The sequence below is a fragment of the Pseudomonas donghuensis genome (assembly GCF_000259195.1).
Lineage (GTDB): Bacteria > Pseudomonadota > Gammaproteobacteria > Pseudomonadales > Pseudomonadaceae > Aquipseudomonas > Aquipseudomonas donghuensis.
Map to the genome: position 1 here is coordinate 1 of NZ_AJJP01000184.1, position 48932 is coordinate 48932.

Annotated in this window: 53 protein-coding genes, 4 tRNA genes and 1 pseudogene; 56 read left to right on the forward strand and 2 right to left on the reverse strand. The window is 57.7% G+C overall.

Annotation, left to right across the window (positions count from 1 at the left end):
* The first annotated feature begins 134 nt into the window (after positions 1-134).
* The 50 genes from birA (at position 135) to bfr (ending at position 36676) form a co-directional block, all read left to right on the forward strand.
* Positions 135-1094 (forward strand): bifunctional biotin--[acetyl-CoA-carboxylase] ligase/biotin operon repressor BirA, encoded by a 960-nt coding sequence (gene birA / locus UW3_RS0101015; RefSeq protein ID WP_010220288.1) that lies wholly within the window; start codon positions 135-137, stop codon positions 1092-1094.
* Positions 1084-1830, forward strand: coding sequence for a pantothenate kinase (locus UW3_RS0101020; protein WP_010220289.1), 747 nt, complete (start codon positions 1084-1086; stop codon positions 1828-1830). Before birA ends, UW3_RS0101020 begins: the two co-directional genes overlap by 11 nt.
* 7 nt (positions 1831-1837) lie before the next feature.
* Entirely contained in the window at positions 1838-2266 is a 429-nt protein-coding gene (locus tag UW3_RS0101025) for a hypothetical protein (protein WP_010220290.1), read from the forward strand.
* Between the two features lie 152 nt (positions 2267-2418).
* Positions 2419-2502 (forward strand) — tRNA-Tyr (locus UW3_RS0101030).
* 24 nt (positions 2503-2526) lie between these two features.
* A tRNA-Gly gene (locus UW3_RS0101035) sits at positions 2527-2600 on the forward strand.
* Positions 2601-2626: 26 nt separating this feature from the next.
* A tRNA-Thr gene (locus UW3_RS0101040) sits at positions 2627-2702 on the forward strand.
* Positions 2703-2787: 85 nt separating this feature from the next.
* Positions 2788-3981, forward strand: a complete 1194-nt coding sequence (gene tuf / locus UW3_RS0101045; protein WP_010220292.1) for an elongation factor Tu — start codon at positions 2788-2790, stop codon at positions 3979-3981.
* A 53-nt stretch (positions 3982-4034) separates the two neighbouring features.
* Positions 4035-4110, forward strand: a tRNA-Trp gene (locus tag UW3_RS0101050).
* Positions 4111-4155: 45 nt separating this feature from the next.
* On the forward strand, positions 4156-4524 hold the full coding sequence (secE, locus tag UW3_RS0101055; RefSeq protein ID WP_010220293.1) for a preprotein translocase subunit SecE: 369 nt from the start codon (positions 4156-4158) through the stop codon (positions 4522-4524).
* Positions 4525-4533: 9 nt separating this feature from the next.
* Positions 4534-5067 (forward strand): transcription termination/antitermination protein NusG, encoded by a 534-nt coding sequence (nusG, locus tag UW3_RS0101060; protein ID WP_010220294.1) that lies wholly within the window; start codon positions 4534-4536, stop codon positions 5065-5067.
* Positions 5068-5186: 119 nt separating this feature from the next.
* Positions 5187-5618, forward strand: a complete 432-nt coding sequence (rplK, locus tag UW3_RS0101065) for a 50S ribosomal protein L11 (RefSeq protein ID WP_010220295.1) — start codon at positions 5187-5189, stop codon at positions 5616-5618.
* Positions 5618-6313: a 50S ribosomal protein L1 gene (gene rplA, locus UW3_RS0101070; protein WP_010220296.1), complete on the forward strand. Its 696-nt coding sequence runs from the start codon at positions 5618-5620 to the stop codon at positions 6311-6313. Before rplK ends, rplA begins: the two co-directional genes overlap by 1 nt.
* A gap of 200 nt (positions 6314-6513) precedes the next feature.
* A complete protein-coding gene (gene rplJ, locus UW3_RS0101075) occupies positions 6514-7014 on the forward strand; it encodes a 50S ribosomal protein L10 (RefSeq protein WP_010220297.1) in 501 nt (166 codons plus the stop codon).
* Between the two features lie 78 nt (positions 7015-7092).
* Positions 7093-7458, forward strand: coding sequence for a 50S ribosomal protein L7/L12 (gene rplL / locus UW3_RS0101080; protein WP_007957596.1), 366 nt, complete (start codon positions 7093-7095; stop codon positions 7456-7458).
* Between the two features lie 219 nt (positions 7459-7677).
* The gene (gene rpoB, locus UW3_RS0101085) at positions 7678-11751 is read left to right on the forward strand and encodes a DNA-directed RNA polymerase subunit beta (protein WP_010220300.1); all 4074 of its coding nucleotides are present in this window, start codon (positions 7678-7680) and stop codon (positions 11749-11751) included.
* Between the two features lie 64 nt (positions 11752-11815).
* Complete coding sequence (gene rpoC, locus UW3_RS0101090; RefSeq protein WP_010220301.1) at positions 11816-16015, forward strand: DNA-directed RNA polymerase subunit beta'; 4200 nt, start codon at positions 11816-11818, stop codon at positions 16013-16015.
* A 210-nt stretch (positions 16016-16225) separates the two neighbouring features.
* Positions 16226-16597: a 30S ribosomal protein S12 gene (rpsL, locus tag UW3_RS0101095; protein WP_003186084.1), complete on the forward strand. Its 372-nt coding sequence runs from the start codon at positions 16226-16228 to the stop codon at positions 16595-16597.
* A 120-nt stretch (positions 16598-16717) separates the two neighbouring features.
* Positions 16718-17188, forward strand: a complete 471-nt coding sequence (gene rpsG, locus UW3_RS0101100) for a 30S ribosomal protein S7 (RefSeq protein ID WP_008089143.1) — start codon at positions 16718-16720, stop codon at positions 17186-17188.
* 30 nt (positions 17189-17218) lie between these two features.
* Positions 17219-19366 carry an elongation factor G gene (gene fusA / locus UW3_RS0101105; RefSeq protein ID WP_010220302.1) on the forward strand — a complete coding sequence of 716 codons (2148 nt, stop codon included), beginning with the start codon at positions 17219-17221 and terminating at the stop codon, positions 19364-19366.
* A gap of 30 nt (positions 19367-19396) precedes the next feature.
* Positions 19397-20590: an elongation factor Tu gene (gene tuf / locus UW3_RS0101110; RefSeq protein ID WP_010220303.1), complete on the forward strand. Its 1194-nt coding sequence runs from the start codon at positions 19397-19399 to the stop codon at positions 20588-20590.
* Positions 20591-20732: 142 nt separating this feature from the next.
* Positions 20733-21044, forward strand: a complete 312-nt coding sequence (gene rpsJ, locus UW3_RS0101115) for a 30S ribosomal protein S10 (RefSeq protein WP_003186070.1) — start codon at positions 20733-20735, stop codon at positions 21042-21044.
* An 80-nt stretch (positions 21045-21124) separates the two neighbouring features.
* Positions 21125-21760: a 50S ribosomal protein L3 gene (gene rplC, locus UW3_RS0101120; protein WP_010220304.1), complete on the forward strand. Its 636-nt coding sequence runs from the start codon at positions 21125-21127 to the stop codon at positions 21758-21760.
* Positions 21761-21772: 12 nt separating this feature from the next.
* The gene (gene rplD / locus UW3_RS0101125) at positions 21773-22375 is read left to right on the forward strand and encodes a 50S ribosomal protein L4 (protein ID WP_010220305.1); all 603 of its coding nucleotides are present in this window, start codon (positions 21773-21775) and stop codon (positions 22373-22375) included.
* Positions 22372-22671 carry a 50S ribosomal protein L23 gene (rplW, locus tag UW3_RS0101130; RefSeq protein ID WP_010220306.1) on the forward strand — a complete coding sequence of 100 codons (300 nt, stop codon included), beginning with the start codon at positions 22372-22374 and terminating at the stop codon, positions 22669-22671. The genes rplD and rplW overlap by 4 nt, the downstream gene beginning before the upstream one ends.
* Before the next feature lie 14 nt (positions 22672-22685).
* Entirely contained in the window at positions 22686-23510 is an 825-nt protein-coding gene (gene rplB / locus UW3_RS0101135; RefSeq protein WP_010220307.1) for a 50S ribosomal protein L2, read from the forward strand.
* A gap of 16 nt (positions 23511-23526) precedes the next feature.
* Entirely contained in the window at positions 23527-23802 is a 276-nt protein-coding gene (gene rpsS / locus UW3_RS0101140) for a 30S ribosomal protein S19 (RefSeq protein WP_002555486.1), read from the forward strand.
* A gap of 11 nt (positions 23803-23813) precedes the next feature.
* Positions 23814-24146, forward strand: a complete 333-nt coding sequence (gene rplV / locus UW3_RS0101145) for a 50S ribosomal protein L22 (protein WP_003103908.1) — start codon at positions 23814-23816, stop codon at positions 24144-24146.
* A 13-nt stretch (positions 24147-24159) separates the two neighbouring features.
* Positions 24160-24846, forward strand: coding sequence for a 30S ribosomal protein S3 (gene rpsC / locus UW3_RS0101150; protein ID WP_010220308.1), 687 nt, complete (start codon positions 24160-24162; stop codon positions 24844-24846).
* A 12-nt stretch (positions 24847-24858) separates the two neighbouring features.
* Positions 24859-25272 (forward strand): 50S ribosomal protein L16, encoded by a 414-nt coding sequence (gene rplP, locus UW3_RS0101155; RefSeq protein ID WP_003255479.1) that lies wholly within the window; start codon positions 24859-24861, stop codon positions 25270-25272.
* Positions 25272-25463, forward strand: a complete 192-nt coding sequence (gene rpmC, locus UW3_RS0101160) for a 50S ribosomal protein L29 (protein ID WP_002555481.1) — start codon at positions 25272-25274, stop codon at positions 25461-25463. The genes rplP and rpmC overlap by 1 nt, the downstream gene beginning before the upstream one ends.
* Before the next feature lie 2 nt (positions 25464-25465).
* Positions 25466-25732: a 30S ribosomal protein S17 gene (rpsQ, locus tag UW3_RS0101165; RefSeq protein ID WP_008374160.1), complete on the forward strand. Its 267-nt coding sequence runs from the start codon at positions 25466-25468 to the stop codon at positions 25730-25732.
* A gap of 23 nt (positions 25733-25755) precedes the next feature.
* A complete protein-coding gene (rplN, locus tag UW3_RS0101170) occupies positions 25756-26124 on the forward strand; it encodes a 50S ribosomal protein L14 (protein ID WP_002555479.1) in 369 nt (122 codons plus the stop codon).
* A gap of 11 nt (positions 26125-26135) precedes the next feature.
* Positions 26136-26450, forward strand: a complete 315-nt coding sequence (rplX, locus tag UW3_RS0101175; protein ID WP_009397501.1) for a 50S ribosomal protein L24 — start codon at positions 26136-26138, stop codon at positions 26448-26450.
* Positions 26451-26470: 20 nt separating this feature from the next.
* Positions 26471-27010 carry a 50S ribosomal protein L5 gene (gene rplE, locus UW3_RS0101180; protein ID WP_010220311.1) on the forward strand — a complete coding sequence of 180 codons (540 nt, stop codon included), beginning with the start codon at positions 26471-26473 and terminating at the stop codon, positions 27008-27010.
* A gap of 13 nt (positions 27011-27023) precedes the next feature.
* Positions 27024-27329, forward strand: a complete 306-nt coding sequence (gene rpsN / locus UW3_RS0101185; protein WP_010220312.1) for a 30S ribosomal protein S14 — start codon at positions 27024-27026, stop codon at positions 27327-27329.
* Positions 27330-27538: 209 nt separating this feature from the next.
* Entirely contained in the window at positions 27539-27931 is a 393-nt protein-coding gene (gene rpsH / locus UW3_RS0101190; protein ID WP_010220313.1) for a 30S ribosomal protein S8, read from the forward strand.
* A 12-nt stretch (positions 27932-27943) separates the two neighbouring features.
* Positions 27944-28477 (forward strand): 50S ribosomal protein L6, encoded by a 534-nt coding sequence (gene rplF / locus UW3_RS0101195; protein ID WP_010220314.1) that lies wholly within the window; start codon positions 27944-27946, stop codon positions 28475-28477.
* 10 nt (positions 28478-28487) lie between these two features.
* A complete protein-coding gene (gene rplR / locus UW3_RS0101200) occupies positions 28488-28838 on the forward strand; it encodes a 50S ribosomal protein L18 (RefSeq protein ID WP_009397496.1) in 351 nt (116 codons plus the stop codon).
* A 3-nt stretch (positions 28839-28841) separates the two neighbouring features.
* Positions 28842-29342: a 30S ribosomal protein S5 gene (rpsE, locus tag UW3_RS0101205; RefSeq protein WP_010220316.1), complete on the forward strand. Its 501-nt coding sequence runs from the start codon at positions 28842-28844 to the stop codon at positions 29340-29342.
* Between the two features lie 2 nt (positions 29343-29344).
* A complete protein-coding gene (gene rpmD / locus UW3_RS0101210; RefSeq protein WP_010220317.1) occupies positions 29345-29521 on the forward strand; it encodes a 50S ribosomal protein L30 in 177 nt (58 codons plus the stop codon).
* Positions 29522-29524: 3 nt separating this feature from the next.
* Positions 29525-29959 carry a 50S ribosomal protein L15 gene (rplO, locus tag UW3_RS0101215; protein WP_010220318.1) on the forward strand — a complete coding sequence of 145 codons (435 nt, stop codon included), beginning with the start codon at positions 29525-29527 and terminating at the stop codon, positions 29957-29959.
* A complete protein-coding gene (gene secY, locus UW3_RS0101220; protein ID WP_010220319.1) occupies positions 29960-31291 on the forward strand; it encodes a preprotein translocase subunit SecY in 1332 nt (443 codons plus the stop codon).
* A 28-nt stretch (positions 31292-31319) separates the two neighbouring features.
* Positions 31320-31436 carry a 50S ribosomal protein L36 gene (gene rpmJ / locus UW3_RS28005; protein ID WP_002555468.1) on the forward strand — a complete coding sequence of 39 codons (117 nt, stop codon included), beginning with the start codon at positions 31320-31322 and terminating at the stop codon, positions 31434-31436.
* Positions 31437-31567: 131 nt separating this feature from the next.
* Positions 31568-31924, forward strand: a complete 357-nt coding sequence (rpsM, locus tag UW3_RS0101225) for a 30S ribosomal protein S13 (protein ID WP_010220320.1) — start codon at positions 31568-31570, stop codon at positions 31922-31924.
* A 30-nt stretch (positions 31925-31954) separates the two neighbouring features.
* Entirely contained in the window at positions 31955-32344 is a 390-nt protein-coding gene (rpsK, locus tag UW3_RS0101230) for a 30S ribosomal protein S11 (protein WP_002555466.1), read from the forward strand.
* A gap of 15 nt (positions 32345-32359) precedes the next feature.
* Entirely contained in the window at positions 32360-32980 is a 621-nt protein-coding gene (rpsD, locus tag UW3_RS0101235; RefSeq protein WP_010220321.1) for a 30S ribosomal protein S4, read from the forward strand.
* 22 nt (positions 32981-33002) lie between these two features.
* The gene (locus UW3_RS0101240; protein ID WP_003186012.1) at positions 33003-34004 is read left to right on the forward strand and encodes a DNA-directed RNA polymerase subunit alpha; all 1002 of its coding nucleotides are present in this window, start codon (positions 33003-33005) and stop codon (positions 34002-34004) included.
* 43 nt (positions 34005-34047) lie between these two features.
* Positions 34048-34434: a 50S ribosomal protein L17 gene (gene rplQ, locus UW3_RS0101245; RefSeq protein WP_002555463.1), complete on the forward strand. Its 387-nt coding sequence runs from the start codon at positions 34048-34050 to the stop codon at positions 34432-34434.
* A gap of 173 nt (positions 34435-34607) precedes the next feature.
* Positions 34608-36056 carry a catalase gene (locus UW3_RS0101250; RefSeq protein ID WP_010220322.1) on the forward strand — a complete coding sequence of 483 codons (1449 nt, stop codon included), beginning with the start codon at positions 34608-34610 and terminating at the stop codon, positions 36054-36056.
* Positions 36057-36211: 155 nt separating this feature from the next.
* A complete protein-coding gene (gene bfr, locus UW3_RS0101255) occupies positions 36212-36676 on the forward strand; it encodes a bacterioferritin (RefSeq protein WP_010220323.1) in 465 nt (154 codons plus the stop codon).
* A 61-nt stretch (positions 36677-36737) separates the two neighbouring features.
* On the opposite strand, the gene uvrA is transcribed toward bfr, so the two are convergent.
* Positions 36738-39572 carry an excinuclease ABC subunit UvrA gene (gene uvrA, locus UW3_RS0101260; protein WP_010220324.1) on the reverse strand — a complete coding sequence of 945 codons (2835 nt, stop codon included), beginning with the start codon at positions 39570-39572 and terminating at the stop codon, positions 36738-36740.
* A gap of 129 nt (positions 39573-39701) precedes the next feature.
* Here uvrA and UW3_RS0101265 point away from each other — a divergent pair, with 129 nt between their 5' ends.
* The 6 genes from UW3_RS0101265 to UW3_RS0101295 all read left to right on the forward strand — a co-directional run bounded on the left by UW3_RS0101265 (position 39702) and on the right by UW3_RS0101295 (position 47703).
* Positions 39702-41096, forward strand: a complete 1395-nt coding sequence (locus UW3_RS0101265) for an MFS transporter (RefSeq protein WP_010220325.1) — start codon at positions 39702-39704, stop codon at positions 41094-41096.
* Between the two features lie 9 nt (positions 41097-41105).
* Positions 41106-41618 (forward strand): single-stranded DNA-binding protein, encoded by a 513-nt coding sequence (locus tag UW3_RS0101270; protein WP_010220326.1) that lies wholly within the window; start codon positions 41106-41108, stop codon positions 41616-41618.
* Positions 41619-41887: 269 nt separating this feature from the next.
* Positions 41888-43678, forward strand: coding sequence for a type I secretion system permease/ATPase (locus UW3_RS0101280; RefSeq protein WP_026001144.1), 1791 nt, complete (start codon positions 41888-41890; stop codon positions 43676-43678).
* Positions 43659-44972, forward strand: coding sequence for an HlyD family type I secretion periplasmic adaptor subunit (locus tag UW3_RS0101285; protein WP_010220328.1), 1314 nt, complete (start codon positions 43659-43661; stop codon positions 44970-44972). The genes UW3_RS0101280 and UW3_RS0101285 overlap by 20 nt, the downstream gene beginning before the upstream one ends.
* The gene (locus UW3_RS0101290) at positions 44969-46363 is read left to right on the forward strand and encodes a TolC family outer membrane protein (protein ID WP_249684281.1); all 1395 of its coding nucleotides are present in this window, start codon (positions 44969-44971) and stop codon (positions 46361-46363) included. Before UW3_RS0101285 ends, UW3_RS0101290 begins: the two co-directional genes overlap by 4 nt.
* 623 nt (positions 46364-46986) lie before the next feature.
* Positions 46987-47703 carry a response regulator transcription factor gene (locus UW3_RS0101295; protein WP_026001146.1) on the forward strand — a complete coding sequence of 239 codons (717 nt, stop codon included), beginning with the start codon at positions 46987-46989 and terminating at the stop codon, positions 47701-47703.
* 162 nt (positions 47704-47865) lie between these two features.
* On the opposite strand, the pseudogene UW3_RS0101300 reads toward UW3_RS0101295, so the two are convergent.
* Positions 47866-48932 (reverse strand): annotated as a pseudogene (locus UW3_RS0101300) (DUF5801 repeats-in-toxin domain-containing protein); the annotation flags it as partial.

Sequence of the window (48932 nt, forward strand, 5' to 3'; positions counted from 1 at the left end):
CGTACGCAGGTAGGGGTTTTGTCTTTCTGACATTTTCCTCTGTGCGCTCCTACTGCCGCTCCCGCAACTCAGTTTTCTATGCAATCCCCACCTGCATGGCTATCATGCCCTCCTCATTGTGAGTCGAGATTGGCATGCTGAAGTTGTTGAAGCTCCTCAAGGATGGCCGGTTCCATTCCGGGCAAGACCTGGGCGCAGCCTTGGGCGTCAGTCGCGCCGCTGTCTGGAAGCAATTGCAGCTTCTTGAGGCTGAGTTGAACCTGCCCATTCATAAAGTCCGTGGCCGCGGCTATCAGTTGGCCACGCCGTTGTCGTTGCTGGAAGAGTCGGCAATAGCCGAGCTTTTCCAAGGCGAACAGTGGCCAGTGTTGATATTCGAATCCATCGACTCGACCAACGCCCAGGCCCTGCGCTCGATCAGCGAAGGCCAGGCTGCGCCGTTCCTGGTGCTGGCTGAGCGTCAGGCGGCCGGGCGTGGCCGGCGTGGCCGGCAGTGGGTCAGCCCATTCGCGGAAAACCTCTATTACAGCCTGGTGCTACGTATTGAAGGCGGCATGCGCCAGCTGGAAGGTTTGAGCCTTGTGGTTGGCCTGGCGGTAATGCGTACGCTGCAGGCCTTTGGTGTTGCCGGTGCGGGACTGAAATGGCCGAATGATGTTCTGGTAAACAATCAGAAAATCGCTGGCATCCTCCTGGAACTGGTCGGAGATCCCGCGGATGTCTGTCACGTAGTGCTGGGGATTGGTATCAACGTCAACATGCAGGTCAACGAGCAGATCGATCAGCTATGGACGTCTGTGCGTCGTGAGACAGGGGTGGCAGTCGATCGTAATAAACTGGTGGCTGCGCTCAGTCAGAACCTGCAGCAGGATCTGCAGCGCCATCGGCAATCCGGTTTCGCCGCGTTCCAGGCCGAATGGGAACAATCCCATCTGTGGCAGGGGGCTGCGGTGTCCTTGATTGCCGGCGTCAACCGGATTGACGGAATTGTTCTAGGCATTGACCGGCAAGGGGCGCTGCGCCTCGAGGTTGATGGTGTTGAGAAGAGCTTTAGCGGTGGTGAGCTCAGTTTGAGGTTGCGTGATGATTCTTGAGCTCGATTGTGGCAACAGCTTTATCAAGTGGCGGGTAATCCATGCTGCACAGGGTGCTGTGGTTGCCGGCGGCATAGTGGACTCCGATCAGGCCCTGGTAGCGGCTGTCATGGCGCTCCCTGAGGCGCCCAAGCGTTGCCGCCTGGTCAGTGTCAGAAGTGAAGAGGAGACCGCCGGTCTTTCGGCGCTGCTCGCTCAGCACTTTGGCCTGAATGTTGTGGTGGCGCAGCCGGCCAAAGAGGTCTGTGGTGTGCGTAATGGCTACGAAGACTACCAGCGCCTTGGTCTGGATCGCTGGCTAGCGCTTCTGGGGGGCTATCACCTGGCGGGCGGCGCTTGCCTGGTCATGGATTTTGGTACGGCGGCCAAGGCCGACTTCGTATCTGCCGACGGCGAGCATCTGGGTGGCTTCATTTGCCCGGGCATGCCGTTGATGCGCAGTCAGCTGCGTACCCACACTCGGCGCATCCGCTATGACGATGCTTCGGCTGAACGGGCATTGTCGAGCCTGGCGCCTGGGCGTTCTACTGTCGAGGCGGTGGAGCGTGGTTGCGTGCATATGCTGCAGGGCTTTGTTCGCTCGCAGCTCGAATACGCTCAGGGACTGTGGGGTGATGATTTCACTGTGCTGCTAACTGGGGGCGATGCGCTCCTGGTGCAGGAGGCCGCGCCACAGGCCCGGGTGGTGCCGGACCTGGTGTTCGTTGGTCTGGCCATGGCTTGTCCCCTGGATTGAGGTGCCTATGCGTTGGTTGTTTCTGTTGTTGGTGGTGCTCAACGTCTTTTATTACGTCTGGCACCAGCAGGAAGCGCCGTTGAAGGCCAAGGAAGTGGCTCCGTTGTCGCTCTACAAGGGAAATCAGCAGGGAATTCGCCTGCTGAGCGAGTCCACCAGTGGTAAGACCGCCCCGGAGCGCGGCCAGGAGTGCCTCTACGTGGGCGGGGTGGCAGCTCAGGAGCAGCTCAAGGCATTGCGTCAGCGTCTGTTGAGCCTGGATATTGCTGCTGTTCCGGTTACTGGTCGCCTCGGTGACAGTACGGGGTTGTGGCTGCAGGTCGCGCCCCAGAGCCAGCGTTTGCTGGACCAAGCCCTGCTCACGACTCTTTCCCATGATTTCAAAGACTTAAAACATAAAATAATGTTGTGCGAGGGTATTGCAACTGGCGAATAGCTTGATAGAATGGCGCCCGCTTCACAGGGAACACCACTCAGGTGGTAGAGCTGGAGGCGGTGTCAAAGCAGCTAAGTTTCAGATTTGATTGAAAAAATTTGAAAAAACGCTTGACACTGGATCGGCATCTACATAGAATGCCGGCCAAATCTGGAGGGATTCCCGAGCGGTCAAAGGGGACGGACTGTAAATCCGTTGCGAGAGCTTCGAAGGTTCGAATCCTTCTCCCTCCACCAGTTTTAGCGAGAGCCGCAAGCTCCGCGGGTATAGTTTAGTGGTAGAACCTCAGCCTTCCAAGCTGATGATGCGGGTTCGATTCCCGCTACCCGCTCCAGGTTTGCTGTTGTTGCACAGTGTTACGCTCTTGTAGCTCAGTTGGTAGAGCACACCCTTGGTAAGGGTGAGGTCAGCGGTTCAAATCCGCTCAAGAGCTCCATATAACAAGGCAGATATGAAAATATCTGCCTTTGTTTTAATGGTCTGTTTGATCTGCTTATTACTTCTACCGGGGGACAGTCTCGATGGCTAAGGAAAAGTTCGAACGTAACAAGCCGCACGTAAACGTTGGCACCATTGGTCACGTTGACCATGGCAAGACTACGTTGACTGCCGCGCTGACTCGCGTTTGCTCCGAAGTTTTCGGTTCGGCCAAGGTCGACTTCGACAAGATCGATAGCGCCCCGGAAGAGAAGGCTCGTGGTATTACCATTAATACCGCGCACGTTGAGTATGATTCGAACATTCGTCACTATGCTCACGTTGACTGCCCTGGTCACGCTGACTATGTGAAGAACATGATTACCGGTGCCGCCCAGATGGATGGCGCGATCCTGGTTTGCTCGGCCGCTGATGGTCCGATGCCGCAAACCCGTGAGCATATCCTGCTGTCCCGCCAGGTTGGCGTTCCCTACATCGTGGTCTTCCTGAACAAGGCTGACCTGGTAGACGATGCCGAGCTGCTGGAACTGGTCGAGATGGAAGTTCGCGACCTGCTGAGCACCTATGACTTCCCTGGCGACGACACTCCGATCATCATTGGTTCGGCGCGTATGGCCCTGGAAGGCAAAGACGACAACGAAATGGGTACCACCGCTGTCAAAAAGCTGGTTGAGACTCTGGATAGCTACATCCCAGAGCCTGAGCGCGCTATCGATAAGCCGTTCCTGATGCCGATCGAAGACGTATTCTCGATCTCGGGTCGTGGCACCGTTGTTACCGGTCGTATCGAGCGTGGTGTTGTTAACGTTCAGGATCCGCTGGAAATCGTCGGTCTGCGTGATACTCAAACCACTACCTGTACTGGTGTTGAGATGTTCCGCAAGCTGCTCGATCAGGGTCGTGCTGGCGAGAACTGTGGCGTGCTGCTGCGTGGCACCAAGCGTGACGACGTCGAGCGTGGTCAGGTCCTGGTCAAGCCGGGTTCGGTCAAGCCGCACACCAAGTTCACTGCAGAAGTTTACGTTCTGAGCAAGGAAGAAGGCGGTCGTCACACTCCGTTCTTCAAAGGCTACCGTCCGCAGTTCTACTTCCGTACGACTGACGTTACCGGTAACTGCGAATTGCCAGAAGGCGTCGAAATGGTAATGCCGGGCGATAACGTTCAAATGACCGTTACCCTGATCAAAACCATTGCGATGGAAGATGGCCTGCGTTTCGCCATTCGTGAAGGCGGTCGTACCGTCGGCGCTGGTGTCGTAGCTAAAGTTATCGAATAAGTAGTTGATTTCTCTCGATCAGGCCGGCATAATGGTCGGCCTGATAAGCTTTTAGGTCAGTAGCTCAATTGGCAGAGCGACGGTCTCCAAAACCGTAGGTTGGGGGTTCGATTCCCTCCTGACCTGCCAGATTCACCTCGTGTGTCTGGCTTTCTTTTCACAGGATTTTCCTAGATGACTCCCAAGGCTGAAGCCCAAGACTCTCGTTTTGATCTGCTCAAGTGGCTGGCTGTTGTCGCTTTGGTAGTCGTTGGTGTTGTGGGTAATCACTATTACTCCGCCTCGCCGGTTCTGTACCGCGTACTCGCACTTCTTGTCTTTGCTGCTGTAGCTGGCTTCGTTGCCCTGCAGACCGCCAAAGGCAAGTCGTTCTTTGCGCTGGCAAAGGAAGCTCGCACCGAGATTCGTAAAGTCGTATGGCCAACCCGCCAAGAAACCACGCAGACCACACTCATCGTAGTGGCGGTTGTCCTGGTGATGGCGTTGCTGCTGTGGGGTCTCGACTCCCTGCTCGGTTGGTTGATTTCCTTGATTGTTGGCTAAGGGTGTCCCGTGGCTAAGCGTTGGTACGTTGTGCATGCTTACTCGGGTTACGAGAAGCATGTCATGCGCTCGCTGATCGAGCGCGTAAAGCTGGCTGGCATGGAAGATGGCTTCGGCGAAATTCTGGTCCCCACTGAAGAAGTGGTTGAGATGCGCAATGGCCAGAAGCGCAAAAGCGAGCGTAAGTTCTTCCCAGGTTATGTGCTGGTCCAGATGGACATGAACGAAGGGACTTGGCACTTGGTCAAGGATACCCCTCGCGTCATGGGCTTCATCGGTGGTACTGCAGACAAGCCTGCGCCAATCACCGACAAAGAAGCTGAGGCCATTCTGCGTCGCGTTGCCGATGGCAGCGACAAGCCGAAGCCGAAGACGCTGTTCGAGCCGGGCGAAGTGGTCCGCGTTATCGACGGTCCGTTTGCTGATTTCAACGGTACCGTTGAAGAAGTTAACTACGAGAAGAGCCGGATCCAAGTGGCCGTGCTTATTTTCGGTCGCTCTACCCCGGTAGAGCTCGAGTTCAGCCAGGTCGAGAAGGTCTAGCCGAACAAAGCATCCCATACCCCGCAGCCCTATGTGCTGCGGGGTTTTGTCGTCACTGGGATAAAACGCAAGTCATCCGGGGAGCCTTCTGGCGTTCGTACCCGATATTGGAGTAGCTCATGGCTAAGAAGATTCAGGCTTACATCAAGCTGCAAGTAAAGGCCGGCCAGGCCAACCCAAGCCCACCCGTTGGTCCAGCACTGGGTCAACACGGTGTGAACATCATGGAATTCTGCAAGGCCTTCAACGCCCGTACTCAGGGTCAAGAAGCCGGCCTGCCGACTCCTGTGATCATCACTGTTTACAGTGACCGCAGCTTCACCTTCGAAACCAAAAGCACCCCTGCTTCGGTTCTGCTGAAGAAAGCAGCTGGCCTGACCAGCGGTTCTGCACGTCCGAACACCGTTAAAGTCGGTACTGTGACCCGTGCTCAGCTGGAAGAGATCGCAAAAACCAAAAATGCTGATCTGACCGCTGCTGACATGGATGCGGCCGTGCGTACCATCGCCGGTTCCGCTCGCAGCATGGGCCTCAACGTGGAGGGTGTGTAATGGCTAAGCTGACCAAGCGCCAAAAAGCCATTGCTTCGAAAATCGAAGCAGGCAAAGTCTACAACTTCGAAGAAGCAGCAGTACTGCTGGCCGAACTGTCCACCGTGAAGTTCAGCGAATCCTTCGACGTTGCTGTCAACCTCGGTGTTGACCCACGTAAATCCGACCAGGTCGTTCGTAGCGCTACCGTGCTGCCACACGGCACTGGCAAGACCGTACGTGTAGCTGTCTTCACCCAGGGTCCTGCTGCTGAAGCCGCTCTGGCTGCTGGCGCTGACCGCGTTGGTATGGACGATCTGGCTGCCGAAATGAAAGGCGGCGACCTGAACTATGACGTCGTTATTGCTTCCCCGGACGCAATGCGTGTTGTAGGTCAGCTGGGTCAGGTTCTGGGTCCTCGCGGCCTGATGCCTAACCCGAAAGTCGGTACCGTAACTCCAGACGTAGCCACCGCGGTTAAGAACGCCAAGGCTGGTCAGGTTCGTTATCGCACCGACAAAAACGGCATCATCCACACCTCCGTTGGCAAAGTCGGCTTTGAAGCTGGCAAGCTGAAGGAAAACGTTGAAGCCCTGATCGCTGATCTGAAGCGTATCAAGCCAGCTTCCTCGAAAGGTATCTACGTCAAGCGCGTTACCCTGAGCACCACCATGGGCCCAGGTCTGGTCATCGACCAGAGCTCGCTGAGCGCGTAAGACAAAGCCCGGTGCGAGCGATCGCGCCAGGTTGAAAAAATTGGGGTCCCTGCCTGGCGGGGGCTATCCAAGACCGTAGGCGGCGCAAGCCTTAAACCTCAAGCCTACGCAGATGGTGCTCCCGGTTCCTTACCGAATCAGACACCAAAACGACATCCGGCTTCGGCCAGATGAAACGGTAACAAGCAGGAGTTAAACCCGTGGCAATTAAACTCGAAGACAAGAAGGCCATCGTCGCTGAAGTCAACGAGGCTGCCAAAGTCGCTCTGTCCGCTGTCGTGGCTGATGCCCGTGGTGTGACTGTAGGCGCAATGACCGGACTCCGTAAAGAGGCTCGTGAAGCTGGCGTATACGTACGTGTCGTACGTAACACCCTGCTCAAGCGCGCTGTTGCTGACACTGAATTCAGTGTCCTCAACGACGCCTTCACCGGCCCGACCCTGATCGCTTTCTCCAACGAACACCCGGGCGCTGCTGCTCGTCTGTTCAAAGAGTTCGCCAAGGGTCAGGACAAGTTCGAGATCAAGGCAGCTGCGTTTGATGGCAAGTTCCTTGCCGCTAACCAGATCGACGTGTTGGCTACCCTGCCGACCCGCGACGAGGCCATTGCGAAGCTGATGAGCGTGATCCAAGGCGCTACCAGCAAGCTGGCTCGTACCCTGGCAGCCGTTCGCGACCAGAAAGAAGCTGCTGCTGCCTAAGGCACCGCAAGCCCTTTCAAAATCATATGTTTAATTTGATGGCTGCGTAAGCTGTCACCCCAATACAGGATTCAAGTCATGTCTCTGACTAACGAACAAATCATCGAAGCAATCGGCCAGAAAACCGTTCTGGAAGTTGTTGAGCTGATCAAAGCAATGGAAGAAACCTTCGGTGTTACCGCTGCTGTTGCCGCTGCTGGCCCAGCTGCTGCCGCTGCCGTTGTTGAAGAACAAACCGAATTCAACGTTGTTCTGGTTGAAGCCGGCGAGAAGAAAGTCAACGTGATCAAGGCCGTTCGTGAACTGACCGGTCTGGGCCTGAAAGAAGCCAAAGAGAAAGTTGACGGCGCTCCTCAGGTTGTCGCTGAAGGCGTTTCGAAAGAAGCCGCTGAAGACGCCAAGAAGAAGCTGGAAGAAGCAGGCGCTAAAGTCGAACTCAAGTAATTTCGACTTTGCGACTCCAGCCCGAGCGCTAAGCAAACGGCTGATGGCTGGTGGCTCTTGCCACCGGCCTTTTTCCGTTATTGGCAGCTGACCAGGTCGGCGCCGATAACGAGCTGCAACCGCCAATGATGGTGGCGCAAACCAAGGGGTTTGCACGATTTTCTGGCTGCTCCCGTCGGGAGAAGCCAAACAAGCAGGTGACCAAGCTGGGGAACGCTGATGGCTTACTCATACACTGAGAAAAAACGTATCCGCAAGGACTTTAGCAAGTTGCCGGACGTCATGGATGTGCCTTACCTCCTGGCCATCCAGCTGGATTCGTATCGTGAATTCTTGCAAGCGGGAGCGACCAAAGATCAGTTCCGCGACGTGGGCCTGCATGCGGCCTTCAAATCGGTTTTCCCGATCATCAGCTACTCCGGCAATGCTGCCCTGGAGTACGTTGGCTATCGTCTGGGCGAACCGGCTTTTGATGTCAAAGAATGCGTACTGCGTGGCGTGACCTACGCGGTTCCGCTGCGGGTAAAAGTCCGCCTGATCATTTTCGACAAAGAATCGTCGAACAAAGCGATCAAGGACATCAAAGAGCAAGAAGTCTACATGGGTGAAATCCCCCTGATGACTGAAAACGGTACCTTCGTAATCAACGGTACCGAGCGTGTTATCGTTTCCCAGCTGCACCGTTCGCCGGGCGTGTTCTTCGATCACGACCGCGGCAAGACGCACAGCTCTGGCAAACTGCTGTACTCGGCGCGGATCATTCCTTACCGCGGCTCGTGGCTGGACTTCGAATTCGATCCGAAAGACTGTGTATTCGTCCGTATCGACCGTCGTCGCAAGCTGCCTGCATCGGTTCTGCTGCGCGCCCTGGGCTACAGCACTGAAGAAGTGCTGGACGCTTTCTACACCACCAACGTCTTCCACGTGTCGGGCGAGAAGCTCAGCCTGGAGCTGGTGCCTCAGCGCCTGCGTGGTGAAGTTGCGGTCATGGACATCCACGACGAAACCGGCAAGGTCATCGTCGAGCAAGGTCGTCGTATCACCGCTCGCCACATCAACCAGCTGGAAAAAGCTGGCGTCAAGCAGTTGGACGTGCCGCTGGAATACGTCCTGGGCCGCACTACCGCCAAGGCGATCGTGCACCCGGCTACCGGCGAGATCCTGGCTGAGTGCAACACCGAGCTGAGCACCGACGTCCTGGTGAAAATCGCCAAGGCCCAGGTTGTTCGCATCGAGACCCTGTACACCAACGACATCGACTGCGGTCCGTTCATCTCGGATACCCTGAAGATCGACTCCACCAGCAACCAATTGGAAGCGCTGGTCGAGATCTATCGCATGATGCGTCCTGGCGAGCCGCCAACCAAGGATGCCGCCGAGACCCTGTTCAACAACCTGTTCTTCAGCGCCGAGCGTTACGACCTGTCGGCCGTTGGCCGCATGAAGTTCAACCGTCGTATCGGTCGCACCGAGATCGAAGGTTCGGGCGTGCTGAGCAAGGAAGATATCGTCGAGGTCCTCAAGACCCTGGTCGACATCCGTAACGGCAAAGGCATCGTCGACGACATCGACCACCTGGGTAACCGTCGCGTCCGTTGTGTTGGCGAGATGGCCGAAAACCAGTTCCGCGTTGGCTTGGTGCGTGTAGAGCGCGCGGTCAAAGAGCGTCTGTCGATGGCTGAAAGCGAAGGCCTGATGCCTCAGGACCTGATCAACGCCAAGCCGGTTGCGGCGGCGGTGAAAGAGTTCTTCGGCTCCAGCCAGCTCTCGCAGTTCATGGACCAGAACAACCCGCTGTCCGAGATCACCCACAAGCGTCGTGTCTCCGCACTCGGCCCTGGTGGTCTGACCCGTGAGCGCGCAGGCTTCGAAGTCCGTGACGTACACCCGACCCACTACGGCCGTGTGTGCCCGATCGAGACCCCTGAAGGTCCGAACATCGGTCTGATCAACTCCCTGGCTGCGTACGCTCGCACCAACCAGTACGGCTTCCTGGAAAGCCCGTACCGCGTGGTGAAAGAGGGCGTGGTTACCGACGACATCGTGTTCCTGTCGGCGATCGAAGAAGCTGATCACGTCATCGCCCAGGCTTCGGCCACGATGAACGAGAAGAAGCACCTGATCGACGAGCTGGTAGCTGTTCGTCACTTGAACGAATTCACCGTCAAGGCGCCGGAAGACGTCACCCTGATGGACGTTTCGCCCAAGCAGGTAGTTTCGGTCGCAGCGTCGCTGATTCCGTTCCTCGAGCACGACGACGCCAACCGTGCGTTGATGGGTTCGAACATGCAGCGTCAGGCTGTACCAACCCTGCGTGCCGACAAGCCGCTGGTCGGTACCGGCATGGAGCGCAACGTTGCCCGTGACTCCGGCGTTTGCGTCGTAGCTCGTCGTGGTGGCGTGATCGACTCCGTCGATGCCAGCCGTATCGTGGTTCGTGTTGCCGATGACGAAGTTGAAACCGGTGAAGCCGGTGTCGACATCTACAACCTGACCAAATACACCCGTTCGAACCAGAACACCTGCATCAACCAGCGTCCGCTGGTGAACAAGGGTGACGCGGTTCAGCGTGGCGACATCATGGCCGACGGCCCGTCCACCGACATGGGTGAGCTGGCACTGGGTCAGAACATGCGCATCGCGTTCATGGCATGGAACGGCTTCAACTTCGAAGACTCCATCTGCCTGTCCGAGCGTGTGGTTCAGGAAGACCGCTTCACCACGATCCACATCCAGGAACTGACCTGTGTGGCCCGTGACACCAAGCTTGGCCCAGAGGAAATCACCGCGGATATCCCGAACGTCGGTGAAGCTGCGCTGAACAAGCTGGACGAAGCCGGTATCGTTTATGTGGGTGCTGAAGTTGGCGCCGGCGACATCCTGGTCGGCAAGGTCACGCCAAAAGGCGAAACCCAGCTGACGCCGGAAGAAAAACTGCTGCGTGCGATCTTCGGTGAGAAGGCCAGCGACGTTAAAGACACCTCCCTGCGCGTGCCTACCGGCACCAAAGGTACCGTCATCGACGTACAGGTCTTCACCCGTGATGGCGTCGAGCGCGATAGCCGTGCGCTGTCCATCGAGAAGATGCAGCTGGACGAGATCCGCAAGGACCTCAACGAAGAGTTCCGCATCGTCGAAGGCGCAACCTTCGAGCGTCTGCGTTCGGCTCTGAACGGTCAGGTTGTCGACGGTGGTGCAGGCCTGAAAAAAGGCACTGTGATCACCAACGAAGTCCTCGACGGTCTGGAGCACGGCCAGTGGTTCAAACTGCGCATGGCCGAAGACGCGCTGAACGAGCAGCTCGAGAAGGCCCAGGCCTACATCGTTGATCGTCGCCGTCTGCTGGACGACAAGTTCGAAGACAAGAAACGCAAGCTGCAGCAGGGCGATGACCTGGCACCGGGCGTACTGAAGATCGTCAAGGTCTACCTGGCAATCCGTCGTCGCATCCAGCCGGGCGACAAGATGGCCGGTCGTCACGGTAACAAAGGTGTGGTCTCGGTGATCATGCCGGTCGAAGACATGCCGCACGACGCCAACGGCACTCCGGTCGACGTAGTACTCAACCCACTGGGTGTACCATCGCGTATGAACGTTGGTCAGATCCTCGAAACCCACCTGGGCCTGGCGGCCAAGGGTCTGGGCGAGAAGATCAACCGCATGCTCGAAGAGCAGCGCAAGGTCATCGAGCTGCGCAAGTTCCTCACCGAGATCTACAACGAAATCGGTGGTCGTCAGGAGCAACTGGAGACCTTCTCCGACCAGGAAATCCTGGACCTGGCGAACAACCTCAAAGGCGGTGTGCCAATGGCCACTCCAGTCTTCGACGGTGCCAAGGAAAGCGAGATCAAGGCCATGCTGAAACTGGCAGATATGCCAGAAAGCGGTCAGATGCAGCTGTTCGACGGTCGTACTGGTAACAAGTTCGAGCGTCATGTGACCGTTGGTTACATGTACATGCTCAAGCTGAACCACTTGGTGGACGACAAGATGCACGCGCGTTCCACTGGTTCTTACAGCCTGGTTACCCAGCAGCCGCTGGGTGGTAAGGCGCAGTTCGGTGGTCAGCGTTTCGGGGAGATGGAAGTGTGGGCGCTGGAAGCATACGGCGCGGCATACACCCTGCAAGAAATGCTCACAGTGAAGTCGGACGATGTGAACGGTCGGACCAAGATGTACAAAAACATCGTGGACGGCGATCACCGTATGGAGCCGGGCATGCCCGAGTCCTTCAACGTGTTGATCAAAGAGATCCGTTCGCTCGGTATCGATATCGATCTGGAAACCGAATAACACGTGACGCGAATCGGGAGCGTGGCTGAAAAGCCCGCTCCCTGCTCCGCCAGGAGGAAAGGCCTTGAAAGACCTACTGAATTTGCTGAAAAACCAGGGTCAAGTCGAAGAGTTCGACGCCATCCGTATCGGATTGGCCTCGCCTGAGATGATCCGTTCGTGGTCGTTCGGTGAAGTTAAAAAGCCGGAAACCATCAACTACCGTACGTTCAAACCTGAGCGTGACGGCCTGTTCTGCGCCAAGATTTTTGGCCCAGTCAAGGACTACGAGTGCCTGTGCGGTAAGTACAAGCGCCTGAAACACCGCGGTGTGATCTGCGAGAAGTGCGGCGTTGAAGTCGCCCTGGCCAAGGTGCGTCGTGAGCGCATGGCGCACATCGAACTGGCTTCGCCGGTTGCCCACATCTGGTTCCTGAAGTCGCTGCCGTCCCGTATCGGCTTGCTGATGGACATGACCCTGCGTGATATCGAACGCGTTCTCTACTTCGAGAGCTATGTCGTTATCGACCCGGGCATGACCACCCTGGAAAAAGGCCAGCTGCTCAACGACGAGCAGTACTTCGAAGCGCTGGAAGAGTTCGGCGATGACTTCGACGCCCGCATGGGTGCCGAGGCTGTCCGCGAGCTGCTGCACGCTATCGACCTGGAGCACGAGATTGGTCGCCTGCGCGAAGAGATTCCGCAGACCAACTCGGAAACCAAGATCAAGAAGCTGTCCAAGCGTCTGAAACTGATGGAAGCCTTCCAGGGCTCGGGCAACCTGCCTGAGTGGATGGTCCTGACCGTTCTGCCGGTTCTGCCGCCAGACCTGCGTCCATTGGTTCCGCTGGATGGCGGTCGCTTCGCGACTTCCGACCTGAACGACCTGTATCGTCGGGTGATCAACCGTAACAACCGTCTGAAGCGCCTGCTCGACCTGTCCGCGCCGGACATCATCGTGCGCAACGAAAAGCGCATGCTGCAGGAAGCGGTCGACGCCTTGCTGGATAACGGCCGTCGCGGTCGTGCCATCACCGGTTCGAACAAGCGTCCTCTGAAATCCCTGGCCGACATGATCAAGGGTAAGCAAGGTCGTTTCCGTCAGAACTTGCTCGGTAAGCGTGTTGACTACTCCGGCCGTTCGGTAATTACCGTAGGTCCGACCCTGCGTCTGCACCAGTGCGGTCTGCCGAAGAAGATGGCTCTCGAGCTGTTCAAGCCGTTCATTTTCGGCAAGCTGGAAATGCGTGGTCTGGCGACCACCATCAAGGCCGCCAAGAAGATGGTCGAGCGCGAGCTGCCAGAGGTTTGGGACGTTCTCGCCGAAGTGATTCGCGAACACCCCGTACTGCTCAACCGTGCACCGACCCTTCACCGTCTGGGTATCCAGGCCTTTGAACCGGTACTGATCGAAGGTAAGGCTATCCAGCTGCACCCGCTGGTCTGTGCTGCGTACAACGCCGACTTCGACGGTGACCAGATGGCCGTTCACGTGCCGCTGACGCTGGAAGCCCAGCTTGAAGCACGCGCGCTGATGATGTCGACCAACAACATTCTGTCGCCAGCCAACGGTGAGCCAATCATCGTTCCGTCGCAGGACGTTGTACTGGGTCTGTACTACATGACCCGTGAAGCCATCAACGCCAAGGGCGAAGGTCGCGTATTCGCCGACCTGCAGGAAGTCGACCGCGTATTCCGCGCCGGCGAAGCTGCCCTGCACGCCAAGATCAAGGTTCGTATCAACGAAACCGTTAACGATCGTGATGGCGGCAGCGTCAAGAACACCCGTATCGTCGACACCACTGTCGGCCGTGCGCTGCTGTTCCAGGTTGTACCACCAGGTCTGTCGTACGACGTGGTCAACCAGCCAATGAAGAAAAAGGCGATCTCCAAGCTGATCAACCAGTGCTACCGCGTGGTTGGTCTGAAAGAGACCGTGATCTTCGCTGACCAGCTGATGTACACCGGTTTTGCCTACTCGACCATCTCCGGCGTTTCCATCGGTGTTAACGACTTCGTTATCCCGGATGAAAAAGCCCGCATCATCGGTACCGCTACCGACGAAGTGAAAGAGATCGAGAGCCAGTACGCCTCCGGCCTGGTAACCCAGGGCGAGAAGTACAACAAAGTCATCGACTTGTGGTCCAAGGCGAACGACGAAGTCTCCAAGGCGATGATGGCCAACCTCTCGAAAGAGAAAGTCATCGACCGCAATGGCGACGAAGTCGAGCAAGAGTCCTTCAACTCGATGTACATGATGGCTGACTCCGGTGCCCGGGGTTCGGCAGCTCAGATTCGTCAGCTGGCCGGTATGCGTGGTCTGATGGCCAAACCGGACGGCTCGATCATCGAGACGCCGATCACCGCGAACTTCCGTGAAGGTCTGAGCGTACTCCAGTACTTCATCTCGACTCACGGTGCTCGTAAGGGTCTGGCGGATACCGCGTTGAAAACCGCGAACTCCGGTTACCTGACTCGTCGTCTGGTAGACGTAGCCCAGGATCTGGTGGTTACCGAGATCGACTGCGGCACCGAGCAAGGCCTGCTGATGACGCCGCACATTGAAGGCGGCGACGTTGTAGAGCCTCTGGGTGAGCGTGTACTGGGTCGTGTTATCGCCCGTGACGTGTTCAAGCCAGGCACCGACGACGTTATCGTTCCGGCCGGTACCCTGGTCGACGAGAAGTGGGTCGAGTTCATCGAGCTGAACAGCATCGACGAAGTGATCGTGCGTTCGCCAATCAGCTGCGAAACCCGCTACGGCATCTGCGCCAAGTGCTACGGTCGCGACCTGGCTCGCGGTCACCAGGTGAACATCGGTGAAGCAGTCGGCGTTATCGCTGCCCAGTCGATCGGTGAGCCGGGTACCCAGCTGACCATGCGTACGTTCCACATCGGTGGTGCTGCAAGCCGGACCTCGGCTGCCGACAGCGTCCAGGTGAAGAACGGCGGTATGGTTCGCCTGCACAACCTGAAACAGGTTGAGCGTGCCGACGGTAACCTGGTTGCCGTATCGCGTTCCGGTGAGTTGGCGATTGCCGACGAATTCGGTCGTGAGCGTGAGCGCTACAAGCTGCCTTACGGTGCAGTGATTTCGGTGAAGGAAGGCGACAAGGTCGACGCTGGCGCAATCGTCGCCAAGTGGGACCCGCACACCCACCCGATCGTTACCGAAATGAAAGGTACCGTGACCTTCGTGGGCATGGAAGAAGGCATCACCATCAAGCGTCAGACTGACGAATTGACTGGTTTGACCAACATTGAAGTTCTGGACGTCAAAGACCGTCCGGCTGCAGGTAAGGAAATCCGTCCTGCAATCAAGATGGTCGACGCCAACGGCAAGGATCTGCTGCTGCCAGGTACCGACGTACCGGCTCAGTACTTCCTGCCGGCCAACGCCCTGGTTGGTGTGGCTGACGGTGCCCAGATCGGCGTCGGTGACGTTATCGCGCGTATCCCGCAAGAAACGTCGAAGACCCGTGACATCACCGGTGGTCTGCCACGGGTTGCCGACTTGTTCGAAGCCCGTCGTCCGAAAGAAGCCTCGATTCTGGCTGAAGTCAGCGGCACCATCGCCTTCGGTAAAGAGACCAAGGGCAAGCGCCGTCTGGTCATCACCCCGAACGACGGTAGCGATCCGTACGAAGAGCTGATTCCGAAGTGGCGTCACCTGAACGTCTTCGAAGGCGAACAAGTGAACCGCGGCGAAGTTATCTCCGACGGTCCGAGCGATCCGCACGACATCCTGCGTCTGCTGGGTGTCAGCGCGCTGGCCAAGTACATCGTCAACGAGATTCAGGACGTTTACCGTCTGCAAGGCGTTAAGATCAACGACAAGCACATCGAAACCATCCTGCGTCAGATGCTGCGCAAGGTCGAGATTGCCGAGTCGGGTGACTCCAGCTTCATCAAGGGCGACCAGATGGAGCTGACCCAGGTACTGGTAGAGAACGAGCGCCTTGGCGCGGAAGACAAGTTTGTCTCCAAGTTCACTCGCGTACTGCTGGGTATCACCAAGGCCTCGCTGTCCACCGAATCGTTCATCTCGGCGGCTTCCTTCCAGGAAACCACCCGCGTACTGACCGAAGCGGCGGTAACCGGCAAGCGCGATTACCTGCGCGGCCTGAAAGAAAACGTGGTCGTGGGTCGTCTGATCCCGGCCGGTACCGGTCTGGCCTACCACAGCGAGCGCAAGCGTCGCCGTGATGCCGACAAGCCGCTGCGCGTAAGTGCCAGTGAGGTGGAAGCCGCACTGACCGAAGCGCTGAATTCCAGCGGTAACTGAAAGTAGGATAGGGCCCCGGCAAACCTGTTTTGGCCATCGGCGACATAATTTGTTGCCGATGATCGGAAGGGGAGGGCCGGGGCCTTGTCTTGACTGGGGGCAAGATCCTCTTTAGACTCTTGTACCCCTAAATTTGGTGGGACTCCGTCCTGCCAATTTTTGCTTTTCTTGCAAGACAATAGCGTCGCAAGACAACAGTGGAGCTAGTAGATGGCAACTATCAACCAGCTGGTACGTCAGCCGCGTAAGCGTATCGTCGAGAAATCCGACGTTCCTGCGCTGCAGAACTGCCCGCAACGTCGTGGCGTGTGCACCCGTGTGTACACCACCACGCCGAAAAAACCTAACTCGGCACTGCGTAAAGTTTGCCGTGTGCGTCTGACCAACGGTTTCGAGGTTTCCTCGTACATCGGTGGTGAAGGCCACAACCTGCAAGAGCACAGCGTCGTCCTGATCCGTGGCGGCCGTGTAAAAGACTTGCCAGGTGTTCGTTACCACACCGTTCGCGGCTCCCTGGATACCTCCGGCGTCAAAGGTCGTAACCAAGGTCGTTCGAAGTACGGTACCAAGCGTCCGAAGTAATCGGCCGTTTGCAGCAGTTTGCAGTTATTCATTTTATTGAGTCGATAAGAGTAAGGTCGGGCACGCACCCTTAGGGGGCACTGTCCCGGGCTAACCTGAAGACCGTTTGAGGGCTTATCAATGCCAAGACGTCGTGTAGCAGCCAAGCGTGAGATTCTGGACGATCCAAAATACGGAAGCCAGATCCTCGCCAAGTTCATGAACCACGTGATGGAAAGCGGCAAGAAGGCCGTTGCCGAGCGTATCGTTTACGGTGCGCTGGACAAGGTCAAAGAACGCAAGAACAGCGATCCCCTGGAAATCTTCGAGAAAGCTCTCGACGCCATCGCTCCGCTGGTCGAAGTTAAGTCGCGCCGTGTTGGCGGTGCCACTTACCAGGTTCCTGTTGAAGTTCGTCCATCCCGTCGTAACGCCCTGGCAATGCGCTGGTTGGTAGACTACGCCCGCAAGCGTGGCGAGAAGTCCATGGCTCTGCGCCTGGCCGGCGAGCTGCTGGATGCTGCTGAAGGCAAAGGTGCTGCAGTCAAGAAGCGTGAAGACGTACACCGTATGGCCGAAGCCAACAAAGCGTTCTCGCACTACCGCTTCTAATTCTGGCATCACTATTTTTGCGAGGGCTCTATGGCTCGTACTACACCAATCAACCGCTACCGTAACATCGGTATTTGCGCGCACGTTGACGCGGGCAAAACTACCACTACCGAGCGGATCCTGTTCTACACAGGCCTGAGCCACAAGATGGGCGAGGTGCATGACGGCGCCGCGACCACCGACTGGATGGTGCAGGAGCAGGAGCGGGGTATTACCATTACCTCCGCTGCTGTCACCACCTTCTGGCAGGGTTCCCGTGGCCAGTACGACAACTACCGCGTAAACGTCATCGATACCCCCGGCCACGTTGACTTCACCATTGAAGTAGAACGTTCGCTGCGCGTACTCGACGGCGCGGTCGTTGTTTTCTGCGGCACCTCCGGCGTTGAGCCACAGTCCGAAACCGTATGGCGTCAAGCCAACAAGTACGGCGTTCCACGTGTTGTTTACGTGAACAAGATGGACCGTGCCGGTGCCAACTTCCTGCGCGTCGTAGGTCAGATCAAGAACCGTCTGGGTCACACCCCGGTTCCTGTTCAGCTGGCTATCGGTTCGGAAGATAACTTCCAGGGTCAGGTCGACCTGATCAAGATGAAGGCTATCTACTGGAACGAAGACGACAAAGGCACTACCTACCGTGAGGAAGAGATTCCTGCGGACATGCTCGAGCTGGCCGAAGAATGGCGCGCGAACATGGTAGAAGCTGCTGCCGAAGCCAACGAAGAGCTGATGAACAAGTACCTTGAAGAAGGTGAGCTGTCGGTCGAAGAAATCAAAGCCGGTCTGCGTGCGCGCACCCTGGCCAGCGAGATCGTTCCGGCTGTCTGCGGTTCTTCGTTCAAGAACAAGGGCGTTCCCCTGGTTCTCGACGCCGTCATCGACTTCCTGCCTGCTCCGACCGAAATCCCGGCGATCAAGGGTATCCACCCTGATCTGATCGAGAAGCCGAAAGACGAGCTGGTTGACGCCGACTACGACGAGCGTCATGCAGACGACAACGAGCCGTTCTCGGCTCTGGCGTTCAAGATTGCCACCGACCCGTTCGTGGGTACTCTGACCTTCGTCCGCGTTTACTCGGGTATGCTGCAGTCCGGCGACTCCGTGATCAACTCGGTCAAGGGCAAGAAAGAACGCGTTGGTCGTATGGTGCAGATGCACGCCAACCAGCGTGAAGAAATCAAAGAAGTACTGGCAGGCGACATCGCTGCTCTGATCGGCATGAAGGACGTCACCACTGGTGACACCCTGTGCAACGCCGACAAGCCGATCATCCTCGAGCGTATGGACTTCCCGGAGCCTGTGATTTCGGTAGCTGTTGAGCCGAAGACCAAGCAAGACCAGGAGAAGATGGGTATCGCACTGGGCAAACTGGCTCAGGAAGACCCGTCGTTCCGCGTCAAAACCGACGAAGAAACCGGCCAGACCATCATCTCCGGTATGGGTGAGCTTCACCTGGACATCCTCGTTGACCGCATGAAGCGCGAGTTCAACGTCGAAGCCAACATTGGTAAGCCACAGGTTTCGTACCGCGAGCAGATCACCAAGGACAACGTCGAGATCGAAGGTAAGTTCGTTCGTCAGTCCGGTGGTCGCGGTCAGTTCGGTCACTGCTGGATTCGCTTCTCGCAGCCATCAGTGGACGCCCAGGGCAACATCACCGAAGGCCTGGAATTCACCAACGAGGTTGTAGGTGGTGTGGTTCCTAAGGAATACATCCCGGCGATCCAGAAGGGTATCGAAGAGCAGATGAAGAACGGCATCGTTGCCGGCTATCCGCTGATCGGCCTGAAGGCAACCGTGTTTGATGGTTCCTACCACGACGTCGACTCCAACGAGATGGCGTTCAAGGTGGCGGCCTCCATGGCGACCAAGCAACTCGCAGCCAAAGGCGGCGGTAAAGTGCTTGAGCCGATCATGAAGGTAGAAGTTGTGACCCCTGAGGACTACATGGGTGACGTGATGGGTGACCTGAACCGTCGTCGTGGTCTGATCCAGGGTATGGAAGATTCGGTGTCCGGCAAGGTTGTCCGTGCTGAAGTTCCGCTCGGAGAAATGTTCGGTTATGCGACCGACGTTCGTTCCATGTCTCAGGGTCGCGCGAGCTACTCCATGGAATTCTCCAAATACGCCGAAGCTCCGTCGAATATCGTCGAAGCACTCGTTAAAAAACAAGGCTAATCCAGCCCTTTAGGCAAGAGGTTCACTGTCGTGGCTAAAGAAAAATTTGATCGTTCCCTTCCGCACGTCAACGTTGGCACCATCGGTCACGTTGACCACGGTAAAACCACTCTGACCGCAGCTCTGACTCGCGTCTGCTCCGAAGTTTTCGGTTCGGCCGTCGTCGAATTCGACAAGATCGACAGCGCTCCAGAAGAGAAAGCTCGCGGTATCACCATCAACACCGCGCACGTCGAGTACAACTCGAACATTCGTCACTACGCTCACGTTGACTGCCCAGGTCACGCTGACTACGTGAAGAACATGATCACCGGTGCTGCCCAGATGGACGGCGCGATCCTGGTTTGCTCGGCCGCCGATGGTCCGATGCCACAAACCCGTGAGCACATCCTGCTGTCCCGTCAGGTTGGCGTTCCGTACATCGTGGTCTTCCTGAACAAGGCTGACCTGGTAGACGACGCTGAGCTGCTGGAACTGGTCGAGATGGAAGTTCGCGACCTGCTGTCCACCTACGACTTCCCAGGCGACGACACTCCGATCATCATCGGTTCGGCTCGTATGGCCCTGGAAGGCAAAGACGACAACGAAATGGGCACCACCGCTGTCAAGAAGCTGGTTGAGACTCTGGACAGCTACATCCCAGAGCCTGAGCGCGCTATCGACAAGCCGTTCCTGATGCCAATCGAAGACGTATTCTCGATCTCGGGTCGTGGTACCGTTGTTACCGGTCGTATCGAGCGTGGTATCGTCCGCGTTCAAGACGCTCTGGAAATCGTTGGTCTGCGTGACACCACCACCACCACCTGCACCGGTGTTGAGATGTTCCGCAAGCTGCTGGACGAAGGTCGTGCTGGCGAGAACTGCGGCGTGCTGCTGCGCGGCACCAAGCGTGACGACGTTGAGCGTGGCCAGGTTCTGGTCAAGCCAGGTTCGGTCAAACCGCACACCAAGTTCACCGCAGAAGTTTACGTTCTGAGCAAAGAAGAAGGCGGCCGTCACACTCCGTTCTTCAAAGGCTACCGTCCACAGTTCTACTTCCGTACTACTGACGTGACTGGTAACTGCGAGCTGCCAGAAGGCGTTGAAATGGTAATGCCAGGTGACAACATTCAAATGACAGTTACCCTGATCAAAACCATCGCGATGGAAGACGGTCTGCGTTTCGCTATCCGTGAAGGCGGTCGTACCGTCGGCGCCGGCGTCGTAGCCAAAATCATCGAGTAATCGTTGATCGCTTAAAAAGGCCCCCGCTCAGCGGGGGCTTTTTTATTGGGTTGACACTCGGTGGGGCCCTCTATAGAATCACGCCTCCTTTTAACGGGCGTAGTGCGCCCGGTGGGAATAGCAGCCTGGAGTCTGAAATCCAATGCAAAATCAGCAAATCCGTATCAGGTTGAAGGCTTTTGACCATCGCCTGATCGACCAATCCACCCAGGAAATCGTGGAAACCGCGAAACGTACTGGCGCTCAAGTGCGTGGTCCAATTCCACTGCCTACCCGTAAAGAGCGGTTCACCGTTCTGGTCTCCCCGCACGTCAACAAAGACGCGCGTGACCAGTACGAGATCCGTACTCATAAGCGCGTTCTGGACATCGTCCAGCCAACGGATAAAACCGTTGATGCTCTTATGAAGCTTGATCTTGCGGCCGGTGTGGAAGTGCAGATCAGCCTCGGCTAAGACTCGGTCTTAGTCGTGTAACGCTCTGAAATGGGCGGCCATAGCGGGTGAAAGCCCCGTACACTCATGAGGTTTACAACATGACTATTGGTGTAGTCGGTCGTAAATGCGGTATGACCCGTATTTTCACCGAAGAAGGTGTCTCCATTCCGGTCACGGTCATTGAGATCGAGCCGAATCGCGTCACCCAGTTCAAAACTGAAGAAACCGATGGCTATCGTGCAGTGCAAGTCACTGTCGGTGAGCGTCGCGCTTCGCGCGTGACTGCTGCTCAAGCAGGTCACTTCGCTAAAGCGAACGTTGCCGCGGGTCGCGGTGTCTGGGAATTCCGCCTTGAAGAAGGTGAGTTCCAGGCCGGTGATTCGATCAACGCTGAAATCTTCGCTGCAGGTCAGCTGGTAGACGTTACCGGCCAGTCCAAGGGTAAAGGCTTTGCCGGTACCATCAAGCGTTGGAATTTCCGCGGTCAAGATAACACCCACGGTAACTCCGTCTCCCACCGCGTCCCGGGCTCTATCGGCCAGTGCCAGACTCCTGGTCGTGTATTCAAGGGCAAGAAAATGTCCGGTCACATGGGCGCCGAGCGCGTGACCGTTCAGTCCCTCGAAGTAGTGCGCGTCGACGCTGAACGCAATCTGTTGCTGGTCAAGGGTGCCGTTCCAGGCGCAACTGGCAGCGATCTGGTTGTGCGTCCGGCTGCCAAGGCTCGCGGTTAAGGGGAAGCTGACATGCAACTAAATGTAAATGACGCTCAAGCGATCGAAGTTTCCGAACTGACTTTCGGCGGCGAATTCAACGAGACGCTGGTACACCAAGCAGTCGTGGCCTATATGGCCGGCGGCCGTCAAGGCACCAAGCAGCAGAAAACCCGTTCCGACGTTGCTGGTGGCGGTAAGCGCCCATGGCGTCAGAAAGGCACTGGCCGTGCTCGTGCCGGTACTATCCGTAGCCCAATCTGGCGTGGCGGTGGTACCACTTTCGCAGCTCGTCCTCAGGATCACTCGCAGAAGCTCAACAAGAAGATGTACCGCGCAGCAATGCGTTCCATCCTCGCTGAGCTGGTGCGTACCGACCGTCTGGTCGTGGTTCAGGACTTCGCTGTTGAAGCACCGAAAACCAAAGACCTGCTGAACAAGCTGAACGGCATGGGTCTGAGCGACGTACTGATCGTTTCGGACGCTGTTGATCAGAACCTGTACCTGGCTGCTCGTAACCTGCCGCACGTCGACGTACGTGACGTCCAGGGTTCCGATCCGGTCAGTCTGATCGCATACGACAAAGTGTTGATCACTGTGTCGGCCGTGAAGAAATTCGAGGAGCTGCTGGGATGAACCAGGAACGCGTATTTAAAGTCCTCCTTGGCCCGCATGTTTCCGAGAAGGCTACCGTTCTGGCTGAGAAAAAAGGCCAGTTCGTATTCAAGGTTGCTACTGACGCAACCAAGCTGGAAATCAAGAAAGCTGTCGAAGGCCTGTTCGGCGTAAAAGTCGAAAACGTGTCGACTGTAAACGTTCTGGGTAAAACCAAGCGTACCGCACGTGGTCTGGGCAAGCGCAATGACTGGAAGAAAGCGATCGTTTCGCTTCAGCCAGGCCAAGATCTCGATTTCAGCAGCAGTGCTGAGTAAGGAAGGGGTGCATCATGGCAATCGTTAAATGCAAACCGACTTCCCCTGGCCGCCGTTTCGTGGTCAAGGTGGTCAACAAGGAGCTGCATAAAGGCGCTCCTCACGCACCGCTGCTCGAGAAGAAATCGAAGTCTGGTGGTCGTAACAACAATGGCCGCATCACTACTCGTCACGTAGGTGGTGGTCATAAGCAGCATTACCGTATGGTCGATTTCCGTCGCAACGACAAAGATGGCATCGTCGCCACTGTCGAGCGTATCGAATACGATCCAAACCGTACTGCTCACATCGCACTGCTGTGCTACGCAGACGGCGAGCGCCGCTACATCATCGCCCCTAAAGGCGTTGTTGCTGGCGACCAGCTGATCGCAGGCGCTCTGGCTCCAATCAAGCCAGGCAACTCCCTGCAACTGCGCAACATCCCAGTGGGTAGCACCATTCACGGCATCGAACTGAAGCCGGGCAAAGGTGCACAGATCGCTCGTTCCGCTGGTGCTTCGGCTCAGCTGATCGCTCGCGAAGGTGTCTATGTGACCCTGCGTCTGCGCTCTGGTGAAATGCGTAAAGTCCTGGCTGAATGCCGTGCGACCCTGGGTGAAGTCTCGAACTCCGAGCACAGCCTGCGTTCGCTGGGTAAAGCTGGTGCCAAACGCTGGCGTGGCGTTCGCCCAACCGTTCGTGGTGTTGCCATGAACCCGGTTGACCACCCACATGGTGGTGGTGAAGGTCGTACCTCCGGTGGTCGTCATCCGGTATCGCCATGGGGCTTCCCGACTAAGGGCGCGAAGACTCGTGGTAATAAGCGTACCGACAACATGATCGTCCGTCGTCGCAAGTAAATAGAGGGATACGACAGTGCCACGTTCTCTGAAAAAAGGTCCTTTTATCGATCTTCACCTACTGAAGAAGATCGAAGTGGCGGCGGAAAAGAACGATCGCAAACCAGTTAAGACCTGGTCGCGCCGTTCCATGATCCTGCCACAAATGGTCGGTCTGACCATCGCGGTACACAACGGTCGCCAACACGTCCCCGTTCTCGTGAACGAAGACATGGTCGGCCATAAACTGGGCGAGTTTGCCGGTACCCGCACTTATCGTGGGCACGTGGCTGACAAGAAAGCCAAGCGTTAAGGGGTAAGGAAATGGAAGTAGCCGCTAAGTTGTCGGGCGCTCGAATCTCCGCCCAGAAAGCCCGCTTGGTCGCCGACCAGATCCGCGGGAAGAAGGTGGGCGAAGCGCTCAACCTGTTGGCTTTCAGCAGCAAGAAAGCTGCTGAAATCATGAAGAAAGTCCTCGAGTCGGCCGTAGCCAACGCCGAGCATAACGAAGGCGCAGACGTTGATGACCTGAAGGTCTCCACCGTTTTCGTCAACGAAGGGCGTTCGCTGAAGCGCATCATGCCGCGTGCCAAAGGCCGCGCTGATCGCATCGTCAAGCGGTCTTGCCATATCACTGTCAAGGTTGCGGACAAGTAACGGAGTCGATCAGATGGGTCAGAAAGTACATCCCACTGGCATTCGCCTGGGAATCGTCAAGGAGCACACCTCCGTCTGGTACGCAGACGGTCGGACTTATGCGGACTATTTGCTCGCAGATCTGAATGTGCGTGAGTACCTCCAAGACAAACTAAAAAGCGCGTCCGTTAGCCGTATCGATATCCATCGTCCGGCCCAAACTGCACGCATCACCATCCACACCGCTCGTCCAGGTATCGTTATCGGGAAGAAAGGTGAAGATGTTGAGAAACTGCGTCAGGACCTGACCAAGCAAATGGGTGTGCCTGTGCACATCAACATCGAAGAGATCCGCAAGCCGGAACTCGACGGTATGCTGGTAGCTCAGAGCGTAGCTCAGCAGCTGGAGCGTCGTGTGATGTTCCGTCGCGCCATGAAGCGCGCCGTACAGAACGCCATGCGCATTGGTGCCAAAGGCATCAAGATCCAAGTGAGCGGTCGTCTCGGCGGTGCTGAAATCGCACGTACTGAATGGTATCGCGAAGGTCGTGTGCCACTGCACACCCTGCGTGCCGATATCGACTATGCCACCTACGAAGCTCACACCACTTACGGTGTGATCGGTGTGAAGGTTTGGATTTTCAAAGGCGAAGTAATTGGTGGTCGCCAAGAAGAACTGAAACCACAAGCACCAGCGCCTCGTAAAAAAGCTGCTAAGTAAGGGGTACGCCAAATGTTGCAACCAAAGCGTACAAAATTCCGCAAGCAGATGACTGGCCACAACCGTGGTCTGGCACTGCGCGGTAGCAAAGTCAGCTTCGGCGAATTTGCTCTGAAAGCTGTTGCTCGCGGTCGTCTCACCGCCCGCCAGATTGAGTCGGCACGTCGTGCTCTGACCCGTCACGTAAAACGTGGCGGTAAAATCTGGATCCGTGTGTTCCCGGACAAGCCGATCTCCAAGAAGCCTCTCGAAGTGCGGATGGGTAAAGGTAAAGGTTCCGTGGAATACTGGGTTGCCCAGATCCAGCCAGGCAAAGTCCTGTACGAGATCGAGGGTGTTTCTGAAGAGCTGGCGCGTGAGGCTTTCGCCCTGGCGGCTGCAAAGCTGCCTCTCGCCACCTCCTTTGTTAAGCGGACGGTGATGTGATGAAAGCGAATGAACTTCGTGAAAAATCAGCACAGCAGCTGAACGAGCAACTGCTCGGCTTGCTGCGCGACCAGTTCAATCTGCGTATGCAGAAAGCAACTGGCCAGTTGGGGCAGTCGCACCTGCTCTCGCAAGTTAAGCGTGACATCGCTCGCGTGAAAACTGTGCTCAACCAGCAGGCAGGTAAGTGATCATGGCTGAAGCTGAAAAAACCGTCCGTACGCTGACTGGCCGTGTCGTCAGCGACAAGATGGACAAAACCATCACCGTACTGATCGAGCGTCGCGTAAAGCACCCGATCTACGGTAAATACGTTAAGCGTTCGACTAAGCTGCACGCGCACGACGAAACCAACCAGTGCCATATCGGCGACAAGGTCTCCATTCGCGAGACCCGTCCGCTGGCCAAGACCAAGTCCTGGGCACTGGTTGAAGTTCTCGAACGCGCTGTTGAAGTCTAAGGGCTAAGGGTCGGAGAAATTTTATGATTCAGACTCAATCCATGCTCGATGTGGCCGATAACAGCGGCGCTCGTCGCGTCATGTGCATCAAGGTTCTCGGCGGTTCGCACCGCCGTTACGCCGGCATCGGTGACATCATCAAGGTAACCGTCAAGGAAGCAATTCCTCGCGGTAAAGTGAAGAAAGGCCAAGTGATGACTGCTGTTGTAGTCCGCACTCGCCACGGTGTCCGTCGTGCTGACGGCTCCATCATCCGCTTTGATGGCAATGCTGCTGTTCTGCTGAACAACAAGCAAGAGCCGATCGGCACCCGTATCTTTGGGCCAGTGACCCGTGAACTTCGTACTGAGAAGTTCATGAAGATCGTCTCGCTCGCCCCAGAAGTGCTGTAAGGAGATCCGACATGCAAAAGATTCGTCGTGACGACGAGATCATCGTGATCGCCGGCAAAGACAAAGGTAAGCGCGGTAAGGTGCTCAAGGTTCTCGCTGACGACCGTCTGGTCGTTGGTGGGATCAACCTGGTGAAGCGTCATACCAAGCCTAACCCGATGTCGGGCGTACAGGGCGGTATCGTCGAGAAAGAAGCGCCACTGCACGCTTCCAACGTCGCCATTTTCAACGGCGAAACCAACAAGGCTGACCGCGTTGGTTTCAAAGTAGAAGACGGCAAAAAAATTCGTGTCTTCAAGTCGACCCAAAAAGCGGTTGATGCTTGAACACTGCTAGGTAGAAGACCATGGCACGACTGAAAGAGATTTACCGGAACGAGATTGCTCCCAAGCTTAAGGAAGAACTTAAGCTGGCGAACGTGATGGAAGTTCCGCGCGTTACCAAGATCACCCTGAACATGGGTCTGGGCGAAGCTGTCGGCGACAAAAAAGTCATCGAGCACGCTGTTGCTGACCTGGAGAAGATCACCGGTCAGAAAGCCGTTGTGACTTTCGCTCGGAAATCCATCGCGGGCTTCAAAGTCCGTGAGGGCTGGCCGATCGGCGTTAAAGTTACTCTGCGCCGTGATCGTATGTACGAGTTCCTGGACCGCCTGCTGGCGATCTCCCTGCCTCGGGTTCGCGACTTCCGCGGCCTGAATGCCAAGTCCTTCGATGGTCGTGGTAACTACAGCATGGGCGTGAAAGAGCAGATCATCTTCCCGGAAATCGACTACGACAAGATCGATGCTCTGCGCGGTCTGGACATTACCCTGACCACCACTGCCAAGAACGATGACGAAGGCCGCGCTCTGATGCGTGCTTTCAAATTCCCGTTCCGCAACTGATTGGAGTAGGAAAATGGCCAAGAAGAGCATGAAAAACCGTGAGCTGAAGCGTCAGCTCACTGTTGCCAAGTACGCCAAGAAGCGTGCCGAGCTGAAAGCGACCATCGTTAACCTGGAAGCAACTCCAGAAGAGCGTTTTGCCGCTGTCGTAGCTCTGCAGAAGCAACCACGTGACGCCAGCGCCTCGCGCCTGCGTAACCGTTGCCGCATCACCGGTCGTCCACACGGCGTTTACCGCAAGTTCGGCCTCGGCCGTAACAAGCTGCGTGAAGCAGCAATGCGCGGTGACGTTCCAGGTCTGGTTAAAGCCAGCTGGTAAGACGTACCGGCAGCGTCCAGGTGGCGGGGGAGCAATCTTCCGACCACCGGTGACCTTGCAACGAAACAAGCCCCTTCTGGGGCTTGTTTCGTTTCTGGGAACTGTCTAGAATGACCGGCTCTCCTGAGCCCGGGTTTTTATGCCCGGCGATTTCAGGGGTCTGTAGTAGCCGAGAGGCTAATTTTTCTTGTATCAGGAGCGTCTAGCCCATGAGTATGCAGGACCCGTTAGCGGACATGCTAACTCGCATCCGTAATGCCCAGATGGCTGAAAAGTCCGTCGTAAGCATGCCTTCGTCGACTCTGAAGGTTGCGGTAGCCAAAGTTCTGAAAGATGAAGGTTACATCGCTGGCTATCAAGTCAGCAGCGAAGTAAAACCATCGCTTTCCATCGAGCTGAAATACTTCGAAGGCCGTCCGGTCATCGAGGAAGTCAAGCGCGTAAGTCGTCCAGGCCTGCGTCAGTACAAGTCCGTCGAAGAACTGCCGAAAGTACGTGGCGGTCTGGGCGTGTCTATCGTCTCCACCAACAAAGGTGTGATGACTGATCGTGCTGCGCGCGCTGCCGGTGTCGGCGGCGAAGTTCTCTGCACAGTGTTCTAAGGGGGGATAAGCATGTCTCGCGTCGCTAAGAACCCCGTTAAGCTGCCAGCCGGTGTCGAAGTCAAATTCGTCGGCCAACAGCTTTCGGTGAAGGGTGCCAAGGGCACTCTCGAACTGAACGTTCACTCGTCGGTTGAAATTGTTGAAGAAGCTGGTGAGCTGCGTTTCGCTGCTCGCAATGGCGATCAACAAACTCGCGCTATGGCCGGTACTACCCGCGCCCTGGTGAACAACATGGTCCAGGGCGTAAGCCAAGGCTTCGAGCGCAAGCTCCAGCTGGTCGGTGTTGGTTACAAAGCACAAGCCAAAGGCACCGTGCTGAACCTGGCACTCGGCTTCTCGCATCCAGTGGATTACGAACTGCCGGCCGGTATCACCGCAGAGACCCCAAGCCAGACCGATATCCTGATCAAGGGTATCGACAAGCAGCTGGTAGGTCAGGTGGCCGCTGAAATCCGCGACTTCCGTCCACCAGAGCCGTACAAAGGCAAGGGTGTGCGTTACGCGGACGAAGTCGTCCGTCGTAAAGAAGCCAAGAAGAAGTAGGGCCTAGCAAATGACCGACAAAAAAGTTACTCGACTGCGTCGCGCTCGCAAAGCACGCCTGAAAATGCACGAACTCGAAGTCGTGCGTCTCTGCGTGTTCCGCTCCTCGCAGCACATCTACGCCCAGGTCATTTCGGCCGACGGCAGCAAGGTTCTGGCCAGTGCCTCGACCTTGGACAAAGAACTGCGTGATGGTGCCACCGGCAACATCGACGCGGCCACTAAGGTTGGCAAGCTGGTAGCTGAGCGCGCGAAAGCCGCCGGTGTATCTCAAGTTGCCTTTGACCGTTCCGGCTTCAAGTACCATGGCCGCGTCAAAGCGCTGGCTGATGCTGCTCGTGAAGGCGGGCTGGAGTTCTAAGTTATGGCAAATAACGATCAAAAGCGCGACGAAGGCTACATCGAGAAGCTGGTTCAAGTTAACCGCGTTGCTAAAACCGTCAAAGGCGGCCGTATCTTCACTTTCACCGCGTTGACCGTGGTAGGTGATGGTAAAGGTCGTGTTGGCTTCGGCCGTGGCAAGTCGCGCGAAGTACCTGCTGCGATCCAGAAAGCCATGGAAGCTGCTCGTCGCAACATGATTCAGGTAGACCTGAACGGCACTACTCTGCAGTACGCCACCAAGTCCGCCCATGGCGCGTCGAAGGTGTACATGCAGCCTGCCTCGGAAGGTACCGGTATCATCGCCGGTGGCGCAATGCGTGCCGTCCTGGAAGTTGCTGGCGTTCAGAACGTCCTGGCCAAGTGCTACGGCTCGACCAACCCAGTGAACGTGGTTCATGCCACTTTCAAGGGTCTGAAAGCTATGCAATCTCCTGAGTCCATTGCTGCCAAGCGCGGCAAGAGCGTTGAGGAGATCCGCTGATCATGGCTACCGTTAAAGTAACGCTGATCAAAAGCACCGCCGGCCGTCTCCCTAACCACAAACTGTGTGTTAAGGGTCTGGGTCTGCGCCGCATCGGTCACACTGTAGAAGTCCTGGATACTCCCGAGAATCGCGGGATGATCAACAAGGCTTACTACATGCTGCGCGTCGAGGGTTAATCGATGAAACTCAATGATCTGAGTCCAGCGCCGGGTTCCCGTCGCGAGAAGCATCGTCCGGGCCGTGGTATCGGTAGCGGTTTGGGTAAGACTGGTGGCCGTGGCCACAAAGGTCAAACCTCCCGTTCCGGTGGCACCATTGCTCCAGGCTTTGAAGGCGGTCAACAGCCGCTGCACCGTCGTCTGCCGAAGTTCGGCTTCGTTTCCCTGAAAGCCATGGACCGCGCAGAAGTGCGTCTGTCCGAGCTGGCCAAAGTGGAAGGCGACGTTGTCACCGTGCAATCCCTGAAGGATGCCAACGTGATTAACCAAAACGTACAGCGTGTGAAAATCATGCTGTCCGGCGAAGTTACTCGCGCGGTCACCATCAAGGGTATCGCAGCCACCAAAGGTGCGCGTGCGGCTATCGAAGCAGCTGGCGGCAAGTTCGAGGAATAAATGGCTAAGCAAGGTGCTCTCTCTTCGCTCGGCAAAGGCGGGATGTCTGAACTCTGGGCTCGTCTGCGTTTTCTGTTCCTGGCGATCATCGTCTACCGGATAGGCGCACACATCCCAGTTCCAGGTATCAACCCGGACCGGCTGGCGGAACTGTTTCGACAGAATGAGGGGACCATTCTTAGCTTGTTCAACATGTTTTCCGGCGGCGCGCTGGAACGGATGAGCATCTTTGCACTGGGGATCATGCCGTACATTTCGGCATCGATCATCATGCAACTGATGACCGCCGTCAGCCCGCAGCTGGAGCAGTTGAAGAAGGAAGGTGAAGCTGGCCGTCGCAAGATCAGCCAGTACACCCGCTACGGCACCGTTATCCTGGCGCTGGTCCAGGCCATTGGCATGTCCATTGGCCTGGCCGGTCAGGGCGTGGCGTTTTCTGCTGACTTTGGCTTCCATTTCGTTGCGGTGTCCACGTTCGTGGCCGGCGCGATGTTCATGATGTGGCTGGGCGAGCAGATCACCGAGCGCGGTGTAGGCAACGGTATCTCGATGTTGATTTTCGCAGGTATCGTCGCCGGTCTTCCGAGAGCAATCGGGCAGTCTTTCGAGTCTGCACGCACAGGCGATATCAACATTTTCGCCCTGGTCGCAATCGGTTTGCTGGCAGTAGCGATTATCGGTTTCGTGGTGTTCATTGAGCGTGGTCAGCGTCGTATCGCCGTTCACTACGCCAAGCGTCAGCAGGGCCGCAAGGTCTTCGCTGCGCAGACCAGCCACTTGCCGTTGAAAGTGAACATGGCGGGGGTAATCCCTGCCATTTTCGCGAGCAGCATCTTGCTGTTCCCGGCTTCGCTGGGTGCCTGGTTCGGTCAGTCCGAAGGTATGGGCTGGTTGCAGGACATCTCGCAGTCGATCGCTCCTGGTCAGCCGTTGAATATTCTGCTGTTTAGTGCAGGGATTATTTTCTTCTGCTTCTTCTATACGGCGTTGATGTTCAATCCGAAAGACGTAGCGGAAAACCTGAAGAAGTCCGGTGCCTTTATTCCGGGTATCCGTCCGGGCGAGCAGTCGGCGCGCTACATTGATGGCGTTCTGACCCGCTTGACCATGTTCGGTGCTCTTTATATGACGGCCGTGTGTCTGCTTCCCCAGTTCCTGGTGGTCGCGGCAAACGTTCCGTTCTACCTTGGCGGGACCTCGTTGCTGATTGTGGTAGTGGTTGTGATGGACTTCATGTCCCAAGTACAATCGCACCTCGTTTCGCACCAGTACGAATCCCTGATGAAGAAAGCCAACCTGAAAGGCTACGGTGGCAGCGGTCTGCTGCGCTGATTGACCCTTAAGGTTCGAGGAGTTGGTGATGAAAGTTCGTGCATCGGTGAAAAAGCTGTGCCGTAACTGCAAAATTATTCGCCGCGAAGGTGTCGTTCGAGTAATTTGCAGTGCGGAACCACGTCACAAGCAGCGCCAAGGCTGAGTGTGATCTGAGCTTCAAACCCAGCAGCTAGTGCGCTGCTGGGTTGATTATTTGTTTCTACAGCGATATTATCTCGCGCCCTATTTCTTGGCTTCCGGGGCGTAGGTAGCTGTCAATTGGAGTCCCACTGAATGGCCCGTATTGCAGGCGTCAACATTCCAGATAACAAGCACACTGTTATCTCGCTGACCTACATCTATGGTGTTGGTCGCACTACTGCACAGAAAATCTGTGCAGAGACTGGGGTCAACCCAGCCGCTAAGATCAAGGATCTGAGCGACGAGCAGGTTGAATCGCTGCGTACTGAAGTCGCGAAGTACATCACCGAAGGTGATCTGCGCCGTGACATCAACATGAAAATCAAGCGGTTGATGGACCTGGGTTGCTACCGCGGCCTGCGTCATCGTCGGGGTCTGCCAGTACGCGGTCAGCGTACCAAGACCAACGCGCGTACCCGTAAGGGCCCGCGTAAGCCGATCCGCAAGTAATCGCACCAGCGAATCGACAGGAATTTAGAAATGGCAAAACCTGCTGCTCGTCCTCGTAAAAAAGTCAAAAAGACAGTGGTTGATGGCATCGCCCACATCCATGCGTCTTTTAACAACACCATCGTGACCATCACCGATCGTCAAGGTAACGCTCTGTCTTGGGCTACCTCCGGCGGTTCGGGTTTCCGCGGTTCCCGCAAGTCCACCCCGTTCGCTGCTCAGGTAGCTGCTGAACGTGCTGGTCAAGCTGCGCTGGAATATGGTCTGAAGAACCTCGACGTCAACGTCAAGGGTCCAGGTCCAGGTCGTGAGTCCGCTGTTCGTGCTCTGAACGGCTGTGGCTATAAGATCGCCAGCATCACCGACGTGACGCCAATCCCGCATAACGGGTGCCGTCCGCCGAAGAAGCGCCGCGTGTAATCAGGAGACAGATAAATGGCACGTTACATTGGTCCAAAATGCAAACTGTCTCGTCGTGAAGGCACTGATCTGTTCCTGAAGAGCGGCGTTCGCGCTCTGGAATCGAAGTGCAACATCGAAGCAGCCCCAGGTATCCACGGTCAGCGCCGCGGTCGTCAGTCCGACTACGGCACCCAGCTGCGTGAGAAACAAAAAGTTCGTCGTATCTACGGCGTTCTCGAGCGTCAATTCAGCGGTTACTACAAGCAAGCGGCCTCCAAGAAGGGCGCTACTGGTGAGAACCTGCTGCAACTGCTCGAGTGCCGTCTGGATAACGTCGTTTATCGTATGGGCTTTGGCGCTACTCGTGCCGAATCCCGTCAGCTGGTTTCGCACAAAGCGATCAGCGTAAACGGCAAGACTGTAAACGTTCCGTCCTACCAAGTTCGTCCGGGTGACGTGGTCGCGGTTCGCGAGAAGTCGCTGAACCAGCTGCGCATTGTTCAAGCCCTTGAACTGTGCGCCCAGCGTGGCCGCGTTGAGTGGGTAGATGTGGATGCTGCTAAGAAGTCGGGCGTTTTCAAGAACGTTCCTGCTCGCAGCGACCTGTCCGCCGACATCAACGAAAGCCTGATTGTCGAGCTCTACTCCAAGTAAGGGCTAGAAAATAGGTGCATCCATGCAGATTTCGGTAAATGAGTTCCTGACGCCCCGCCACATCGATGTGCAGGTCGTCAGTCCAACCCGCGCTAAAATCACGCTCGAGCCTCTCGAGCGTGGCTTTGGCCATACCCTGGGCAACGCGCTGCGCCGCATCCTGTTGTCCTCCATGCCTGGCTGTGCAGTAGTCGAGGCCGAGATTGACGGTGTACTCCATGAGTACTCGGCAATCGAAGGTGTACAGGAAGACGTCATTGAAATCCTGTTGAACCTGAAAGGCCTGGCTATCAAACTGCACGGTCGTGACGAAGTTACGCTGACCTTGTCGAAGAAGGGTTCGGGGGTGGTTACCGCTGCCGATATTCAGCTGGATCATGATGTCGAGATCGTTAACCCCGATCACGTAATCGCTAACCTGGCGTCCAACGGCGCCTTGAACATGAAGCTCACCGTAGCTCGTGGTCGTGGTTATGAGCCGGCCGATTCGCGTCAGAGCGATGAAGACGAAAGCCGCAGCATTGGTCGCTTGCAGCTCGACTCTTCGTTCAGCCCGGTTCGCCGTATCGCCTACGTGGTGGAAAACGCCCGTGTCGAGCAGCGCACCAACCTGGACAAGCTGGTAATTGATCTGGAAACCAACGGTACCCTGGATCCTGAAGAGGCCATCCGTCGTGCTGCAACCATCCTGCAACAGCAGCTGGCTGCGTTCGTCGACCTCAAAGGTGACAGTGAACCAGTGGTAGTCGAACAGGAAGACGAGATCGATCCGATCCTGCTTCGTCCGGTTGACGATCTGGAATTGACCGTACGTTCGGCCAACTGCCTTAAGGCGGAGAACATTTACTACATCGGCGACCTGATTCAGCGTACCGAAGTAGAACTGTTGAAGACTCCGAACCTGGGCAAGAAATCCTTGACTGAAATCAAGGACGTTCTGGCCTCCCGTGGTCTGTCCCTCGGCATGCGCCTCGACAACTGGCCGCCTGCAAGTCTTAAGAAGGACGACAAGGCGACTGCCTGATCGTCGTAATCACCGAACGTAGTGTTTGGTAAGGAATGAACCCATGCGTCATCGTAAAAGTGGACGTCACCTGAGCCGTACCAGCTCTCACCGTAAGGCCATGTTCCAAAACATGGCGGTGTCGCTGTTCGAGCACGAGCTGATCAAAACTACTCTGCCAAAAGCCAAGGAACTGCGCCGCGTTGCCGAGCCGCTGATCACCCTGGCCAAGGAAGACAGCGTTGCTAACCGTCGTCTGGCTTTCGACCGTACCCGTTCGAAAGAAATCGTCGGTAAGCTGTTCAACGATCTGGGCAAGCGCTATGCCACCCGTCAGGGCGGCTACCTGCGTATCCTCAAGTGCGGCTTCCGCGCTGGCGATAACGCACCTATGGCGTACGTCGAGCTGGTTGATCGTCCTGTCGGTGGCTCGGTAGAAGCTGCTGAGTAAGGCGAACAGTCTGTAACAAGAAACCGGGCCGAGTGCCCGGTTTTTTGTGTCCATATGTATTGTAATAATCTATTGATGTGAGTCAGTTAATGAATTTGTTGCTGTCATAGTTGTGGTCAATACTCATCCCACGCCGATTAGCCGGCCGTTCAAGACCGATAGGGAGAGAGAGCATGAGCCAGAACAAAATACTGACCACCGCCAGCGGCGCGCCGGTGGCCGACAACCAGAATTCGCGTTCGGCAGGCCCGCGTGGCCCGTTGTTGCTGGACGACTTCCACCTGATCGAAAAGCTCGCGCACTTCAACCGCGAGAACATCCCTGAGCGGCGCGTACACGCCAAAGGCTCGGGTGCCTATGGCACCTTCACCGTCACCCGCGATATCACCCAGTACAGCTGCGCCAAGCTGTTCAGCAACGTCGGCAAGCAGACCGAGACCTTCTTGCGTTTCTCCACGGTCGGTGGCGAGCGTGGTTCGGCCGATACCGAGCGTGACCCACGTGGTTTCGCCCTGAAGTTCTACACCGAGGAAGGCAACTGGGACATCGTTGGCAACAACACTCCGGTGTTTTTCATCCGTGATCCGCTGAAGTTTCCCGACTTTATCCACACCCAGAAGCGCCTGCCGCAAAGCAACCTGAAGAGCGCGCAGATGATGTGGGACTTCTGGTCGCATTCGCCCGAAGCATTGCACCAGGTCACCATCCTGTTCTCCGACCGCGGGATTCCGGACGGCTACCGGCACATGCACGGTTTCGGCAGTCACACCTATAGCCTGATCAATGCCCAGGGCCAGCGTACCTGGGTCAAATGGCACTTCAAGACCAAGCAGGGCATCAAGAACCTGGCACCTGCCGAGGCCGCGCGCCTGGCCGGCACCGACCCGGACTACGCCCAGCGCGACCTGTTCGAAGCCATTGAGCGCGGCGATTTCCCGAAATGGGCCGTGTGCATCCAGGTGATGAGCGAAGAAGAAGCGGCCAGCCGCGACGAGAACCCGTTTGACGTGACCAAGACCTGGTCGCAGAAGGACTACCCGCTGATCGAGATTGGCGAGCTGGAACTCAACCGCAACCCACTGAACTACTTTGCCGAAGTCGAGCAGGCCGCGTTCGGCCCGAGCAACATGGTGCCGGGTGTTGGCCTGTCGCCAGACCGCATGCTCCAGGGGCGCGTATTCGCCTACGCAGATGCGCATCGCTACCGTGTCGGTACCAACCACCAGCAACTGCCGGTCAACGCCCCGCGCAGCCCGGTGAACAGCTACCAGCGTGATGGTTCGATGGCGTTTGGCAGCAACGGCGGTGCGGCACCGAACTACGAGCCGAACAGCTACGCCAATGCGCCGAAGCAGGCGCCTCAGTACGCTGAGCCGCCACTGGCCCTGAACGGTGTCGCCGATCGTTACGATCACCGCGAAGACACCGACTACTACAGTCACGCCGGCGCGTTGTTCCGCCTGATGAATCCCGAGCAGAAGGCCCTGCTGATCAGCAACATCGCCGGCGCCATGGCCGGGGTGTCTGAAGACGTGGTTCAGCGTCAGTTGCAACACTTCTTCAAGGCCGATCCGGCCTATGGCGAAGGGATTGCCAAGGCGTTGGGCCTGAATCTCGCCTAAGTCGAAGTGATAAGAAGAACCGCCCTCAATTGGGCGGTTTTTCAATGAATATCACTACCGTTTACCCACTTTTTTGCACTTTTATGCCCGATTCTCAGTGACCTTCCGGTCATCCTGGTTCAAACTATACCTTTCACACAGGGAGAGGCAGGGCGATGCAAGGTCACCCGGACGTAATCGATTATCTCAACACGTTGCTGACGGGCGAACTGGCGGCACGTGACCAATATTTCATCCACTCGCGGATGTACGAAGATTGGGGCCTGAGCAAGCTCTACGAGCGCATCAACCACGAAATGGAAGAAGAAGCGCAACACGCCGACGCCCTGATCCGTCGTATCCTCATGCTGGAAGGCACCCCGCGCATGCGTCCTGACGACCTGGACGTCGGCAGCACTGTGCCGGACATGATCGCCGCCGACCTGCGCCTGGAATACAAGGTGCGCGCTGCGCTGTGCAAAGGCATCGAACTGTGCGAACTGCACAAGGACTACATCAGCCGCGACATCCTGCGCGTGCAACTGGCCGATACCGAAGAAGATCACACCTACTGGCTGGAAAAGCAGCAGGGCCTGATCAAGTCGATCGGCCTGGAAAACTACCTGCAATCGCAGATGTAATTTTCCCGAACAAAAAAAGCCCCGCCAGTGCGGGGCTTTTTCTTTTGCTAGCGCGCCTACATCAGGCGCGGTCACGTTCCAGCAGCGGCTTGAGGTAGTAGCCGGTGTATGACTGCTTCATCTCGGCCACGTCTTCCGGCGTACCAAAGCCGATGATCTGCCCGCCCTTGGAGCCACCCTCGGGGCCAAGGTCGACGATCCAGTCGGCGGTCTTGATCACGTCCAGGTTGTGCTCGATCACCACCACAGTGTTGCCATGATCGCGCAGACGGTGCAGTACATCGAGCAACTGCTGGATGTCGGCGAAGTGCAGGCCGGTGGTCGGCTCGTCGAGGATGTACAGGGTCTTGCCGGTATCGCGCTTGGACAGCTCGCGTGACAGCTTGACCCGCTGCGCCTCGCCACCGGACAGGGTGGTCGCCGACTGCCCGAGCTTGATATACGACAGGCCGACATCCATCAGCGTCTGCAGCTTGCGCGCCAGCGCCGGTACCGCGTCGAAGAACTCGCGCGCTTCCTCGATGGTCATTTCCAGGACCTCGTGGATGTTCTTGCCCTTGTACTTGATTTCCAGGGTTTCGCGGTTGTAGCGCTTGCTTTTGCACACATCGCAAGGCACGTAGATGTCTGGCAGGAAGTGCATTTCGACCTTGATCAGGCCATCACCCTGGCATGCCTCGCAGCGCCCGCCCTTGACGTTGAACGAGAAACGCCCCGGGCCGTAACCACGCGAGCGCGATTCCGGTACGCCTGAGAACAGTTCGCGGATCGGCGTGAACAAACCGGTGTAGGTCGCCGGGTTCGAGCGCGGGGTACGGCCGATCGGGCTCTGGTCGATGTCGACCACCTTGTCCAGGTGCTGCAGGCCGTCGCAGCTGTCGTGCGGCGCCGCTTCCAGGGTGCTGGCACCGTTGAGCGCGGTGGCGCTGAGCGGGAACAGGGTGTTGTTGATCAACGTCGACTTGCCCGAACCGGACACGCCAGTCACGCAAGTCAGCAGGCCGATCGGAATTTCCAGGTCGACGTTCTGCAGGTTGTTGCCGCGCGCGCCTTTGAGCTTGAGCGAGAGCTTCTTGTTACGCGCAGTACGCTTGGCCGGTACGGCAATCTTGACCCGCCCCGACAGGTATTTGCCGGTCAGCGAATCAGGATGGGCCATCACCTCGGCGGGGGTACCTTCGGCGACGATCTGGCCGCCATGCACGCCAGCACCCGGGCCGATGTCCACCACGTAGTCGGCCAGTCGAATGGCGTCCTCGTCGTGCTCGACCACGATCACCGTGTTGCCGATGTCGCGCAGGTGATTGAGGGTGCCGAGCAGGCGGTCGTTGTCGCGCTGGTGCAGGCCGATGGATGGCTCGTCGAGGATGTACATCACCCCCACCAACCCGGCGCCGATCTGGCTGGCCAGGCGGATACGCTGGGCTTCACCGCCCGAGAGGGTGTCGGCGCTGCGGTCGAGGGTCAGGTAGTCGAGGCCGACGTTGACCAGGAACTGCAGGCGCTCGCAGATTTCCTTGAGAATCTTGTCGGCAATTTCGCCACGTCGGCCGGTCAGCTTCAGGCCGCCGAAATAGCCGCTGGCATCGCCGATCGGCAGGCAGGTGACGGCCGGCAGCGTCTTCTCGCCGACCCACACGTGCCGTGCTTCACGACGCAGACGGGTGCCGCGGCAATCCGGACAGGGTTGAGTGCTGAGGAACTTGGCCAGCTCCTCACGCACGGTTGCCGATTCGGTCTCGCGGTAGCGGCGCTCCAGGTTCGGTACGATGCCTTCGAACGGGTGCGAGCGCTTGACGATGTCGCCTCGGTCATTGAGGTACTTGAAGTCGACGTTCTGTTTACCGCTGCCGTGGAGGATGACCTTCTGCTGCTCCGCCGGCAGTTCGCCGAAGGGGATTTCGAGGCTGAAGTCATAATGCGCGGCCAGCGAGCCGAGCATCTGGAAGTAATAGACGTTGCGCCGGTCCCAGCCGCGAATCGCGCCTTCGGCCAGGGTCAGCTCGCCATTGACCAGGCGCTTGGTGTCAAAGAACTGCTTGACCCCCAGGCCGTCGCAGGTCGGGCAGGCACCGGCCGGGTTGTTGAAGGAGAACAGCTTGGGCTCCAACTCGCTGATCGCATGGCCGCAGATCGGGCAGGCGAAGCGGGCGGAGAAGATCATCTCTTCGAACGGCTCGTCATCCATTGATGCGACCAAGGCAATGCCGTCGGCCAGCTTCAGCGCGGTTTCGAAGGATTCGGCCAGGCGCTGCTGCAGGTCCTCGCGAACCTTGAAACGGTCGACCACCACTTCGATGGTGTGCTTTTTCTGCTTGTCCAGCTTCGGCAGCTCATCGAGTTCGAACAGCTTGCCGTTGACCCGTGCACGGACAAAGCCCTGGGCACGCAGTTCTTCGAAGACCGCCAGGTGTTCACCCTTGCGTTCGCGAATCACCGGCGCCAGCAGCATCAGTTTGCTGCCTTCGGGTTGGGCCAGCACCAGGTCGACCATCTGGCTGACGGTCTGCGCTTCCAGCGGGATGTCGTGGTCCGGGCAGCGCGGGGTGCCGACGCGGGCGTAGAGCAGGCGCAGGTAGTCGTAGATCTCGGTGATGGTGCCGACGGTCGAACGCGGGTTGTGCGAGGTCGACTTCTGCTCGATGGAAATTGCCGGTGACAACCCTTCGATGGTGTCGACATCGGGTTTTTCCATCATCGACAGGAACTGCCGGGCATAGGCCGACAGGGATTCGACGTAGCGGCGCTGGCCTTCGGCGTACAGGGTATCGAAGGCCAGGGACGACTTGCCGGAACCGGACAGGCCGGTGATGACGATCAACTTGTCCCGGGGCAGGGTCAGGTCGATGTTCTTCAGGTTGTGGGTTCGTGCCCCACGAATCAGGATCTTGTCCACTGCGGCCTCGCTCGGCGGGCATAAACGGTTGAGTATACGGCTCCATGCCATTACGCGGCAAAGCGTCGCGTATATGCCGTTAAGCGATGGGGCTGGTAGAATCGCCGCCGGTTCACACGAGGTTTATCCATGCACGATCCCCACAGCGAACGCATGAGTGGCAGCGAGACCCGCGCCGCAGGCGGCCTGGCCCTGGTGTTCGCCTTCCGTATGCTGGGCATGTTCATGGTCCTGCCAGTACTGGCGACCTATGGCATGGACCTGGCCGGGGCCACCCCGGCACTGATCGGCCTGGCTATTGGTGCCTACGGCCTGACCCAGGCTTTCCTGCAGATTCCGTTCGGGGTGATCTCCGATCGCATCGGTCGGCGCCCGGTGATCTACCTGGGCCTGGTGATCTTTGCCCTGGGCAGCGTGCTGGCAGCCCAGGCCGACTCGATCTGGGGGGTGATCGCCGGACGTATCCTGCAAGGCGCCGGGGCGATTTCTGCCGCGGTCATGGCCTTGCTCTCTGACTTGACCCGCGAACAGCACCGGACCAAGGCCATGGCCATGATTGGCATGAGCATCGGCCTGTCGTTCGCCGTGGCCATGGTCGTCGGCCCGCTGCTGACCCGCGCCTTCGGTCTGTCGGGGCTGTTCCTGGCCACTGCGGCCATGGCCCTGGTCGGTATCGGCCTGATTGCCTTCGTGGTGCCGGCGTCACACGGTGCGTTGCAGCATCGTGAGTCGGGGGTGGCCAAGCAGGCCCTGGGGCCGACCTTGCGTCACCCGGACCTGCTGCGCCTGGATGTAGGCATCTTCGTCCTGCACGCGATCCTGATGGCCAGCTTCGTCGCCTTGCCCCTGGCCTTTGTCGAACGTGGCGGGCTACCGAAGGAAGAGCACTGGTGGGTGTACCTGACCGCCTTGCTGATTTCATTCTTTGCAATGATCCCGTTCATCATCTACGGCGAAAAAAAGCGCAAGATGAAACGTGTCCTGCTGGGCGCGGTCAGTGTGTTGATGCTCACCGAGCTGTTCTTCTGGCTGTCAGCAGACAACTTGCGCGAACTGGTGATCGGCACCGTGATATTCTTTACTGCCTTCAACCTGCTGGAGGCATCCTTGCCTTCACTGGTAAGCAAGGTGTCGCCCGCCGGCGGCAAGGGGACGGCCATGGGGGTGTATTCCACCAGCCAGTTCCTTGGTGCCGCGCTGGGAGGAATTCTCGGTGGCTGGTTGTTCCAGCACGGTGGCCTGAGCACGGTGTTCCTAGGCTGCGCAGCGTTGTGTGCCCTGTGGTGGGTCGTGGCGCTGAGCATGCGTGAACCGCCGTACGTGACCAGCCTGCGCATGCCGTTATCGGCCGAGGCGGTACGGGAAGCGGGGCTGACCGAGCGGCTGATGGCCGTACCGGGTGTGACCGACGCAGTGGTGGTGGCCGATGAAGCCGCCATCTATATCAAACTTGATACACAAATTTTGGATCGCACGACCCTGGAACGCCTGGTAAACCCGGCTTCCTCCGCGTGCGAAGCCTAGGAGAACGTTATGGCCCGTGGGGTTAACAAAGTCATTCTGGTCGGTACCTGCGGCCAGGATCCCGAAGTCCGCTACCTGCCCAACGGTAACGCCGTGACCAACCTGAGCCTGGCGACCAGCGAACAGTGGACCGACAAGCAGACCGGCCAGAAGGTCGAGCGTACCGAATGGCACCGCGTTTCGATGTTCGGCAAGGTTGCCGAGATCGCCGGTGAATACCTGCGCAAAGGCTCGCAGGTCTACATCGAGGGCAAGCTGCAGACCCGTGAGTGGGAAAAGGACGGCATCAAGCGTTACACCACCGAAATCATCGTCGACATGCAGGGCACCATGCAGCTGCTCGGCGGCCGTCCACAGAACCAGGACGGCGCCCCGCAAGGCGGCAACAACTACAACCAGGCGCCACGCCAGCAGGCTCCGCGTCCACAGCAGTCCGCGCCACAACAGCGCCCGGCACCTCAGCAGGCCGCACCGCAGCCGGCTCCGGACTTCGACAGCTTCGATGACGACATTCCGTTCTAAGTCGCGCTGGGTGACCAGAGACAATCGGTAAAATGTCTAGCCAAAGCCCCCGTTTAACGGGGGCTTTGGCGTTTTAGGGGGATAGTTTCAGTTGACCCAATTCTGCTAGCGCCATTCGGTGCTCGGCCATCAACAGCATGGCGGCCTGCTTGAAGCTTGGTTCTTCCCGTTCCAGGCGACTTGCCTGAGGCGATCTGGCCAATTGCTCAACGCAGTCGTTCGGCATGATCTAAGCTCCACAAAGGATGGCGTTTCGAGCAGGGGTTTCAATGCGAAGCACACCTGAAAACAGTCTGAAGCACGCGTTGAAAATCTGTAGAGACAGCTTTGTTTCTGTTGGCTTCTTCAGCTTTTTCATTAACGCGTTAATGCTCGTCCCTACCTTCTATATGCTTCAGGTATATGGGCGAGTGATGTCGAGCGGAAGCCTGACGACCCTGGCAATGCTAACCCTGATCATGACCGGGCTGCTGATCACGCTTGCCTCCCTGGAATGGATCCGTTCGCGGATCATGGTTCGGGTCAGTACCCGGCTGGATGTGTTGTTGAGTCGCCAGGTCTATAAGGCCAGTTTCAAACGGGCTCTGGAAAGTGGCGGCATGGATGCCTCGGCGCAGTCGCTCAACGACTTGACGGGCTTGAGGCAGTTTCTCTCCGGTAACGGGTTGTTCGCCTTTTTCGACGCGCCCTGGCTGCCGATCTATATCGCGGTGATGTTCGCGTTTCACCCCTGGTTTGGCTGGGTAGCGACCGGCAGTGCTCTGTTGTTGTTATTGCTCGCATTTATCAATGAGAAGCTGACCGGGCCGGTACTGGCCCAGGCCAACAAGGAGCATATCGGCGCGACGCTCTACACCACGAAGAACCTGCGCAACGCCGAAGTCATCGAGTCCATGGGCATGCTTGAAACCCTGATGGATCGCTGGGGGCGCCGGCAAAGGAACGTGCTGCTGCTGCAGTCCCTGGCGAGTGATAGAGCAGCGATTGTCAGTACGATTTCCCGGTCTTTCCGGCTTCTGGTGCAATCACTGGTGCTGGGGCTGGGGGCCTACCTGGCGGTGGATCATCAGGTGGGCGCAGGTATGGTGTTTGCCGGGGCCGTACTGCTGGGGCGGGCACTGGCCCCCATCGATCTGATCATCGGTAGCTGGAAGGGCTTTATTGCCGCTCGCTCGCAGTACAGTCGTCTGAACGAGATCCTCGACAAACAACAAGCGCAAGCCGAGCGTCTGTCTTTACCTGCGCCCCAGGGGCACGTGCAGGTCGAGAATCTGATAGTCGCGGCACCTGGCTCGAAAACGCCGATCATCAAGAACATCAGCTTCAGCGTACCTGCCGGTTGCGTGGTGGGAATCATCGGTCCAAGTGCCTCGGGCAAGTCGACCCTGGCCAGAGCTCTGATGGGGGTGTGGGCGCCGCAGCATGGGGTGGTCCGGCTGGATGGCGCGGACATCAGCACCTGGGACAAGCATGAGCTTGGCCCGCATATCGGTTACTTGCCCCAGGATATTGAACTGTTCGAAGGCAGCGTTGGCGAGAACATTGCCCGTTTTGCCGAGGTCGATTCGGCGAAAGTCATTCAAGCTGCCAGGACGGCGGGCGTTCACGAGATGATTTTGCTGCTGCCCGATGGCTACGACACCATCATCGGCAGCGAGGGCGTCATGCTCTCGGGAGGGCAGCGCCAGCGCATCGGACTGGCTCGCGCCCTGTATGGCAACCCGCGACTGATTATTCTCGACGAGCCCAATTCCAACCTTGACGAAGTCGGTGATCGGGCCCTGGCCGCAGCCATCCAGCAGCTCAAGCAGACCGGCGCGACGCTGTTTGTAATTACTCACCGAACCAACATCGTCTCGCAACTTGACCGGCTCATGGTGATGAGAGCTGGGGTTATCACGCTCTATGGGCCACGCGACCATGTGCTGGCCGAACTCAATGCGCAGCAACCGCAGGTACCAAAGCACGCCATGCCAGCACCAGTAGGCGCCAGCATGGCCCCGGTCGAGACTAGCAAGGGCAATGGCAATGAACCCTACGATGCCCAGCCGTCAAATTGAAAGCTTCGCTGACCTGCCCATAGCCGATCGTAAAATCCGCCGCCTGGGCCTTGGCATTGTAGGGGTGACTTTCGGCCTGTTCGGCACCTGGGCGGCGATCGCGCCCCTCGACGGCGCTGCTTACGCGCCGGGGGTGGTCACCGTGCAGGCTTATCGCAAAACGGTCCAGCACCTTGAGGGGGGCATTGTCAAAGAGGTGCTGGCCCATGACGGTGACATCGTCCAGCGTGATGACCCGCTGATCATTCTCGATGATGCCCAGTTGCGCTTCGAGTACGAGATAGCCCGAAGCCAGCTGCTCGCGGCCAGAGCCATGGAGGCCAGGCTCATCGCCGAGCGCGACACGCTACCGGAGATCGGTTTTGGCAAGATCGCCGATCTCGCCAGCCTGCGGGGAGAGGAAGCGCGTCAGGGCGAGACTCAGGTGTTCAACGCTCGGCAGGGCTCGCGGCTGGGCCAGATAGCGGTGTTGCGCGAGCGTATTGGCCAGTTGAATCAACAGATCAAGGGACTGGAGTCGATGATCGGTGCCAAGGTTAGTCTGGAGAAATCCTACAGCAGTGAAATCAATGAATTGACCGACCTGCTGCAGCAGGGGTTCGTTGACAAACAACGTCTGCTCGAGCAGGAGCGCAAGCTGGGGATGCTCAGGTCGGAGGTGGCTGATCACCGTTCCACTATTAACAGGACGCGTCTGCAGATCAACGAAACGCAGCTGCAGATTCTGCAGGTCGACAAAGATTTCAGTGCCGACGTTGTCAAGCAGCTGGCCGAGGTCCAGACCCGGATATACGACCTGCAAGAGAAAACCTCGGCCCTGGAAGACCGGCTCAGCCATATCGTCATCCGCGCACCCGACGCGGGCATGGTGATTGGCATGACAGTGCACACCATTGGTGGTGTGGTGCGGCCGGCAACGCCGTTGCTGGACATCGTTCCATCGGTTTCCGAGCTGGTCATAGAGGCCCAGGTGGCACCGGTGGATATTGATCGCATCGCCATCGGCAAGCGTGCCGATATCCGTTTCGGTGCGTTCAAGAGTTCGACGACGCCGGTGATCGAAGGCGAGGTCAGCAGCGTATCGGCTGACCGGCTGACCAATGAAAAGACCGGGGCTGCCTATTACCTGGCGCGGGTCCGGGTAACCGAGGAGGGCGCGCGCACCCTGGGTGAGCGCAAGTTATTGCCGGGGATGCCGGCGGACGTGTTGATCATCACCGGACAACGCACGCTGTTGCAGTACTTGATGCAGCCGGCCCGCGATGTCATGTCTCAATCGATGATCGAGGAATGACCGTGGGCATGTCGTCAGTGCTTTTTGGGGGGGTGTTCATGCTTGCAGCGGGTGCCGCCCTGGGGCAAACCGCTGCACCAGCATCGACCGGGGTCAGTGCCTCTACGTTCTCTACCGACCTCATGCAGTTGTATCGCGAGGCGCGACTGGAGGACCCGCGGGTATTGGCCTCTTTTGCGCAAGCGCAGGCGGGCAAGGAGCATCAACGCGAGGCCATGGGGGCGCTGTTGCCGCAATTATCGCTCAATGCCGGGTCGAACCGAATTCACCAGGAAAACGACCTGATACAGCAGAGTTACGATAGCGAAAGCTACAGCCTGGTGCTGCGTCAGTACCTCTACAACAAGGCCGCCTGGGAGAACTACCAAAAATTCAAAAGCTTGGCCAGGCAGTCCGAGTCGCAAGCACTGGATGCCCAGGCCGAGGCCACTGTGGAATTGGCGCGGCGTTACTTCACCGCGTTGGCGGCCGAGGATGAGCTGGAGTTGGTGAGGGCGGAACGTCGAACCACGCAAAAGAGTCTGGACCGAGTCAATGCGTTGTACGAAAAGCAGCTGGCGTTGGTGACGGACCAGCTCGACCTCAAGGCTCGGGTGGATTTGCTCGCGGCGCAGGAATTGGATGCCCGCAACCAGGCCAGTATCAGTCGCGAGGCACTGGCGGAGATCGTCGGCCGGCCAGTCAAGGAGAAGCTCAACCGGATACGCGATGACGCGCAGCTACGGGTTTCGGCGCAGAGTATGGAGGACTGGGTCCGCGAGGGTATAGCGCAAAACCCGACGCTCAAGGCCAGCGAGAGTGGTGTCGAAGCCGCGGGTGCCGCGTTGCGCAGTGGCAAGGGCGGGCACTATCCGACCGTGAGCCTGAACCTGAGCGCACAAGAAACCAACGAGGGCTACAACAACTCCCAGACGCCGCGTACCGACAGCTATGTTGCTGGCATCGGCGTTCAGGTGCCGCTGTACAGCGGCGGCTCGACCTCGGCGCGGGTCCGTGGGCTCTACCAGGATCAGCTGACCGCCGAGCAGGAGCTGGAAGCGATCCGGCGCCAGGTGGTCAAGGAGATCACCAGCGCTTACCTGACTGCCAATTCGAACGGCGAAAAAATCCACGCAAATCGTCTGGCCCTGGCCTCGGCAAAGCTTTCCAGGGTGGCAGCAGAGAAAGCGTTGACCTACGGGATGGTCAATGCCGTCGATGTTCTGGCCAGTGTACGCAACGAGTTCCGCGCTCGGCGTGACCTGCTCAAGACGCAGTACGAATTCCTCAGTAATGTGTTCACCCTCAATCGCTGGGCGGGAAAACCGCCAGCCGAAAGTGTCGACAGTGTCAATGGCTGGTTGAGTCCCGGCAGCCCCGCCCAGGCAACGGACGTTGAATCCGAGTATTAGCCGAAAGCATGCCTGGTCATTGAAAGCGGATGATCGCCAACCGATTGCCATGATCTACAGCCCTAGCGCCGGAAAACGTCATGTTCATCAGCGGGCAGGTCATGGCTGCGACGACTAAATGCGCGCGCCTTTATCCATTCACCCCTGCGGGCTGTCAGGTCAGGTTCATGGAACTCGCAGAAACGGGATGAGTCGAAAAATTGACGACCGCATTATTGGCGCATGTAATTACACACCATTCGTCTGTTAATTGACGATCTTGCTCGGTGTCAGACTGTGCTTACAGGCCGCCTGTAGCGAGCCTAAGACCTTGATTTCCGAGGGCTAGGGCCACTCCTTGAAAGCATCGATCGGGCCCCCCGCATGAGGCTTGAGTCTGCTGCGGGTGGGTGGCGGCGCGTTGGGCTGACCTAGACTCAGTTGAGGGGCTCTAGGGAGCACAGCATCGTGCGTAAGCTATTGATAGTTATTTCTATTTGTGTTGTCTCGATGACGCTTTCCGGCTTTGGGACGCGTCCGCAACCCTTGTCGATGCCACGGCTAGACGTGGCCCCAGGGCCGTTGGCCCTGCTAGGTCAACGGGTGCAGGTCATAGATCGTTTTTCATGGGAGGCAGGAACATCATGCCTAACCACAGAAAGTCGATACGTGTGATGCTGGTCGATTGTCGTCCCCTGGTTCTCATGGGGCTTCATGACTTGATCAATGCCAGGAAGCCGCGGATGGAAGTGAGCGGCGAGGCCACCACCTATACCAATGCGCTGGATCTTGCCGATCAGTTGCATCCCAATGTCATTCTTTTCAGTTTCTTTCTGGACGTGCTGAACCCGCTGGAGGTGGTCGCGGGACTCGCTCGCAACGCTGAAATGAAAGTGCTGGTGCTCAAGGGCCTGTACGAAGCCGTCCCCGTTGTCCAGGCGATAGAGGCGGGCGCACGCGGTATCGTGCTGGCGGAAGACCCGACGGAGTCGATCATCCAGGCCATCATCAAGGTTCACCATTACAACAGTGGGCTGGACAGAGCCTGGGTCGGTGGGCTTTCCGGCTATGCCGCGACCGTGCATACACCTTTGAAATATAACCTGGAGCGGGCGAAACAGGCGCGTCTGACGCTGCGCGAGAGGGAACTGATTCGCGCCATCGTGGGCGATCCGTCCGCCAAATACGTGAGTATTGCCGGGCGCCTGGGGATCAGTGAGCACACCGTGCACAACCACCTCAGCAACATCTATCAAAAGCTGAATCTGATCAATCGCATCGACTTGCTGATGTACGCGCTGAAGCACGGGCTCAACAACAACGAAGAACCGCCCGAGTCCATCCGGGTGGAGCGGGATTGATTTTCACGTCGAAACAAGACTGCTTGAGCACGCTTTGGGTGCGCCTGGGCCATCACCGGGGCAGGGGCCCCAGGTTGAGGGTGCTGACGTTGTCGAAGTTTCAAAAAGTAATGCGAGGGGGGTTGCCACGCCACCCTCGCATCCTTTCACACGTGCGCTGCCTCAGGCGCCGCCAAACACAATGTCGCTATTGAGCAGATCGACCCCGACCAAGGTGATGGTCGTTGTCTGTCCGCCCGCCTCGGCAACCGTCACGATGCTGTCTGCACCGCTGTTGTCGATCGATTGGACAACGGCGTTCTGGTCGCCGTTGAGCACCAGCGTGTCGCGCAGGCTTAGGCTCGCATCGAAGCCGGTGACCTGGTACAGGTTCTCATCGGCGGACAAATCGATGTTGAAGGCATCCCGCTCACCGCCCGTACCCACCAACCGGTAGTCGAAGAGGACGTCGGTCGGGTCGTTGGCGAACAGGTTGGCGTCGAACGCACTGGTCGCCGTGTCCCCGTCCTTGTCCGTCAGCGTCGCATTGAACGCCAGCTTGATATCGCTGGCCAGGTTCTCGCTCTGCTGAATGAACTGGATCACTGGGATCTTGATCTCGCCCCTGGCCATCGTCAGCTGCACCGCATCGATCAGCGCCGTGCCCTGCTTCTCAATGAGGAAGGATACCTGCCCGCCAGCCTCCGGCGTCAGGGTGTTGACCTCGATGAGGTTCGAGAACGTGCCATCCTCGTAGTAGATCCTGTAGTACAGGTCTTCTGTTGCCGTAGTGTATCCCCCCACGGAGTTGTCGATGAACACCTTCATGGCTGTCAGCAGGCTCTCCGGGTTGACGACGAAACTTTCATCGGCGTTGCTGATGGCCGCCAGGTTGTCCCCTTGGAAAAGGTTGTTGGCGACGCCGATGCCGGATGTGCTGACGTTCATGGACGCGGGGTCGATGTACGCGGGCAAGGGGTCGGTCTGTAGCACCGTTTCGAGGGGGTCGGGTTTCCCCAGCCCAATGCCGGTCAGGATGTCCGCCGTTGACGCAAGCGCCTTGGCGGAAAAGAACACAATCTCCTCGGAGGGCGAAGGGATAGTCAGGTCAGCCGGCTCTGGAATCAACAAGGTGCGTACGGGGTCCGGGCCGCCGGCAGCGAGCGCGCCGTCGGCACTGCTGAGCATGATCGTCGAGCCGAAGCCTTGCACCAGATCCAGTGCATAGCTGCCATTGGCAAAGGCGGTCA

Bases quoted from the DNA above. Each gene is read 5' to 3' on its own strand.
- UW3_RS0101295 (WP_026001146.1), top strand. From the start codon at position 46,987: ATGCCTAACCACAGAAAGTCGATACGTGTGATGCTGGTCGATTGTCGT.
- rpsL (WP_003186084.1), top strand. From the start codon at position 16,226: ATGGCAACTATCAACCAGCTGGTACGTCAGCCGCGTAAGCGTATCGTC.
- rpsJ (WP_003186070.1), top strand. From the start codon at position 20,733: ATGCAAAATCAGCAAATCCGTATCAGGTTGAAGGCTTTTGACCATCGC.
- rplB (WP_010220307.1), top strand. From the start codon at position 22,686: ATGGCAATCGTTAAATGCAAACCGACTTCCCCTGGCCGCCGTTTCGTG.
- rplV (WP_003103908.1), top strand. From the start codon at position 23,814: ATGGAAGTAGCCGCTAAGTTGTCGGGCGCTCGAATCTCCGCCCAGAAA.
- rplD (WP_010220305.1), top strand. From the start codon at position 21,773: ATGCAACTAAATGTAAATGACGCTCAAGCGATCGAAGTTTCCGAACTG.
- rpmD (WP_010220317.1), top strand. From the start codon at position 29,345: ATGGCTACCGTTAAAGTAACGCTGATCAAAAGCACCGCCGGCCGTCTC.
- rpsQ (WP_008374160.1), top strand. From the start codon at position 25,466: ATGGCTGAAGCTGAAAAAACCGTCCGTACGCTGACTGGCCGTGTCGTC.
- UW3_RS0101290 (WP_249684281.1), top strand. From the start codon at position 44,969: ATGACCGTGGGCATGTCGTCAGTGCTTTTTGGGGGGGTGTTCATGCTT.
- rplC (WP_010220304.1), top strand. From the start codon at position 21,125: ATGACTATTGGTGTAGTCGGTCGTAAATGCGGTATGACCCGTATTTTC.
- rplO (WP_010220318.1), top strand. From the start codon at position 29,525: ATGAAACTCAATGATCTGAGTCCAGCGCCGGGTTCCCGTCGCGAGAAG.
- rplF (WP_010220314.1), top strand. From the start codon at position 27,944: ATGTCTCGCGTCGCTAAGAACCCCGTTAAGCTGCCAGCCGGTGTCGAA.
- rplN (WP_002555479.1), top strand. From the start codon at position 25,756: ATGATTCAGACTCAATCCATGCTCGATGTGGCCGATAACAGCGGCGCT.
- rplR (WP_009397496.1), top strand. From the start codon at position 28,488: ATGACCGACAAAAAAGTTACTCGACTGCGTCGCGCTCGCAAAGCACGC.
- secE (WP_010220293.1), top strand. From the start codon at position 4,156: ATGACTCCCAAGGCTGAAGCCCAAGACTCTCGTTTTGATCTGCTCAAG.
- rpmC (WP_002555481.1), top strand. From the start codon at position 25,272: ATGAAAGCGAATGAACTTCGTGAAAAATCAGCACAGCAGCTGAACGAG.
- rpsC (WP_010220308.1), top strand. From the start codon at position 24,160: ATGGGTCAGAAAGTACATCCCACTGGCATTCGCCTGGGAATCGTCAAG.
- rpsD (WP_010220321.1), top strand. From the start codon at position 32,360: ATGGCACGTTACATTGGTCCAAAATGCAAACTGTCTCGTCGTGAAGGC.
- UW3_RS0101025 (WP_010220290.1), top strand. From the start codon at position 1,838: ATGCGTTGGTTGTTTCTGTTGTTGGTGGTGCTCAACGTCTTTTATTAC.
- rpmJ (WP_002555468.1), top strand. From the start codon at position 31,320: ATGAAAGTTCGTGCATCGGTGAAAAAGCTGTGCCGTAACTGCAAAATT.
- rplW (WP_010220306.1), top strand. From the start codon at position 22,372: ATGAACCAGGAACGCGTATTTAAAGTCCTCCTTGGCCCGCATGTTTCC.
- rplQ (WP_002555463.1), top strand. From the start codon at position 34,048: ATGCGTCATCGTAAAAGTGGACGTCACCTGAGCCGTACCAGCTCTCAC.
- UW3_RS0101285 (WP_010220328.1), top strand. From the start codon at position 43,659: ATGCCCAGCCGTCAAATTGAAAGCTTCGCTGACCTGCCCATAGCCGAT.
- fusA (WP_010220302.1), top strand. From the start codon at position 17,219: ATGGCTCGTACTACACCAATCAACCGCTACCGTAACATCGGTATTTGC.
- rplE (WP_010220311.1), top strand. From the start codon at position 26,471: ATGGCACGACTGAAAGAGATTTACCGGAACGAGATTGCTCCCAAGCTT.
- UW3_RS0101265 (WP_010220325.1), top strand. From the start codon at position 39,702: ATGCACGATCCCCACAGCGAACGCATGAGTGGCAGCGAGACCCGCGCC.
- tuf (WP_010220292.1), top strand. From the start codon at position 2,788: ATGGCTAAGGAAAAGTTCGAACGTAACAAGCCGCACGTAAACGTTGGC.
- secY (WP_010220319.1), top strand. From the start codon at position 29,960: ATGGCTAAGCAAGGTGCTCTCTCTTCGCTCGGCAAAGGCGGGATGTCT.
- rplX (WP_009397501.1), top strand. From the start codon at position 26,136: ATGCAAAAGATTCGTCGTGACGACGAGATCATCGTGATCGCCGGCAAA.
- rplL (WP_007957596.1), top strand. From the start codon at position 7,093: ATGTCTCTGACTAACGAACAAATCATCGAAGCAATCGGCCAGAAAACC.
- rpsM (WP_010220320.1), top strand. From the start codon at position 31,568: ATGGCCCGTATTGCAGGCGTCAACATTCCAGATAACAAGCACACTGTT.
- rpsE (WP_010220316.1), top strand. From the start codon at position 28,842: ATGGCAAATAACGATCAAAAGCGCGACGAAGGCTACATCGAGAAGCTG.
- UW3_RS0101270 (WP_010220326.1), top strand. From the start codon at position 41,106: ATGGCCCGTGGGGTTAACAAAGTCATTCTGGTCGGTACCTGCGGCCAG.
- rplK (WP_010220295.1), top strand. From the start codon at position 5,187: ATGGCTAAGAAGATTCAGGCTTACATCAAGCTGCAAGTAAAGGCCGGC.
- rpsN (WP_010220312.1), top strand. From the start codon at position 27,024: ATGGCCAAGAAGAGCATGAAAAACCGTGAGCTGAAGCGTCAGCTCACT.
- rpoB (WP_010220300.1), top strand. From the start codon at position 7,678: ATGGCTTACTCATACACTGAGAAAAAACGTATCCGCAAGGACTTTAGC.
- rpsG (WP_008089143.1), top strand. From the start codon at position 16,718: ATGCCAAGACGTCGTGTAGCAGCCAAGCGTGAGATTCTGGACGATCCA.
- bfr (WP_010220323.1), top strand. From the start codon at position 36,212: ATGCAAGGTCACCCGGACGTAATCGATTATCTCAACACGTTGCTGACG.
- UW3_RS0101250 (WP_010220322.1), top strand. From the start codon at position 34,608: ATGAGCCAGAACAAAATACTGACCACCGCCAGCGGCGCGCCGGTGGCC.
- rplP (WP_003255479.1), top strand. From the start codon at position 24,859: ATGTTGCAACCAAAGCGTACAAAATTCCGCAAGCAGATGACTGGCCAC.
- rplA (WP_010220296.1), top strand. From the start codon at position 5,618: ATGGCTAAGCTGACCAAGCGCCAAAAAGCCATTGCTTCGAAAATCGAA.
- UW3_RS0101280 (WP_026001144.1), top strand. From the start codon at position 41,888: ATGCGAAGCACACCTGAAAACAGTCTGAAGCACGCGTTGAAAATCTGT.
- UW3_RS0101020 (WP_010220289.1), top strand. From the start codon at position 1,084: ATGATTCTTGAGCTCGATTGTGGCAACAGCTTTATCAAGTGGCGGGTA.
- rpsH (WP_010220313.1), top strand. From the start codon at position 27,539: ATGAGTATGCAGGACCCGTTAGCGGACATGCTAACTCGCATCCGTAAT.
- rpsK (WP_002555466.1), top strand. From the start codon at position 31,955: ATGGCAAAACCTGCTGCTCGTCCTCGTAAAAAAGTCAAAAAGACAGTG.
- birA (WP_010220288.1), top strand. From the start codon at position 135: ATGCTGAAGTTGTTGAAGCTCCTCAAGGATGGCCGGTTCCATTCCGGG.
- UW3_RS0101240 (WP_003186012.1), top strand. From the start codon at position 33,003: ATGCAGATTTCGGTAAATGAGTTCCTGACGCCCCGCCACATCGATGTG.